At 64.9% G+C, this 55,667-nt stretch carries 53 protein-coding genes and 1 riboswitch (2 of these 54 cut by a window edge); of the genes, 25 read left to right on the forward strand and 28 right to left on the reverse strand.

All coding sequences use genetic code 11. The features are described from left to right. The 4 genes from AC3WOB_RS10335 to AC3WOB_RS10350 form a co-directional block, all read right to left on the reverse strand. Positions 1-666, reverse strand: partial view of a hypothetical protein gene (locus AC3WOB_RS10335; protein ID WP_013392050.1) — the 5' portion only. 390 nt of this gene lie to the left of the window's left edge; 666 of the gene's 1,056 nt are visible here — the first part of the coding sequence; its start codon is at positions 664-666; the stop codon falls past the left edge of the window. A 52-nt stretch (positions 667-718) separates the two neighbouring features. Next, positions 719-1,066, reverse strand: a complete 348-nt coding sequence (locus AC3WOB_RS10340) for a YbaN family protein (RefSeq protein ID WP_013392049.1) — start codon at positions 1,064-1,066, stop codon at positions 719-721. A 71-nt stretch (positions 1,067-1,137) separates the two neighbouring features. Next, positions 1,138-1,725, reverse strand: coding sequence for a biliverdin-producing heme oxygenase (locus AC3WOB_RS10345; protein ID WP_013392048.1), 588 nt, complete (start codon positions 1,723-1,725; stop codon positions 1,138-1,140). A 15-nt stretch (positions 1,726-1,740) separates the two neighbouring features. Continuing rightward, positions 1,741-4,677 carry a TonB-dependent receptor gene (locus AC3WOB_RS10350; RefSeq protein WP_041652608.1) on the reverse strand — a complete coding sequence of 979 codons (2,937 nt, stop codon included), beginning with the start codon at positions 4,675-4,677 and terminating at the stop codon, positions 1,741-1,743. Between the two features lie 313 nt (positions 4,678-4,990). Between AC3WOB_RS10350 and AC3WOB_RS10355 the strand changes: the two genes are divergently transcribed. From AC3WOB_RS10355 to AC3WOB_RS10375, 5 genes are all read left to right on the forward strand, one after another. Next, positions 4,991-5,530 carry a sigma-70 family RNA polymerase sigma factor gene (locus AC3WOB_RS10355; protein ID WP_492274897.1) on the forward strand — a complete coding sequence of 180 codons (540 nt, stop codon included), beginning with the start codon at positions 4,991-4,993 and terminating at the stop codon, positions 5,528-5,530. Continuing rightward, positions 5,523-6,485 (forward strand): FecR domain-containing protein, encoded by a 963-nt coding sequence (locus AC3WOB_RS10360; RefSeq protein WP_492274898.1) that lies wholly within the window; start codon positions 5,523-5,525, stop codon positions 6,483-6,485. Before AC3WOB_RS10355 ends, AC3WOB_RS10360 begins: the two co-directional genes overlap by 8 nt. Positions 6,486-6,866: 381 nt before the next feature. Further along, positions 6,867-7,187 carry a hypothetical protein gene (locus AC3WOB_RS10365; RefSeq protein ID WP_492274899.1) on the forward strand — a complete coding sequence of 107 codons (321 nt, stop codon included), beginning with the start codon at positions 6,867-6,869 and terminating at the stop codon, positions 7,185-7,187. A 125-nt stretch (positions 7,188-7,312) separates the two neighbouring features. Further along, the gene (locus AC3WOB_RS10370) at positions 7,313-7,819 is read left to right on the forward strand and encodes a sigma-70 family RNA polymerase sigma factor (protein WP_492274900.1); all 507 of its coding nucleotides are present in this window, start codon (positions 7,313-7,315) and stop codon (positions 7,817-7,819) included. Positions 7,820-7,826: 7 nt separating this feature from the next. After that, on the forward strand, positions 7,827-8,756 hold the full coding sequence (locus AC3WOB_RS10375) for a FecR domain-containing protein (RefSeq protein WP_492274901.1): 930 nt from the start codon (positions 7,827-7,829) through the stop codon (positions 8,754-8,756). A gap of 39 nt (positions 8,757-8,795) precedes the next feature. Here AC3WOB_RS10375 and AC3WOB_RS10380 read toward each other — a convergent pair whose 3' ends face one another. Then, positions 8,796-11,207, reverse strand: a complete 2,412-nt coding sequence (locus AC3WOB_RS10380) for a TonB-dependent siderophore receptor (RefSeq protein ID WP_492274902.1) — start codon at positions 11,205-11,207, stop codon at positions 8,796-8,798. A 131-nt stretch (positions 11,208-11,338) separates the two neighbouring features. Beyond that, the gene (locus AC3WOB_RS10385) at positions 11,339-12,724 is read right to left on the reverse strand and encodes an aminotransferase-like domain-containing protein (protein ID WP_492274903.1); all 1,386 of its coding nucleotides are present in this window, start codon (positions 12,722-12,724) and stop codon (positions 11,339-11,341) included. A 118-nt stretch (positions 12,725-12,842) separates the two neighbouring features. Between AC3WOB_RS10385 and AC3WOB_RS10390 the strand changes: the two genes are divergently transcribed. Further along, entirely contained in the window at positions 12,843-13,703 is an 861-nt protein-coding gene (locus tag AC3WOB_RS10390; RefSeq protein WP_492274904.1) for a DMT family transporter, read from the forward strand. A 50-nt stretch (positions 13,704-13,753) separates the two neighbouring features. Here AC3WOB_RS10390 and AC3WOB_RS10395 read toward each other — a convergent pair whose 3' ends face one another. The 4 genes from AC3WOB_RS10395 to AC3WOB_RS10410 all read right to left on the reverse strand — a co-directional run bounded on the left by AC3WOB_RS10395 (position 13,754) and on the right by AC3WOB_RS10410 (position 17,035). Further along, positions 13,754-14,182, reverse strand: coding sequence for an SRPBCC family protein (locus AC3WOB_RS10395; RefSeq protein ID WP_013392038.1), 429 nt, complete (start codon positions 14,180-14,182; stop codon positions 13,754-13,756). 103 nt (positions 14,183-14,285) lie between these two features. Next, positions 14,286-15,227, reverse strand: a complete 942-nt coding sequence (locus AC3WOB_RS10400) for a diguanylate cyclase domain-containing protein (protein WP_492274905.1) — start codon at positions 15,225-15,227, stop codon at positions 14,286-14,288. Positions 15,228-15,390: 163 nt separating this feature from the next. Continuing rightward, positions 15,391-16,263, reverse strand: coding sequence for an alpha/beta fold hydrolase (locus AC3WOB_RS10405; protein WP_492274906.1), 873 nt, complete (start codon positions 16,261-16,263; stop codon positions 15,391-15,393). A 190-nt stretch (positions 16,264-16,453) separates the two neighbouring features. Continuing rightward, positions 16,454-17,035, reverse strand: a complete 582-nt coding sequence (locus AC3WOB_RS10410) for a CGNR zinc finger domain-containing protein (protein ID WP_492274907.1) — start codon at positions 17,033-17,035, stop codon at positions 16,454-16,456. Positions 17,036-17,221: 186 nt separating this feature from the next. Between AC3WOB_RS10410 and rpiB the strand changes: the two genes are divergently transcribed. The 5 genes from rpiB to AC3WOB_RS10435 all read left to right on the forward strand — a co-directional run bounded on the left by rpiB (position 17,222) and on the right by AC3WOB_RS10435 (position 21,375). Then, positions 17,222-17,650: a ribose 5-phosphate isomerase B gene (gene rpiB, locus AC3WOB_RS10415; RefSeq protein WP_013392034.1), complete on the forward strand. Its 429-nt coding sequence runs from the start codon at positions 17,222-17,224 to the stop codon at positions 17,648-17,650. A 27-nt stretch (positions 17,651-17,677) separates the two neighbouring features. Next, positions 17,678-18,553: a leucine-rich repeat domain-containing protein gene (locus tag AC3WOB_RS10420; protein WP_492274908.1), complete on the forward strand. Its 876-nt coding sequence runs from the start codon at positions 17,678-17,680 to the stop codon at positions 18,551-18,553. A gap of 14 nt (positions 18,554-18,567) precedes the next feature. Beyond that, a complete protein-coding gene (locus AC3WOB_RS10425) occupies positions 18,568-19,047 on the forward strand; it encodes a hypothetical protein (RefSeq protein WP_492274909.1) in 480 nt (159 codons plus the stop codon). Positions 19,048-19,118: 71 nt separating this feature from the next. Beyond that, positions 19,119-20,339, forward strand: coding sequence for a hypothetical protein (locus AC3WOB_RS10430; RefSeq protein WP_492274910.1), 1,221 nt, complete (start codon positions 19,119-19,121; stop codon positions 20,337-20,339). A gap of 697 nt (positions 20,340-21,036) precedes the next feature. Then, complete coding sequence (locus AC3WOB_RS10435) at positions 21,037-21,375, forward strand: hypothetical protein (RefSeq protein WP_148260585.1); 339 nt, start codon at positions 21,037-21,039, stop codon at positions 21,373-21,375. A 21-nt stretch (positions 21,376-21,396) separates the two neighbouring features. On the opposite strand, the gene AC3WOB_RS10440 is transcribed toward AC3WOB_RS10435, so the two are convergent. The 3 genes from AC3WOB_RS10440 to dsdA are packed head-to-tail and all read right to left on the reverse strand — an operon-like array spanning position 21,397 to position 25,610. Further along, positions 21,397-22,920, reverse strand: a complete 1,524-nt coding sequence (locus AC3WOB_RS10440; protein ID WP_492274911.1) for a M81 family metallopeptidase — start codon at positions 22,918-22,920, stop codon at positions 21,397-21,399. A gap of 16 nt (positions 22,921-22,936) precedes the next feature. After that, positions 22,937-24,256, reverse strand: coding sequence for an MFS transporter (locus tag AC3WOB_RS10445; protein ID WP_492274912.1), 1,320 nt, complete (start codon positions 24,254-24,256; stop codon positions 22,937-22,939). A 40-nt stretch (positions 24,257-24,296) separates the two neighbouring features. Then, positions 24,297-25,610 (reverse strand): D-serine ammonia-lyase, encoded by a 1,314-nt coding sequence (dsdA, locus tag AC3WOB_RS10450; RefSeq protein ID WP_492274913.1) that lies wholly within the window; start codon positions 25,608-25,610, stop codon positions 24,297-24,299. A 94-nt stretch (positions 25,611-25,704) separates the two neighbouring features. On the opposite strand from dsdA, the gene AC3WOB_RS10455 reads away from it, so the two are divergent. Then, positions 25,705-26,655: a LysR substrate-binding domain-containing protein gene (locus AC3WOB_RS10455; RefSeq protein ID WP_492274914.1), complete on the forward strand. Its 951-nt coding sequence runs from the start codon at positions 25,705-25,707 to the stop codon at positions 26,653-26,655. 8 nt (positions 26,656-26,663) lie between these two features. On the opposite strand, the gene AC3WOB_RS10460 is transcribed toward AC3WOB_RS10455, so the two are convergent. Genes AC3WOB_RS10460 through AC3WOB_RS10480 form a run of 5 tightly spaced genes read right to left on the reverse strand, consistent with a single transcriptional unit; the run spans position 26,664 to position 31,845 of the window. Continuing rightward, positions 26,664-28,802: a TonB-dependent receptor family protein gene (locus tag AC3WOB_RS10460; RefSeq protein ID WP_492274915.1), complete on the reverse strand. Its 2,139-nt coding sequence runs from the start codon at positions 28,800-28,802 to the stop codon at positions 26,664-26,666. Positions 28,803-28,836: 34 nt separating this feature from the next. Further along, positions 28,837-29,280 carry a CopD family copper resistance protein gene (locus AC3WOB_RS10465; protein WP_492274916.1) on the reverse strand — a complete coding sequence of 148 codons (444 nt, stop codon included), beginning with the start codon at positions 29,278-29,280 and terminating at the stop codon, positions 28,837-28,839. 46 nt (positions 29,281-29,326) lie between these two features. Then, positions 29,327-30,046, reverse strand: coding sequence for an ABC transporter ATP-binding protein (locus tag AC3WOB_RS10470; RefSeq protein WP_492274917.1), 720 nt, complete (start codon positions 30,044-30,046; stop codon positions 29,327-29,329). Continuing rightward, a complete protein-coding gene (locus tag AC3WOB_RS10475; protein WP_492274918.1) occupies positions 30,039-30,833 on the reverse strand; it encodes an ABC transporter permease in 795 nt (264 codons plus the stop codon). The genes AC3WOB_RS10470 and AC3WOB_RS10475 overlap by 8 nt, the downstream gene beginning before the upstream one ends. A 7-nt stretch (positions 30,834-30,840) precedes the next feature. After that, positions 30,841-31,845, reverse strand: a complete 1,005-nt coding sequence (locus tag AC3WOB_RS10480) for a substrate-binding domain-containing protein (RefSeq protein WP_492274919.1) — start codon at positions 31,843-31,845, stop codon at positions 30,841-30,843. A 61-nt stretch (positions 31,846-31,906) separates the two neighbouring features. Between AC3WOB_RS10480 and AC3WOB_RS10485 the strand changes: the two genes are divergently transcribed. Both AC3WOB_RS10485 and AC3WOB_RS10490 read left to right on the forward strand, forming a co-directional pair. After that, entirely contained in the window at positions 31,907-32,626 is a 720-nt protein-coding gene (locus tag AC3WOB_RS10485; protein ID WP_013392019.1) for a Crp/Fnr family transcriptional regulator, read from the forward strand. A 190-nt stretch (positions 32,627-32,816) separates the two neighbouring features. Further along, positions 32,817-33,452: a TehB-like domain-containing protein gene (locus AC3WOB_RS10490; RefSeq protein WP_492274920.1), complete on the forward strand. Its 636-nt coding sequence runs from the start codon at positions 32,817-32,819 to the stop codon at positions 33,450-33,452. Positions 33,453-33,506: 54 nt separating this feature from the next. Here AC3WOB_RS10490 and mntP read toward each other — a convergent pair whose 3' ends face one another. The 3 genes from mntP to AC3WOB_RS10505 form a co-directional block, all read right to left on the reverse strand. After that, positions 33,507-34,079, reverse strand: coding sequence for a manganese efflux pump MntP (mntP, locus tag AC3WOB_RS10495; RefSeq protein WP_492274921.1), 573 nt, complete (start codon positions 34,077-34,079; stop codon positions 33,507-33,509). Between the two features lie 6 nt (positions 34,080-34,085). Further along, positions 34,086-34,261: riboswitch (yybP-ykoY riboswitch) on the reverse strand. A gap of 37 nt (positions 34,262-34,298) precedes the next feature. Continuing rightward, positions 34,299-35,267, reverse strand: coding sequence for a Bug family tripartite tricarboxylate transporter substrate binding protein (locus AC3WOB_RS10500; protein WP_492274922.1), 969 nt, complete (start codon positions 35,265-35,267; stop codon positions 34,299-34,301). Between the two features lie 49 nt (positions 35,268-35,316). Beyond that, the gene (locus AC3WOB_RS10505) at positions 35,317-36,900 is read right to left on the reverse strand and encodes a sulfatase family protein (RefSeq protein WP_492274923.1); all 1,584 of its coding nucleotides are present in this window, start codon (positions 36,898-36,900) and stop codon (positions 35,317-35,319) included. A gap of 133 nt (positions 36,901-37,033) precedes the next feature. On the opposite strand from AC3WOB_RS10505, the gene AC3WOB_RS10510 reads away from it, so the two are divergent. Together AC3WOB_RS10510 and AC3WOB_RS10515 are read left to right on the forward strand one after the other, a co-directional pair. After that, positions 37,034-37,939 carry a LysR family transcriptional regulator gene (locus AC3WOB_RS10510; RefSeq protein WP_492274924.1) on the forward strand — a complete coding sequence of 302 codons (906 nt, stop codon included), beginning with the start codon at positions 37,034-37,036 and terminating at the stop codon, positions 37,937-37,939. 95 nt (positions 37,940-38,034) lie between these two features. Beyond that, positions 38,035-38,484 (forward strand): DUF6389 family protein, encoded by a 450-nt coding sequence (locus AC3WOB_RS10515; RefSeq protein WP_492274925.1) that lies wholly within the window; start codon positions 38,035-38,037, stop codon positions 38,482-38,484. Between the two features lie 54 nt (positions 38,485-38,538). Here AC3WOB_RS10515 and AC3WOB_RS10520 read toward each other — a convergent pair whose 3' ends face one another. The 6 genes from AC3WOB_RS10520 to AC3WOB_RS10545 all read right to left on the reverse strand — a co-directional run bounded on the left by AC3WOB_RS10520 (position 38,539) and on the right by AC3WOB_RS10545 (position 45,233). Next, positions 38,539-38,982, reverse strand: a complete 444-nt coding sequence (locus AC3WOB_RS10520) for a CopD family copper resistance protein (RefSeq protein ID WP_492274926.1) — start codon at positions 38,980-38,982, stop codon at positions 38,539-38,541. Between the two features lie 138 nt (positions 38,983-39,120). Next, positions 39,121-41,559, reverse strand: coding sequence for a TonB-dependent siderophore receptor (locus AC3WOB_RS10525; protein WP_492274927.1), 2,439 nt, complete (start codon positions 41,557-41,559; stop codon positions 39,121-39,123). A 66-nt stretch (positions 41,560-41,625) separates the two neighbouring features. Further along, entirely contained in the window at positions 41,626-42,609 is a 984-nt protein-coding gene (locus AC3WOB_RS10530; RefSeq protein ID WP_492274928.1) for a FecR domain-containing protein, read from the reverse strand. Next, the gene (locus AC3WOB_RS10535) at positions 42,606-43,112 is read right to left on the reverse strand and encodes a sigma-70 family RNA polymerase sigma factor (RefSeq protein WP_492274929.1); all 507 of its coding nucleotides are present in this window, start codon (positions 43,110-43,112) and stop codon (positions 42,606-42,608) included. Before AC3WOB_RS10535 ends, AC3WOB_RS10530 begins: the two co-directional genes overlap by 4 nt. A gap of 131 nt (positions 43,113-43,243) precedes the next feature. Continuing rightward, positions 43,244-43,966 (reverse strand): DUF4377 domain-containing protein, encoded by a 723-nt coding sequence (locus AC3WOB_RS10540; RefSeq protein ID WP_492274962.1) that lies wholly within the window; start codon positions 43,964-43,966, stop codon positions 43,244-43,246. 439 nt (positions 43,967-44,405) lie between these two features. Further along, complete coding sequence (locus tag AC3WOB_RS10545; RefSeq protein ID WP_492274930.1) at positions 44,406-45,233, reverse strand: lysozyme inhibitor LprI family protein; 828 nt, start codon at positions 45,231-45,233, stop codon at positions 44,406-44,408. 283 nt (positions 45,234-45,516) lie between these two features. Here AC3WOB_RS10545 and AC3WOB_RS10550 point away from each other — a divergent pair, with 283 nt between their 5' ends. From AC3WOB_RS10550 to AC3WOB_RS10565, 4 genes are all read left to right on the forward strand, one after another. Continuing rightward, entirely contained in the window at positions 45,517-46,284 is a 768-nt protein-coding gene (locus tag AC3WOB_RS10550; RefSeq protein WP_492274931.1) for a substrate-binding domain-containing protein, read from the forward strand. A 329-nt stretch (positions 46,285-46,613) separates the two neighbouring features. Then, complete coding sequence (locus AC3WOB_RS10555; RefSeq protein WP_492274932.1) at positions 46,614-47,957, forward strand: COG3014 family protein; 1,344 nt, start codon at positions 46,614-46,616, stop codon at positions 47,955-47,957. 18 nt (positions 47,958-47,975) lie between these two features. Then, positions 47,976-48,590 (forward strand): penicillin-binding protein activator LpoB, encoded by a 615-nt coding sequence (gene lpoB / locus AC3WOB_RS10560; RefSeq protein ID WP_013392004.1) that lies wholly within the window; start codon positions 47,976-47,978, stop codon positions 48,588-48,590. Positions 48,591-48,654: 64 nt separating this feature from the next. Next, positions 48,655-50,004: a CsgG/HfaB family protein gene (locus tag AC3WOB_RS10565; protein WP_492274933.1), complete on the forward strand. Its 1,350-nt coding sequence runs from the start codon at positions 48,655-48,657 to the stop codon at positions 50,002-50,004. A gap of 119 nt (positions 50,005-50,123) precedes the next feature. Here the strand turns inward: AC3WOB_RS10565 and AC3WOB_RS10570 are convergent, their stop codons facing one another. Next, positions 50,124-50,723: a nitroreductase family protein gene (locus tag AC3WOB_RS10570; RefSeq protein ID WP_492274934.1), complete on the reverse strand. Its 600-nt coding sequence runs from the start codon at positions 50,721-50,723 to the stop codon at positions 50,124-50,126. 181 nt (positions 50,724-50,904) lie between these two features. On the opposite strand from AC3WOB_RS10570, the gene AC3WOB_RS10575 reads away from it, so the two are divergent. The 5 genes from AC3WOB_RS10575 to AC3WOB_RS10595 form a co-directional block, all read left to right on the forward strand. Further along, complete coding sequence (locus AC3WOB_RS10575; RefSeq protein ID WP_013392001.1) at positions 50,905-51,276, forward strand: tRNA-binding protein; 372 nt, start codon at positions 50,905-50,907, stop codon at positions 51,274-51,276. 104 nt (positions 51,277-51,380) lie between these two features. Continuing rightward, positions 51,381-52,517 (forward strand): NAD(P)/FAD-dependent oxidoreductase, encoded by a 1,137-nt coding sequence (locus AC3WOB_RS10580; protein WP_492274935.1) that lies wholly within the window; start codon positions 51,381-51,383, stop codon positions 52,515-52,517. 28 nt (positions 52,518-52,545) lie between these two features. Beyond that, positions 52,546-52,962: a RidA family protein gene (locus AC3WOB_RS10585; RefSeq protein ID WP_013391999.1), complete on the forward strand. Its 417-nt coding sequence runs from the start codon at positions 52,546-52,548 to the stop codon at positions 52,960-52,962. Positions 52,963-53,087: 125 nt separating this feature from the next. Beyond that, the gene (locus tag AC3WOB_RS10590) at positions 53,088-54,533 is read left to right on the forward strand and encodes a M81 family metallopeptidase (RefSeq protein WP_492274936.1); all 1,446 of its coding nucleotides are present in this window, start codon (positions 53,088-53,090) and stop codon (positions 54,531-54,533) included. A 53-nt stretch (positions 54,534-54,586) separates the two neighbouring features. Continuing rightward, positions 54,587-55,667, forward strand: the 5' portion of a protein-coding gene (locus AC3WOB_RS10595) for an ABC transporter substrate-binding protein (protein ID WP_492274937.1). It continues 491 nt past the right edge of the window; the window shows 1,081 of its 1,572 coding nt (coding positions 1-1,081); it begins with the start codon at positions 54,587-54,589; its stop codon lies beyond the right edge, outside the window.

Genomic DNA, 55,667 nt, shown 5'->3' on the forward strand with positions numbered 1-55,667 from the left:
GACAAAGCCCGTCATGGAAGCCGGCAGCAGCACCACCAGTTCGTCCTCGTAGCCCAGCTGCGAGGCCAGCCATAGATAGTGCAGGTTCTCGAACGGCAGGCTGTCGTTGCTGGTGGCCATGGGATGCAACAGCGCCATCAGGTCCGTGTCGGACACCAAGCCGGCGTGATTGCCCCGGTCGCGCAGCGCCATGGTCATCATCGGCAGCACCAGCAGGTCCGCCGCCTGATGCAGGGCTTCCACTTCCCAGCGCCGGTCCGCCGGCACATCGGCCATTCTTGACCGGGCGTCCAGCCAGGCCCTGCGGTCGGCCTCCTCCACCTCATCGTCGTCATCCTCGACTTCCTGTGCGCAATATGGGCTCAGCGTTTGCAGCCACTGCCGCAACAGGTCTTGCAGGACGGGAAAGAGAATCGCCGGGTCGGCGCCGTCTTCCACCAGCGAACCGCACATCAAGGCCACGGCGGCAGCGCGGCCGGGGTGCAGCGCGGGCAACAGACCGGCGCAGGTCCGCAGGCTGGCGGTAGCCTGCCCCGGCCTGCGGGCCTGGGCAAGAAAGGCGCTGACTTCGGGGCGCTGGAAAAACTGCTCCAGAGGGTCCAGATCATCGGCGGCGGTGACCGGAGTGCAAAGCGCAGCGGAGAATGTCGTGTCGGAAGCGGGCATGGAGATGGGCAGGCATGAAAATAGCGGCGTTCGCCTTGCGGCAGCCCGGAGTTTACTGAAGCGGCTCCGGACGCGACAGCACCCAGCCGGCGCACGCCAGCATGCCCAGCCCCACGCCCAAGGCCAGCCACCAGGCGGGATGCGCGCCCCAGGCAAAGCCGGCGTAGCCCAGCGCCATGCCGGCCACCGCGTAGCGCTTGCCCTTGCGGCTGATCGCGCCTTGTTCACGCCATAGCCTGAGCGTGGCGCCGAAGCGCGGATGCGTCAGCAGCCAGCGTTCCAGCCGCGGCGAGGACCGCGCAAAGCATGCCGCCGCCAGGATCAGGAAGATGGTCGTCGGCATGACGGGCAACAGGGCGCCGATCACGCCCAGCGCCACCATCAGGAATCCCAGCAGCATCCACGCGGCGCGCACCGGCCCGCTACGGCTGACGCGCTGCGGGCGCGCGCCGCAACGCGCCCAGGCGCGGCTCACGCGAATTCCTGCTCGACATAGCCGCGCACTGTCCCGAATGCAGCCTGGGCGCCCGTTACGACGAGTTGCTCCTGTTCCGGCGTCAGCGGCACCGCGTCCAGGGCCGCCGCGAACCCGCGCCAATGCCGGGCCACGCCTTCGGCATGTCCGTCCAGATGGCGCGCGCCAAAATCCCGGTCCAGACCCAGCCGGCTACCGGCCAGCTTGTAAAGAACGGCCGCGCCCAAGGTCGAGCCTTCGGACACGTACAACCATCCCAGCGCATGCGGCAGGGGCGTGGCGGCGCCGGTGACTGATGGCGCGGACGGCGCGGCGGCGCCCAGGTCCGCCAGGTCCTGTGCGACCCGATCCAGGCGGCGCCGCTCGCTCAGATCGGGCAGCAACGCCGCCAGGTCGGCCCGCGCATAAAGCGCGTCGACATCGCGCATGAACCGGTACTGCACGCGCAAGAAACCTGCATACCGCTCGCGGCTGTCGAAGATGCCGGCGTCCATGATGCGGCGGTCCAAGGTATCGTGCGTGGACGTCGTGAGCGCCTTCAGGCGCCGGGCCCGGTCGGCAAGGGTGGGGGATGCTTGTGTCATGGCTGGCTCCTCGGGTTAGAACCTGGTCTGCAGCCCCACGCGCAGCGTGCGGCCGGGCGCGGGCATGAAGCTCATGGCCAGCGGATCCAGGTAGTAGCGGTCGGTCAGGTTCTGCAGCGAGACATTCACAACGGTGTGCTCGCGCAGCTTGTAGTTCAGGAACAGGTCGAACAGCGTGACCTGGTGGTAGACCAATTGCGGCGTGGTTGCTCCCGTCTGCCAGGGTTTATCGGCCTTGGCTGTGGGGCCCGAGGTGTAGGTCATGCGGCCGCCCACGGTCAGCGTTTCATTGAAAAAGCGCAGGCCGGTCGTCAGGTTCACCGCCAGTCTCGGCGGGTTCTGCGTGTTCGTATAGGAACCCATGAAGCTGCCGGGCGTGCAGTTCGGCGTATCGCCGGTCTTCTGGTATCTGTTCGCAGCTGCCCGCAGGCGCGCCGCGAACGCCGCATCGCAGGTCTCGGTCTTCAGGTAGTAAGTGGCCGACAGGTCTGCAAACACGCGTCCGGCGTCGTAGCGCGATTGCAGCTCCAGGCCGCTGGTCTTGTAGCTATCGGCGTTGCTGAACCGCATCAGGCCGTTCATGCCTGGCGAGGGATCGTAGTAGCGGGTGATGTAGTTCTTGATATTGTTGTTGAAGTACGCCAGCTTGACGGCCGCCGAATCGCCGTCCGTCAGCACATTGCCGCGCAGCGTGCTGGCGCCGACCTCCCAGCTGTTCGAGCGTTCGGGCTTCAGGCCCTTGCCCGGATCGGTCTGCAGCACTCCGCGGCTCGTCTCGAACAAGGACGGCAGGCGCAGGCCCTGCGTGTAGGACGCATAGACGAAGGTATCCGGCACCAGCTCGAAATTGAAGCCCGCCGACGGCGCAAAGCCGCCGCCGCTACTGCGCTGCTTGCCGGAATAGCCGAAGCCCGTGACCACCTCCGAGATTTGCGACGGGTAGGCGCGGGTCTCGGTCGCGCCGAATTCGTCGAACCGCACGCCTTCATAAGGATTGTTGGTGTTGCCGAATACGATTCCGTTATTGAGCCGGGGATCCGTGGCGTCGGTGTACTGCCCGTTCTGGTCAGGGAACCACATCATGTTGCCCCAGCCTCCCGGCTTGGACACGGACACGTAGCGCAGCTCGCGCTCCTCGCGCCGCGCGCTCGCGTAAACGCCATTGTCCTTGTTGGTGTAGTGGCTGTAGCGGCCGCCGCCCCACAGGGTCAACTTGTCGGTCGGCTTGTAGTCCAGCTGCCCGCTGAAGCTGAACTCCTGCCTGGAGGCGTCGCGCAGCATGCGGTTGGAGTTGATATCGTGCTGCGTGGTGACCACGCCTTTCTGCGGGCGGATGTCTTCGATCTGGAACGATCCGCCCAGAGCCAGCTTGAAGTCGCCCACGCCTGTCTGGAACCGCGAGGTATTGCCCAGGTCGCCGCCTATGCGGCGGTCTGCCTGCCGGGTCCAGTTGCGGTCCGAACGGTACGCCTGCGAAGCCGGCGCAAGCACCGAAGTCAGTTGGCTGGTCTTGGCATCGGTCATCCACAGGTTGGCCGTCAGGTCGACCAGTGGATTGCCCGCCGGTTGAAAGTCGTAGCGCGCCGTGTAGGTATCGATCTTGGTGTCGCTCAAGGGGTACTGATAGATGCCCGCGGTCCCCATGCGAAAGATGTCCGACGGCATGATCTCACCCATGCGTCCGTCGAAGCTGCGATAGCCCAGCTTCAGCGTATGGCCGTCGGCCGGGCGTATCGTCGCCTTCAGCAAGATCGACTCGGTGTCGGCCGAGGAATTCAGTATTTCTTCCCCCGCGTTGTACACGGTGGCGACGCTGTCCTGCTCGTCGCCATATTTGTCGTAGACGCGATAGCGGTCCTGCCCGTTCTTGCCGCTGAAGTAATTGCCCTGGTTGCGGCGCGCATAGGCGGCAACCAGATCCAGCTTGTCATTCGTGTACCCCAACGCGATGCTGCCGGACTCCGCCCGCGACCCTAACAGGCTGCCCCGGCTGTCGTGCGGCGGAGACGCCAGGCTCCCCTTGCGGGCGTTCGGGTCGCGATAGGCGGGCGCGACGCCGTTGTTCCACGCATCGCCCGTCAGGCGCACGCCGAACGTATTGCCATCCACCAGGATGTCCTGGATCCCGATGGTCTGCATCTCCACCGAACCGCCTATGGCGCCGGACTTGATCGAGGGGCCCTTGTTGATCGTGACGCTGCTGATGAGGTCGGCGTCGATGTAACTGCGCTGCTGCGTACCCGCATAGCCCCGGTACACGTCCAGCGCCTGTTCCGAACCGTCCACCCGCACCGCCACGCGGCTTTGCCCCTGGATGCCCCGGATGTTCACGTCCAGCCCGCCGCCGTTGCGGCTGTCGCCCACCTGCACGCCGGGCACGCCTTTCAACAGGTCCCCAGCCGAAACGCGGCCAAAGCGGTCGATGTCTTCGCTCGACAGGTACACGGAGGAACGCGGTGCGAGGTAGACCTCTTTCTCGGGCAGGGCGTCGGCGGCTATCAGCACCGAAGGCAAGGCGAATGCACCGGCGGACGCCCCCTGCGCAGGCGCCAGCGCGTAGCTGCCGTCCTGCCGCGGCACTAGCCGCAACTGCGTGCCCGCCAGCAGCGATTGCAAGGCGCTGCGCACCGTGTAGCGCCCCGCCAAGGCAGGCGCCGTCAAGCCGCGCGTCAACGCCGGGTCGAACGACAAGAGCAGTCCCGACTGGCTGGCGAAACTGCCCAGCGCCGCGCCCAGCGATCCAGCGGCAATGTCGTAATTGCGCGGCGTGGGATCGTCCAACCTCGCGGCGGCGCTTGCCGGCGCGGCGGGAGCGGCTGCCTGCGCTTTCTGCACGGGAGCGGCGACGGTAGCAGCAGGCAGGCCGATCAGTGCGCAACGCAGCGCAAACGCAGCCGGGCGCAAGCGCCATGGGGATTGAGGTCCGGGGGAAGAACGGCGTACTCGATGCATGCTTTTCCTAACTCGTGGGGTCTGGGTCCCGCGCCTGGCGCGAGTTCTCAGACCCCTTGCCGCACGAGATCGGAAAAGGGATATGTTTTTTGCGGAATTATTTTTCGCGCGTAGCCGACCGCGCGGATCGCCGCCATCGAAATCGTCTGATCCAGCCATGGAAACAGGGCTTGCGCTGTTGCTTGCTGACTTCACATCGCCCCCTGAATATTGCGAAGCGCCAAAACCTGAATGATAATTGTTTTTATTCAATTGCCAATACTGCATTCGGTCAGGTCCCTTCCTGGCGCTGCCTGAATCGCCCGTCCCCGTGATGACCACCCCAAGTCCATCGTTCGCCGCCCCACAGCGCGACAGCATCGCCGCCCTATACATCGAGAACCACGCCTGGCTGCGCAACTGGCTGGCCTACCGGCTGCACTCCTGGGGCGCGGGCATGGCGGACGACCTGGCTCACGACACCTTCGTCCGCATCCTGGCCAGCCGCAGCGACGCGCGGCGCGAGTCCATCCAGCAGCCGCGCGCCTACCTCACCACCGTGGCCAAGGGCGTGTTGTTCAGCTGGATGCGCCGCCAGACGCTGGAACGCGCCTGGCTGGAAGCGCTGGCCGCGCTGCCCCAGCCGCAGCACCCATCGCCCGAACGGCAGAGCATCATCCTGGAGGCCCTGCACGAGATCGACGCCATGCTCGACACGCTCAAGCCCCGCGTCAAACAAGCCTTCCTGATGGCGACGCTGGATGGCATGAAGCAGCAGGAGATCGCGCGGGCGCTGAAGGTGGCCGTACCCACCGTCAAGGGCCACATCCACAAAGCCTATCTGGCGTGCCTGAGCCTGATCCCCGATGAATGACGCCGCCCTCGCTCCGCACATCCTCGAGGAAGCCGCCACTTGGCTGCTGCTGATGCAGGACGCGCCGCTCGCGCCCGCCCAGCAGGCCGAATTCGAACGCTGGCGCGGCAGCAGCAGCGATCATCAGCGCGCCTGGAAGCGCGCCGAACGGCTCCTTGTCCGCATGGGCGCCCTGCCGCCCGTCCTGGCGAAACCCACGCTGCAGCGCCCCGCGCACGCAGGCAGGCGCGCCATGCTGCGCAGCCTTGTCGTCCTGCTGGCGGCAGCGCCCCTGGCCTGGCTGGCGTGGCGGCATCAAACCTGGCGCGACTGGCTGGCGGCCGACTACGTCACAGCGGTGGGCGAACGCCTGGACATCAAGCTGGAAGATGGCGCGCAGATCGCGCTGAACACCGACACCGCGCTGGACGTACGCTACGACGAGCGGCAACGACTGCTACGCCTGCGCCGGGGTGAAATCCATATCGCCACCGCGACAGACACACAGCGTCCGCCGCGCCCCTTTCTGGTGCAGAGCGATCATGGCCTGATGCTGGCGCTGGGAACACGCTTCACCGTACGCCAACTCCAGGACTACACGCTCCTGGCCGTATACCAAGGCGCGGTGCAGATTCACCTGGACGGCGCGGGCGCCAGGCCCGGCGCCAACATCATCGAATCCGGCCATCAGGTCCGGTTCGACCGCGACAGATTGGGCGCAATCGAAGCTGCGAACGCCAATGCCCTGGCTTGGCGCGAAGGACTGCTGGTGGCGGACGACATGCCCGTGCGGCAATGGGCGGAAGAACTGATGCGCTACGGCGGCGAGCGCATCGAATGCGATACGTCTCTGCGCCCCCTGCGGGTCTCTGGCACCTTTCCCATCAACGACCTGCCGCTGGCCGTCGGCATGCTGGCCCAGACCTACGGCCTGCACACGCGCCGCGACGGATCGCGCATACACCTAGGCCGATAGGTATTGATTTTTCGCCGCGACCTGCCACAATGAAACCGCGCATTTCATGTTGGCCGACAATCTGTTCCTGGTCCCTGACCGCCTCCGCGCCCCCAACGCGCGCTCAAAGGAGCCCACGATGCCGCCGATATTCATCTCCTCCGTTCGCGTAGCGAGCCCGTCCTTCCCCTGCACCAGGTAGTAGTCCATACGCCGAGCTTCGGCCACCGCGGCATTTCGCCGAGTGGACTGACGCGCCTGCGTCACGGCTGCAAGCCGGCATGGGCTCGCTCGAACACGGCCGCCGACGGATTGCGGTTAACTTTCGCCGCCGGATGCCGTAAATGAAGTGAAGACAGACATAGCTATCCCCTCCGTTCCCAGTCGCAAGGAGTTGCTGTCATGTCCAAGCTCCAATATCGCGTTTCCCTGCTTTTGCTGTGCGCCTCCAGCATCCTTCCGGCTGCCCACGCTGCGGATGGGACCATCCACTTCCAGGGGGCCATCGTCGAAGCGGCTTCGTGCTTGCCACAGGTTCAATCCCGCAAAGTATCGGTCCGCCTGGAATGCGATGCCGAACGCGCTCGCGCCGCCGGCAAGCCTGCCCGCGACCGCGTGAGCGCCAGCCGCGTGCAAGTCGACGTGCAGCCCGTGTCCCTGAAGGCGTCGCGGCCCGGGCAGAAAGATGCCCAGGGCTACATCGTCACGCTCGCCTACCTGTAGTCGTCAGTGCCCGCAATCTGGCGGCCATGCGCGCCGCCGGATTGCCTGCGCCTCACCCTTGCCATAAAATGCGAAACAATCTTATTTGCATTTAGGCTGCTACCGTCAGCCCAGGGGAGAGGCCGATGGAGGCTGACAACTGCGATCCGCGCCAGCAAGTCGGCACGCTGTACCGCGACCATCACGCATGGTTGCAGCTCTGGCTGCGCCGCCGGCTGGGCAATGTGGGCGACGCCGCAGACCTGGCGCATGACACCTTCGCGCGCATCCTCGATTCGCGCCTGCCAGCCGCGCTGCATGAACCTCGCGCCTATCTCACCACGGTGGCCCGCGGCATCCTGGTCAACTGGTATCAGCGCCGCGCGCTGGAGCAGGCCTATCTGGAGGCATTGGCGCAACTGCCCGAGGACCAAGCGCCCTCGCCGGAACGCCAGTTGATCGTCCTGCAGACCCTGTACGAAATCGACGCCATGCTGGACGCCTTGCCGACGCCGGTGCGGCGCGCCTTCCTGCTGTCGCAGATTGAAGGCCTGACGTACGAAGCGATCGCCGGCAGGCTCGGGGTGTCGCTCATCACCGTGAAGCGCTATATGGCGCGCGCCTTTCGCCTATGCCTGGCGTGCATGGAGTGAATCGCCGATGAGCGCCGTGGACGACTCCATCCTCGACCAGGCCGCCGAATGGCTGGTCGTCATGCACGCCGGCGCCGTGTCGGCCGACGACCGCCGCGCCTGGATGGACTGGCGTGCGCGCAGTGCCGCGCATGAACAAGCCTGGTTGCGCGCCGAGCGGCTGCTGGGCACGCTAGGCGACCTGCCCCCCGCGCTGGCCATGCCGGCGCTGGACCGTCCTGGCTCCCGCCGCGCGACCCTGGCCAAGCTGGCCGCCCTGCTGGCGGTGGCGCCCGCCGCCTGGGGCGCCTGGCGTTGGTCGGAAGCCGAGGGCTGGACCGCCGACTACCGCAGCGCCACCGGCGAACGCCGCGAGATCCGCCTCGATGACGGCACGCGCCTGACGCTGGACACGGCCTCCGCGGTCGACGTGCGCTATGACGCCAACCAGCGCGTCGTACTGCTACGCGCCGGGGATATCTACATCGAGACAGCCGCCGATCCGCGCCCCTTCGAGGTCCACACGCGCGACGGCAGACTGCGGGCGCTGGGCACCCGGTTCACGGTGCGGCTGCAGCAGGGCGGGACGCGTCTTGCGGTGCAGGAAGGCGCGGTACGCATCGCCACCGGACACGACACGCTGGTTCTGAACGCCGGCCAGCAGACCGCCTTCTCGGCGCGCGGCATCGACGCCGCAGCCCAGCTGGATCCGGGCGCCGTCGCCTGGACGCAGGGCATGCTCCTGGCCGACGGCATGCCGTTGGGCGTGCTCGTGGCCGAGCTGGCGCGCTACCGCAAGGGCGTGACGCGTTGCGATCCAGCCGTCGCCGCCTTGCGCGTGTCCGGCACCTTCCCGCTAGCAGACACCGACCGCTCACTGGCGATGCTGGCCGCCACCTATCCGGTAACCGTCGCCTCGCGGCTGGGTGGCTACTGGGTCACGGTAGGCCCGGCCTGAAACGGGCGGGGCGCAGACCGCGTCACGCCGCTTGGACCCTCACCACTTGTACGACACGTTGGCAATCACGCTGCGGCCCGCGCCCAGCAAGCAAGCATTGCTCAGGAAGCAGCCCGCCACGTAATACTTGTCCGTCAGGTTCCGCACATTGACCGACGCGCTCAAGCCCCTCAAGGACGGATCGGCGCGGCCGAAGTCATAGCCCACCATGGCGTCCACCAGCGTGTAGGCCGGCACCTTGAAGGTGTTCTGCGCGTCGCCATAGCTGGAGCCCGTGTAGCGCACCCCCGCCCCCAGCGTCAGGCCTTCGAGCGCGCCGCTGGACAAGGTGTAGTCGGTCCACAGGGACAACAGATGCCTGGGCACGCGCACCGGCGTCTTGCCCTTGTTGCTCACGCCCGCGAAATTGGGATTGTCCTTGGTCACTTCCACGTCGTTGTAGGTATAGGAAGCGATCACGTTCAACCCGCGCACCGGACGCAGCACGCCTTCCAACTCGATACCGCGCGAGGTCACCTCCCCTTCCTGCACGTTGAACGATGTGTTTTGCGGATTGGTGGTCAGCACATTCTGGCGCCGCAGATCGAACGCCGCCAGCGTCACATAGCTGTCCGAGCCCGGCGCCTGGTACTTCACGCCCACCTCGTACTGCTTGGCCTTCTCTGGCTTGAACTGCGCACCGTTGATGTCCGTGCCCGTCAGCGGCGAAAAGGACTCGCTATAGCTCACATAGGGAAAGAAGCCGCTCTCGAAGGCATATCCCAAGCCGGCGCGGCCCGTGAAGCCCTCCGCCGCCGTGTCCGTGCGCACATCCCGCAGCACATTGGTGGTGCGCTGGTTGACCCAGTCATAGCGGCCGGCCAGCGTGGCTACCCATTGGTCCAGCTTGACCTGGTCCTGCAGGTACACGCCCAACTGGCGGCTGCTCTCGTCCGTGCTGAGCAACGAGGTATAGCGCGAGGTGTCGATGCTGACCCGCACCGGGTGATAGATATTGATCGGCGGCGCATTGCCCGTTTGCGTATCCGCGGTGCGTTTGCTGTACTGATAATCCAGCCCGACCAGCAAGGTATGGGCCAGCGCGCCCGTCGCGAACTTGCCCACCAGCCGGTTGTCCACAGAGTACGTGTCGCTGTCGTAGTCGCGCAGCTGGTAGAAGCGCGCAATGTCCGTGCCATTGATCACGCCGCTGTTGCGGAACAGCTGATCCTGGTAGCCCTTGAAATGGCCATAGCGGAAATTCTGCTGGAAGGTCCACGTGTCGGAAAACGCGTGGCTGAACTCGTAGCCGATATTGGTGAACTCGCTCTGCTCCTTGTCGAAGCCCGGCTGATTCAGCGAGCGATGCCGCGGCACGCGGCCATTGGGATTGGAGCCGTCCAGCACCGAATACGGCAGGTTGCTGGTGAACAGGTTGCGGTTGCGCTGGTACGAGGCCAGCAGCGTCACCGAGGTGCGCGCGCTGGGCGCCCAGGTCAGGCTGGGCGCCACGTATATGCGGTCGTCCGGCACGCCGTCGATACTGCTGTCGGCGTTGCGGCCCAAGGCGACCAGCCGGTAAGCCAGCGTGCCCGGCTCATCGAGCACGTCGCCGATATCCATCGAACCCTGGATCCGGTCATGGCTGCCGGTGGACAGCCCGACCTCGCGATGCGACTCGAACAAAGGCCGCTTCGACACGAAATTGATGATGCCGCCCGGCGAGCCCTGCCCGTACATCACCGACGAGGGCCCCTTCAGCACCTCGATGCGGTCCATGCCATAAGGCTCCGGCGCGAAATACCCGGTATTGCTGTTGCGCAAGCCGTCCGTGTAGGCATTGGTCGAAATCTGCTGGAAGCCGCGCACCATCAGCGTATTGTCGGTGGGGTTGTCCCCCGCCACGTTGGCATAGACGCCCGCCGTGTAGCTCAGCGCGTCGCTCACCGTCTGCACGCCCTGCACCGCCATGCGCTCCTGCGTCACCACGGAAATCGACTGCGTCGTCTCCATCAAGGGCGTCGCCGTCTTGGTCGCGGAAGTCGCGTTGCCGACCAGATACGGATTCGCGCCCGAGTAACCCGCCGCGCCCGTCACCGTGATCGCCGGCAGCGTCGCCGCGTCCGACACCGCCTTGCGCAGCGTGTAGCTGCCATCGGCGCGCGGCACCATCTCCAGCCCGCTACCGGCCAACACGCGCCGCGCCGCCTCGGCCCGGCTCAACTCCCCGGAGACGCCGGGGCTTTGCAGGCCGTCTGTCCATGACGGCTCGAACGCCAGCGAAATCCCCGACGCCAGCGCGAAGCTTGCAATGGTCTTGCCCAGCGGACCGGGCGGAATGTCATAAACCTGGCGCGCCTGTACAGCGGCGGCTGCGGGAGCACCTTGCCCGTGGACCGCGCCCGCGGTCAAGGTGCCGGCCAGCACAGCCATGGAAATCGCGCGGCGGCGCCTGATGGAGGGGGAACGCATGCAAATAGCCTCTCGAACTGGGGTGGATAGTTGCTATGCCAGTTGAGAAAGCAAAAGGTATCAGGGGGCAGGAAAAGATTTTTTGGAATGCAGACTGGCTGCCGTTTGCCGCAACCAGCATCGCACCATGATCAAGCGGCGCTCAAGGCCTTCGCCAGCACCGTGAATACCCGCTCGTCCGTGGACTGCGCAACGTTGAACCGCAGAAAGTCCCCGGCAGCCAGGGATTGGCTGAAGGCGTTGCCAGGCGCCACCACCACGCCCTCCTTGAGGCATGACCGGGCGACGGTGGCGGCATCCTTGCCCTCCGGCAGACGGCACCACAGGAACATCCCCGCGCGGGGCGTCAGCCAGGGCTTGATGCCCAGCTTCTGAAGCCTGGAGGCGGTCTTGTCCATCTGCTGCGCCAGGCGCAGCCGGGTCGCCTCCATGTGCCTGCGGTAGCCGCTGCCCGTCAGCGTCCGGAAAACGATGTCGGCCGCCAGCCGGCTGCCGCCAAAGGTCGTGGCGACTTTCAGGTCGGTCAGGCTTTCCACCCAGTCGGACCGTAGCGCGATGTATCCACAGCGCACCGACGCCGACACCGTCTTCGAGAAGCTGCCGATATGTATGACCCGCGACAACCCGTCGAACGCGGCCAACCGTGGCGCAGGCGTGTTCTCGAAGTCGGCGAAGATATCGTCCTCGACGATTACCAGCTCGGAATCGTCCGCCAGCTTCAACAGGCGATGCGCAACCAAGGGCGACAAGGTCGCCCCCGTCGGATTGTGTATGCCTGAGTTCGTGATGTAGAGCCGCGGAGAATGCTCGCGCAGCGCCGCTTCAAACGCCCGGACATCCGGACCGTTCGGTGTATAGGGCACCCCCACCGCCTTGACGCGGTGCGCCTTCAACAGCGCATGGAAATTGAAATAGCAAGGATCGTCCACCAGCACCGTGTCTCCCGGTTCCAGCAGAAAGCGCAGGATCAGGTCGATCGACTGGGTTCCGGAATCGGTCAGCATGATCTGCTCCGGCCCGGCCTCTATCCCCATGCCCGCCATCCGCCGCGCCAGCAGTTGCCTCAAGGGCGCGTGGCCCAAGGGCGTCCCATACTCGGTCAGTTCCGCGGCTTCGGCCCGCGCCATGCCGCGCAGGGCGCGCCGCAGCCCTTCCTCGTACATCCAGCTGACCGGCAGCCACCCGCAGCCCGGCCGCAAGCTGTCCGCGTCGGCCGCCAGCGACTGGCGCGATACCCAGAGCGGATCGACTTCCCGGTCCAGCTTCGGCCCCATCTCGGTAAGCGCCAGCGGCGCCACGGGTCCCGCCACATAAAACCCCGCCCCGGGACGCGACACCAGCACCCCCTCGGCCGCCAGCCGCTCGTAGGCTTCCACCACCGTGGACACCGACACGTCCAGCGCCTTGGCCTGCACTCTCACCGAGGGCAGGCGCGCGCCAGGCAGCGCCGTGCGTGCCGCAATCCGCCCCTGGATCTCGCCCATGACCTGCTTGATTAGAGTGCCGCCACGCGCCATGGAATGCTCCGCTGTACTGGCTTTTATTACATAACAGTTCCGTAAAATTGTACTGGATTGTGCGTGGACTCGGGTCAGCCGCCATGCTGTACTGACGCCCGGTATCAAGGAGCTTCAGATGGACAAGGCCACCAGCGGCTGGGTAAACGGTTTTATCGGTGTAGTGATCTTCGCGGGCTCCCTCCCCGCCACCCGGGTTGCCGTGGCGGACCTGGATCCCATCTTCCTGACCTGCGCGCGGGCCGCCATCGCCGGTCTGCTTGGTCTGGCGCTCCTGATGCTGCTGCGCCAACCCCGGCCCTCTCTGTCCGACACCCCCTCCCTGGCGCTGACCGCATTGGGCGTGGTCGTCGGCTTCCCCCTGCTGACGGCCCTGGCTCTGCAGCACGTCACCTCGGCCCATTCCATCGTCTTCCTGGGCCTGCTGCCGCTCAGCACCGCCATCTTCGCGGTGATACGCGGCGGCGAACGCCCGCGCCCGCCGTTCTGGATGTTCTCCATCGTCGGCGCCGCCTGTGTTGCAGGCTATGCCGCCTGGGGCGGCCTGGAGGCCTCGCCCACGGGCGATCTGCTCATGCTCGCCGCCATCATCGTCTGCGGCCTGGGCTACGCCGAAGGCGCCAAGCTATCCCGCAAGCTGGGCGGCTGGCAGGTCATCAGCTGGGCGCTGGCGCTGTCCCTGCCCGTCATGCTGCCCATCGCGCTGCTGACCATGCCCGCTTCGTTCGAACACGTCAGCACGCCCGCGTGGATAGGCTTCGCCTATGTGTCGCTGTTCAGCATGCTTGTCGGGTTCGTATTCTGGTATCGCGGACTGGCGCAGGGCGGAATTGCAGCCGTGGGACAGCTGCAACTGTTCCAACCGTTCATGGGACTGGGGTTGGCTGCGGTGCTGCTGCATGAGAACGTCAGTTGGACGATGCTGGTCGTGACGCTGGCGGCGGTGGTTTGCGTGGCGGGTGCAAAGCGGTACGCGTAGGGCTGGCGGATAAGTGTGAAGCTGACGCCATATCCCTGACTGACCCATGGTTAGTGACGAGGCGCTTGGCGTTGCTCAGCGTATGCTTTAAGTGATTGCATGGTTTGAGGAAGCCCCTCCCGAATCTGCTTGGCAACACGTGGCCCGAAAATAACAGCAAGGGCGCCAGAGAACCATACGCGGTGAGCGACTTCCGAGCCGCCATCCACCGGCGAAACGGTGTGCTCAAAGTGCATGCGGAACAGAGGGATGTAGCCCTCTACAGTGAACGATCGGCCCTCGGATCGCTCTGTGACAACCATGGGCACGCCCATGCCCTTGCGGGGAACTATCCGGCCCCTTGTTCCAACTACGAATGGCCCGTTCAATTGGGCTTGCTTGGTGTCCGGGTCCCAAAGGTGCCATCGGTCGACTTCGCTCCAAATATGGTCGATGACCATGGGAGGCACTGCGATTTGGATACGTTCTTCGATATGCATGAACGGGCTGATTCCTCGGCAGGATAACGGTGTCAGACTACAATTTCGCAGCATCTGGGCAGGCAAATTGTAGCCGGGCACCTATTTCCTACACACGGACGGGTCATAGCTCCACGTGCTCAATGCGGTTTCGCCCGTTGTTCTTGGCCGCGTACAGTTGCTGATCTACGGCCTTGACGAAACCAGCACGGTCTGTCTTCCCGTCTGGCACCACCGTGCCTGCTCCGATGCTGACGGTAACGCGCCTGCCATGCGGTGACAGCGCGTGCACGATAGCCTTCTTCTGGAGCAACCGCTGGCAACGGTCAGCAACCTTCCGCGCAACTTCGGCATCGGCTTCGGGCAGCAGCACGACAAACTCTTCCCCGCCGTATCGCGCAACCAGATCGCGCGGGCCGTCCAGCGCAAGGTTCAAGGTCTGCGCGATATCCACCAGGCACTGGTCGCCCTGGGTGTGGCCATACAAATCGTTGTACTGCTTGAAAAAGTCAACGTCGAGCAACAATACGGACAGGGGTTTTCGTTCGCTGTCCGCGCGCGCCCATTCCAGTTCGAAACCACTGTCGAAGCGACGCCGGTTGGCAATATTCGTCAAGCCGTCCTTGAAGGACAGCGCCTCCAACTCCTTTTGCAAGGTCAGCAGCTTTTCCTCGGTCTTCTTGCGTTCGGTGATGTCGAACATGAAGCCAATCAGCGCTTGAACTTCGCCTCTGTCATCGCGCATGACGTGCACGACGTCGCGGATCCACACATAGCCATTGTCCTTGGTCAAGGCCCGGTAGTCTGCCTCATGGTCGACGCCGGCCTGGGATTGGCTGACGCAAAAATTCACCACGGAATCGCGGTCGTCCGGGTGCATACGCATGGCCCAGTCCTCCACGCTCACCCAGCTTGCTACGGTCCAGCCCAGCAACGCCTCGATCTGCGGACCGATATAGGCGAACTTCTTCGTGGCCCAATCGATCTTCCAGGGAATCGCCTTGGTCGACTCCAGCAAGGTCCTGTACACCGCGTTGTCATCAAGAAGCGTGCTTTCGTCGGACATACTCAATCCACCCTTGATCCACATGAACCAGCCACTTTAGCCTGAACCCGTCAGCGACTCTAGACGATGCTGATATGACTCCGGCTGCGGTGGTTTATGTGGTGGGAGCCAAGAGATGCGCCGAATGACAAGGCCGCACTCGACGCGCCCCTATCGAAACCCATCAAGGCGCCAGCACCTCGATGATCCGGCGCCCGATATACGCCGCATGCGTCTCAAGCGCAAAGTGCCCGGTATCCAGCAACTCAACCTGCGCGTCCGGATTGTCCCGCTTGTACGCCTCGGCCCCAGGCGGAATGAAGAATGGATCGTTGCGGCCCCAGATGGCCAGCGTCGGGATTTTCGCCGCGCGGAAGAAGGCCTGGAAATCCGGATACCGCTTCAGGTTATTGGCATAGTCCAGAAATAGATCGAGCTGGATGTCCTTGTTGCCCGGCCGCTCAAGCAGGGCGGCATCAAGCGTGTAGCTTTCCGGCGCCACGTCGTCCGGATTGGCGACGCCATGCACGTATTGCCATTTGGTCCCCTCGAAGTTCAGCACGGCATCCGCGATGACCTGCCGGTTGGCCGCGGTCGGCTCCGCCCAGTAGGCACGGACTGGCGCCCAGGCATCGCCCAGGCCTTCGAGATAAGCGTTGCCATTCTGCGAGACCAGGCCGGTCACCCGCTCTGGGTGGGCAAGCGCCAGGCGCAGCCCGACGGGCGCGCCATAGTCGAAGACGAACATCGCATAGCGCTTCAGGCCCAGCGCATCGACGAAAGCGCCGAGCGATACGGCCAGGTCGTCGAACGTGTACCGGTACTGGCGCTCCTCGGGAACTTCCGTGAAGCCAAAGCCGGGCAGATCCGGGGCAATCACGTGAAAGCGCGTGGCCAGAAGCGGGATCAGGTTGCGGAATTGATGAGAGGAACTGGGGAACCCATGCAGAAGCAGCAGCACGGGCGCATTGGGATCGCCTGCTGCACGATAGAAAAAATTCAGGCCATCGGCTTGCACGCGACGCGTTTGGATCTGGCTTTCAGGGGTGTTGGACATGATGATCTCCGGGATCAAGGGCTGAATCAATGGCCGAATTCCTACAGGCAGTACGGGCCATTCTTTCTCGTTTCAAGTAACCTGTCAACTTAATATTTACTGGTTACCAAAATAGATGAAAGCTATTCCCAGGAAAAGCCCAAGCAAAAAAAATCCGGCCAGACGGCCGGATGGGTAGACAAGCAAGCGCTCAGGAAGCCGCGTCCTGGGCTTCCCTTTGGCGAAAGGCCGCCACCTTGTGGCGATTGCCGCAAAGCGACATGCTGCACCACCTGCGACGATGCGATCGCGTGCGATCGTAGAACCAAAGGGAACAGAGCGGGCTTTCGCATTTGCGCACCAGCTCGAAGTCGCCGTGCACGAGCAAGTCCGCGGCGGCCTCCGCGGCGGGAAGTAGCCATTGATCGGGGGTGGCCGCGTCATAGCGGCGTGCCAAGCTGGGCGCGCCCGCCACAACGGTAAGCTCGAGATGACTGCCGCCGGCCGCGAGTGCCTGGTTGAGCGCACTTAGCTTGAGCGGCAACCCTGCCTTTCGTTGGGCGACCAAAGCGCGCACGGTCTCGCGCAATGTTCGAGCGGAATCGAGCAGGCCCTTGGGTGCCTTGCGCTGGGCCGGGGCAAAGCCCACGGCGTCCAGCCACGCCCGCACATCGTCGTCCGATTGCAGCCGGTCGCGAGGGCCATCGTCGGATTGCTCGATGGTGTTGATCAGATCCAGCGCCACGTCATCGCCGAGCAGGCGGAAGTCGGGCTTGAGCGTAGTGGCAGTCATGAGATTCTCCACCCACAATGTAACCACTTAATTTTCATCTATCAAGTTACGAAGAGGCTACTCCGGGACAACTATGCTGTGCAGCTTGTTGGCAAACTACAATTCCGCTCGACAGTTTTCACTGCGACGCCATTTCTCCGATCCGTCCCAAGCCTCGCGCCGACCATTCCGCATAAGTGAAATAGCATGCAAATCGCCATTGCCTCCGACCACGCCGGATTCGAACTCAAGGAAATACTGAAGAAGGCCTTCGAGAATGTAGAGTGGCTAGACCTCGGAACCCACAGCGCAGACTCGGTTGACTACCCCGCTTTTGGTTTTGCAATGGGACAAGCCATCACGGACGGCCGAGTCCAAAAAGGCGTCGTGATTTGCGGCTCGGGCATAGGCATTTCGATTGCCGTCAATCGTTTCCCTGCCGCAAGAGCCGCCTTGTGCACAAACGCCACCATGGCTCGCTTGAGCCGCCAACACAATGACGCGAACGTATTGGCGCTTGGAAGCAGAATCATAGGAATCGAGGTCGCGCGCGAATGTGTCAGCGCTTTCCTGGACACTCCCTTTGACGGATCGCGCCATCAGCGTCGAATCGACATGTTGAGCGCAGCAAGCTGACCTCCCAACGGCCTGTCGGCAAGCCACATGTCCTTCGTCCCGTTTTCGGCCCCCCTCCCCGCCCGCGCCCAGACCTGGCGCTTCATGCACAGCCGCCAGCGCTCGCAATTCGCAGGCTTGGATGAACGCATTGTGTTTTACGATGCCCCGCCGGACGAAGCCACCCTGGCCAAGATCGAAGACGCGCATCTATGGGCGCCTCATGGCGACCCGCTGCACGAATTGCCCGAGCTCATCGCCCGGCTGCCGTCGCTGGTCCATCTGTCCGTCGGTCCCGGCGCCGTCCCAGGCAGCGTTCTTGCCGGATTGCGCGCCGACATGCTCCCAGACAGCCTGCGCCATCTTTCCATCCATCCCGAACCCGGCACGTACACCTGGCAGGCCGGCCCGCTGCCCAGGCTGGAAGCGCTGACGGTGGGCGCCACACTGCGGTTCGATCCGGAAGACTTCCCGGCGTTGATGTCGCTGTCCATGGTCCCAGACCGGCGCGGCGCGCTGCTGGACCGCGTCTTGAGCCTGCCGCTCCAGGAGCTGAATCTGTGGAACGTGCCGTTCGATTCGTCGGTGTTCGATCGCATCGCGGGACTGCCGCTTTTAGCGTTAGGGCTGCTGGCGGGTCGCGGATTGAAGACCCTGTCCGGTATCGAGCAACTCGCCGGATTGCGCTCCTTGCGGTTGAAGAACCAGGGTGCGCTGGAGACGATAGGTCCGATTGCCGCACTTGCAGGCTTGGAGCGGCTGGATATTCAGTACTGCAAGCGGATCGCGAACATCGGCGTGCTGGACCGGCTGACCCGCTTGCAGGAGCTGACGCTGGTCGGCTGCGGCGATGTGGGCTTGGGCGAGTTGGCGCAAACCTTGAATGCGCGCTTGCGGCGCGCCAACATCGCGGCGACGCGATAGCCATGGCGGGCCTGATGAGCATCCTGCACAGACGTTTCCTGGACTTCCTTGCCGCGCGCGGCTGGACCGTATTGCCTTCCGAGTCTGTCTCCGCTCCCATGGCTGCGCCGGCTGGCAGCACTGAACACGCGCTGTTCCTGTCTTTGTACACACAGCTGAGCAGCGCGGACGACACGCGCTGGTTCCTGAGCGCGGCCGACTATGCCGGAACCGCCGACAGCGCCTTCGGGCAAGACGCCTTTCGCCAGATGAGCCTGGAGGCCGCCCTCGGCGATGCCGATCGGCAAGAGATCGACGCTTTCTGGGCGCGCCATGTGCCAATCTTCATGAGCGTGGGCGACGATTACGAGTTTCTCGCGATCGACCGGATCTCGGGCCGGATCGTACATGGCGTCGAACCGGAGTTCGAGGCGGTCAGCGAAGTGGCCAGCAGTCTTGGTGACCTGTTTGAACAGATGCTTGCGGACGGCAAGGCGGCTGCACTGCTGGGCTGACAGTTCCGGTATATTCAGCCGACTCCCTCCCTTGGTTCCCAGGCCCCTCGATGCTTCGCTCACCGTTTCGTATGCACCGTAACTGCCGCGCCGTGCTTGCGCTTGCCGTCCTGTCCCTTTCGGCCACCCAGGCCGCCGCCACGCCCCGCACCGTCTACGCCGGAACACTGCAAGGCGCTGGCGACATCGTGCTGGAGCTGGACACCGACGCGGCGGCCAATGGCGAATTGACCGGCCGCTACTTCTACGCAAAACGCGGCGTGGACATCCCTCTGCAAGGCACGAGCGAGGCACTCTTCGAGCCCAAGCCCCGCCAGGGAGGCACGTCGGCTTCCAAGCCAGCGGATCAAGCCGCAAGCTGGCAAGGCACGCGCGACGCCGACGGCTACCGCGGTCTCTGGACCGACGTCCACACCGGCAAGCAACGCCGCTTCGACCTGAAGCAGGTCGCCCAATACGACACGACGCAACTGGAGAAGGACCGAAAGCAGGCCCGCGCCAGTCAGTTCAATCTTGGCGATGTCGATGTCCAGGCAGGCATCAATGCCGTTCGCGCGCCGTACGAAACGCTGAAGCTGGCGGGACACGCCCAGCCCGTTGGCAAGGAAATCGGCCACGGCGTAGTGGCCTATCGCATGTGGCGCGACCCGCGCACCAAGTTCACGTATCCCCGGCTGACGCGCCATCCCGACGCGCAGGTCCTGCAACGCACCAACTATCTGCTGGAACAGCGCCATTGGCAGAAAAGCCTGGGCGCGCTGGACTGCATGGCGTCGGCCTACACCAGCGGCAATCCCGGCGCTGGCACGCTGGGCGGTTTCGATGAGGAAGCGGTGAACGTCACCTGGCTGTCCGGCGCGCTGATGACGGTGACCGAGTCGGGCAGCCTGGACTGCGGCGGAGCGCATCCCTACAACCATTTCGAGCCCTATACCTTCGATCTGCTGCGCGGCGAGTACCTGGACTGGAATCGCGTGTTCGACGCCTATGTGCCGGGCAAGCGCAGCTTTGGCGGGGAAAAGAGTCCTGCCCTGCTCGGGCTGGTGCAACAGGCCGTCAAGGCGGGAACGGCCGCCCAGCAGTCCGAGGATCGCCCCAATCTGGAAGACTGCGCGGACCTCTGGCCCGACTATCTGGCGCTGGGAGTCCAGGCGCCCGGTGCGCTGAGCCTGTCCGTGTCCGGAGTCGGACACTCGGCGGGCGCTTGCCTGGGCACGCACGCCAGCCTGCCGTTCAAGGCCTTGGCGCCTTATCTGAAGCCGGGCGGACAGGCGTATCTGGTTTCCGACTAAACGGGACGGAGGCTGGTGCGCTTGCACAGCCTCGGACCAAACACGGCTGGACCGCCCTACTTGCGCTGCGCGAAGTACGCCTGATACCACTTCTGCATCCTGTAGTCCCCCACGCCACGCGCGAGAGGGCACATCTCGTCTGGGTCCTCATCCGGTCCCAGCCGTGTTCCAACCAGCGTCCAGGTTCGCCTGTCCCGATTGACATATATCTCGGCCTTCCAACCCGCCGTCTGCACGTATTCTCCCGACGGCAATTCCTTTTGTAGCGCCTTCAGCGATTCAGGCAAGGCGTAGCTGCAGAGAGGCTCCCTCTCCAGTCCGTACTCGTCCAGGTTGGGCTTCCCGGGAGAAGCGCCGAAAGCTGGCACGGCGAGCGCCGCGGCCATAAGGGACGTGATGAGTCGGCAGCAGGTATTCATGGGCGGACGTCCGGATATCAGTCGGGCGGCAAAGAGAGGGCACTACTACGGTGCCGCGAGCCCCCCGCCGGCCTGAACCATCGTATGCATGCCAGCGCCACACGCGCAAGCCCGCGCTCTCCCTTGGCGGTCAGGCAAAGCCAACAGCTCAATCCTTTGGATTCATCCCTAAGGATTCTTGACCAGCGGCGCGCCCGGTGGCAAGAATCAGACGACGATTGCAACGCCAGGAGTGCATAGCGATGCCGATACCACTCTGCAGATCCGCCGCGTTCGCCATGACGCTCAGCACTCTTGTCGCCGGGAACTCCGCCCTTGCCGCTGAATGGGAACGCGAACGCGATGAGATCGGCTTCTACAAGGAACCGGTGTGCGACTATGGCTTTCGCGTCAAGAGCGCTCTCGTCAATATCGCAAAGCAAGTGCCGACGGGTCTCACAGCGACAAATGCCCAATGGGAGATGGAGGTCTTCAACAATCCCGAATCGAAGAGCTGGACGCTGGTTGGCAAGAGCAGGGCCGGCGATGCCAACCCCTCGAAGCTTTGCCGGATAAGCAGCGGCCAGCAATCGCCATACGAAGAGCAGCCATGGTTCAAGAAGTACTTCGGCAGGTAATTTTGGCTGCGTGCAGAGCCGCTACGCGCTGGAATACGGCGCGTAGTCGGCAATGTCCGCCAGCGGCCAGTATTCGCCTGCCAACCGCTCCCGCGGGAACGAGGTGATGTCGGCAGTGCTCAGGCCCACGCTATCCACAGAAATGATCTGCGTCGCAAGCCGGCGATAGCCCGCGCGGAAATGGTTGGCGCCCTTGATGGCGATCAGCTTGTACGCAGTCACGTCGACACCATGCAAAAAGAATGGCTCTTCGTCGTAGATCTGTTCGGCACGCGAGGCGACGATCACGTCCACGCCCTGGATGACCAGGCGGCACATGGCGCCCAGGTCAAACTTCACGCCTTCGAACATCGAGCCCGCGCGATTGACGAAGCGGCCGTCGGTGATGGCCTTTACATAGGCATGCACGCGCAGCGGCTGTCCTTGGAAGCGGCCCTGCTTGGCACCCAGCGACACGCTGATGGTCGCGCCGACGCCGGCCTGGCGGGCTTGCTCGACCACGGACGCATCGTTGATGGACGCGAAGCAGCAGGTGCCGGGCGTGGGTTTGGCGTCCAGGATGGCGCGCAACAGATAGGTGCCGTCGCCAGGCGTGCCGCCGCCTGGGTTGTCCGCATACTCGTTGACGACGACGGGACCGCGTTCGGCGGCCAGCGCCATGGCGACGCCCTGCTCCGGGCTTGGAAACGATGGCCGGAACGCCTCCCGATGCTCCCAGATCCATTGCGCGACTTCGTCCGCGCAGCGCTCGGCCAGTTCCTGGTCGCCCGCCGTGGTGCAGACCACGGCCGGGCACGGCGCGGCGATATCCGCAAGGGGAAAGCCGTGGAACCACGAACAGTCGATGACACCCGGTAGCGCGGCCAGCCTGGCGCACACGGCGTTGACCTCGGCCGGAATAAAGCCTTCCTGCGTCGTGACGATGTAGGGCAACATGGGCAGGCGGCGCATGACGGTTACCGGCTTCAGCCGGCCGCCGATGATATCGAGCAGCAGCCCCACCGCTTCGACCGCCCGGTCGTGAAAGTCGGTATGCGGATATAGCTTGCAGGGCAAGGTCAGGTCGCACGCCTGCCGCATGGCCTCGGTCATGTTGCCATGCAGGTCGTAGACGGCGGCGATGGGCACATCGGCGCCGACCAGTCGGCGGACCGCCAGGCAAAGATCGCCCTCGATATCCTCGATGCCGTCGGCAACGCCGGCGCCGTGCAGCGCCAGCAGCACGCCGTCCACCGGCAAGACGGCGTGGATGCCGTCCAGGATCCGGCGCTTCATCTCGGCATAGGCCTGGGCCTCGATCGTGCCCGAGGGCGTGGCCTGGCCGACGTAGGTGTAGACCAGTTCAGCCCCGGTCTGCCTGGCGCCTTCGATGAAGCCGCCGACCTGGTGATTCGATTTGTCGAAGGCTTGCAGTATCTCGTCCTTGCCGTATTGTTCGAACGCGCGCAATGGCGTCTGGCCGGCGAACTCGGCGGCATAGGTGTTGGTTTCATGGATCAGGCCGGCGACGGCGAGTCGCGGCGCGGTGGCTTGAGTGCGTGCCATGGTGTGTGCCTTGCCTTCAGCGATTGACTTTCTTGGGATCGAAGCTCAGCGCGATCAGGGCGCTGACCAGGAGCGAGCCGGCGATGATGTAGATGGCGGGCGCGGTGCTGTGGTAGATATCGCGGATCCAGCCTATCAGGTAGGGACTGACGAAACCGCCCAGATTGGCCAGGCTGTTGATGATGCCGATCGAGGCGGCCGCGGTGGCGCCGCCCAGGAAGGCGGTGGGCAGCGTCCACATGATCGGCGAGAAGCTGATGATCCCGGCGGCAGCCACGGAAAGCGAGATGACGGCCAGCGTCAGGTTGGTGCCCGCGGATACGCTGGCGACCAGTCCCGCCGCGCCCAGCACCAGGATGAAGACCAGGTGCCAGCGGCGTTCGCGGCGCAGGTCCGAGCTGCGCCCGACCAGGATCATGGCCACCATGGCGACCAGATAGGGAATCGCGCTCAGCAGGCCGATGCGCAGGCCGCCTTCGGCGCCGGCGTCCTTGATCAAGGTGGGCAGATAGAAGCCCAGGGTGTATAGCGCCATCATTGCCGGAAAGGTCATGGCAACGATTTTCCAGATGCGCGCGTCGCGCAGCGCCTGCAACAGCGGCATGTGCTCGCGGCCCGCGTTGTCGGCGGCGATGTCGTGTTCGATCAGCTTGCGCTGTTCCGGCGTGAGCCACGCGGCATCCTGGACGCGGTTGGTCAGGATCAGCAGCACCCCGATGGCCAGCGGAATGGTGGGCAAGGCTTCCAGCACGAACAGCCATTGCCAGCCGGGGTGTCCGCCGACCAGATGGAATCGCTCCATGATCCAGCCCGACAGCGGGTTGCCGATGAGGCCGGCCACCGGAATGCCGGCCTGGAAAATGGCCGTCATCTTGGCGCGGCGGCGATTGGGAAACCAGTAGGTCAGGTAGAGGATCACGCCGGGGTAGAAACCGGCTTCAGCCACGCCCAGCAGAATGCGCACCGTATAGAACTGCCAGGGCGCGGTGACGAAGGCCATGATGCCGGACAGGATGCCCCAGGAAATCATGATCCGCGCGATCCAGAGGCGCGCGCCCACGCGGTGCATGATCAGGTTGCTGGGCACTTCGAACAACATGTAGCCTATGAAGAACAATCCCGCGCCCAGGCCATAGGCGGCCTCGCTGAACTGCAGATCGGCCAGCATGTTCAGCTTGGCGATGCCGATGTTGATGCGGTCCAGGTACGCGACCACGTAGCAGAGCATCAGAAAAGGTATGAACCGCAGCGCGACCTTTCTGTAGGTCGCGTCTTCAAAGGCTTGCTGGTCCGGGCGCGCGGCGCGGCCGGCGTGGATGGTTGCACTTCCGCTCACAGGTTTTCTCCTCGGTATTTGGTTTTTTGTGTGCTGCGGCTCAGGCCGCGCGACGCTGGCTGAGCAGCCTGGCGTGAGTCTGGAAGCCGCGCAGCGCTTCAGGCGGCACCAGCGATCCGCCGGTGGCCCAGATCACGTGCGTGGCTCCAGACATGTCGATGCCTTGGGCATAGGCCCGTCCAGCGGCGGAGCCGTCGAGCCAGCCTGGTCCTGAAACCGCGGCGGCGGCCGACGGTTCGACCTCGACGCCCAGGGTGTCCTTGAGCGCAAGCAGGTTCAGGTAGAGCTCGTCATCCGACACGGTGAAGACGCCGCCGAGCTGGGGCCGCATCAGCGAAGCCACCAATTCCGATGCCTGGCCCACAGCCAGGCCGTCGGCTTCGGTGCGGTTGTCCAGGCCGATGTCGTACACCGACACGGGGCCGTCCGCTTCCGACGCAAGCTGCACCAGAAAGCAAGGCGACGCGACGGGTTCGGCAAAGAAGCAATGCACGTGAGCCCCGAATAGCGCCTTCAGGCCATGGCTGATGCCGCCGGGCGCGCCGCCCACGCCGCAGGGGATGTACACGAACAGCGGATGCCTGGCGTCGACCACGCGGCCCGCTTCGGCCAATTGCCTGGCCAACCCGCGAGCCGCGGCGGCATAGCCGAAGAACAGCAGTTCGGATTGTTCGTCGTCGACGAAATGGCTGCGCGGCGTGGCCAATGCCTGCGTCCGCCCTGCCGCGACCGCCTCGGCGTAGTCGCCAGCGTGTTCCACCACGCGCACGCCGCGCTTGCGCAGCCGATCTTTCTTCCATTCCTTCGCATCGGCGGACATGTGGACCACGGCATCGAATCCCAGCGCGGCCGCCATGACGCCGATGCTCATGCCCAGGTTGCCGGTGCTGCCCACGGTCACGGCATACTGGCTGAACACCGCGCGGGCCTGCGGCGTCGCCAGGACGCGCCGGTCCGTCGCCGCGTCCTTGAGCAAGCCATGCTCCAGCGCAATGGATTCGGCAATGGCCAATACCTCGTGAAAACCGCCACGCGCCTTGATCGATCCGGCGACAGGCAGCTCGTCATCACGCTTGAGATACCAGCTGCCCGACGCGGCAGCGCCGCCCAGCGCCTGTTGCAGCGGCTGGGCGGACATCAGCCGGGACTCGATCTGCCCGCCTGATGCGGCCAGCTCGGGAAACAGCGCGGCCAGCAGCGGCGCGCAACGCGCCAGGCGGCTTTCCGCCTCGTCGATCAGGTCCAGCGATGGCGCCGATTCGGGCAACGGCCCGCCCCTTGCGGGGTTGAGCCATAGCAAAGGCGTTCTTGATTGAAGATTTTCTAATAGCTGGGGATCGAAATCGGCGGTCATCGTGGGCTTGCGGGTTGATGGTTCGGCGCAAATCGTAGATTCCGCAGGCGTGCAAGAATAGCGATCATTTCTAATTCAGCCATTAGCTTGACTTATGCCTGTCCATTTCGACTCCACCCTGCTGGGCGCCCTGCGCTGCTTTGACATGGCCGGCCGCCATCTCAGCTTCACCCGGGCGGCGGCGGCCATGAATCTCACGCAAAGCGCGGTGAGCCAGCAAATCCGTCAGTTGGAAGACCGCCTGGGCTACCTGCTGTTCGTGCGCCAGCAGCGCGGGCTGAAGTTCACGTCCAAGGGCGAAACGCTATTCGCGACGGTCAGCCGCGCGCTTGCCGATATCCAGCAGGAAATCGAGCGGCTGGGCCTGCCGGCGTCCGCGCTGCAGGTCAATTGCCTGCCGTCCTTCGCGCTGCAATGGTTGATGCCGCGCCTGACGGAATTTCATCGATTGCAGCCGGATGTGTCGGTGCGGCTGAAGGCGGAGTTCCAGCCGCTGGACCGCAAGCTGATGGAGGAGGAAGACATAGACATCGCCATCCGCTATGACCCGGCGCACTACAGCCATGTGCAAGCGGATGCCTTGCTGGACGAGTATCTGCTGGTGGTCGCGACGCCCGAGTACCTGGCCGCGCACCCGGCGTTTCGCGCCGGCAAGTCCATCGATGGCGTCGAGTTCCTGCACGACGCCTCGCCTTGGGTCGGGGCTGCGGAGTTCATCGAGTGGCGCACCTGGATGCAGGCGCACCGGCCCGGATGGATCCGCCACCTGGAGGGCCCTCAGTTCAACCTGGCCAGCCTGGCCATCGGCGCCGCGCTGAATCATCAGGGCGTGGCTATCGGGCGCAGCGCAATGGTCTACGACGAGATCCGCAGCGGACGGCTGGTCGACGTGTTCGGCAAGCACGCGCCCGCGCCGGCGCGCTATGTGCTGCTGTCGCGCCGGCCTGAAGAGCGGCGCACCCGGATCTTTTCCGACTGGCTCAAATCCGAGTGCCGCAACTTCGACGACCAGCGCTCGGCGCTGATCGGGTGCGCCCGCGGGTAGCTCTCCGCTCAGAAGCGATACGCCACGCCTGCGCTGAACGACCTGCCGTTGCCGGGCAGGAAGATCGGCATCGCGGGCGTCGCCGTATTGCGGATGGCGTAGCTGCTGGCATAGGTCTTGTCCGTCAGATTGTCGGCCTGCACGTAACCGCTCCAGTGCGCGTCGTGCTCGTAGGCGACCTTGAAACCCAGCAGCGCGTAAGCGTTCTGCTGCGTGCCCGGCGCATTGGCGTGATTGGTTTCGGTATCGCTCATCAGCCAGCGCAGATTGGGACCGAAGCGCCATCCGCCCACCCGATACATCACCTCCGCGCTAAGCAAGTGGCGCGGCACGCCGGCGATGCGGTTGCCCTGGTACTCGCCGCTGCGGAAACGGAAGTCGCTGAATGTGTAGGCGATGCGATAGTCGAACAGGCCATCGCCTGGCGCGGGCAGGCTGCCGTTGATGCCCGCTTCGATGCCCTGGTGGCGGGTGCGTCCGGCGTAGTTGTAAGTGCCTGCCGGCGTGCCGTTGGCGTTGGTGACGGACATGAGTTCGTCTTCGACGTTGCTGCGGTACAGGGACACGGTCCAGTTCAGGTCGCGGCCAGCGACGAGGACCGTGCCGTCTCCGCCGACTTCATAAGTAAGTGCGCGCTGCAGGTCGAGCTTGCTCATGGACGTGACCGCGGTGGCCGGGTTCATGGGCGCGGGCACTTCGCCATTGACGATTTCCCAGAAGGTGGGGGCTTCGTTGCTGCGGCTGATGTTGGCGTACCAGCGCTGGGCGGCGGCCGGCTGCCAGATGATGCCCAGGCGCGGCGTAGCGTAGTTCCAGTCCTGATCCAGGGTCTTGCCGCTGTTGCGTTCGCGCGCGTCGCGCACGGCCTGGGTGTACTTGAGGTCGCCGATCAGGCTCAACTGTTCCGTCACATGCCAATCCAGGCCAACCAGCGCGCTGCGGTTCTCGGCCTTGAGGTCATAGGCGCCGAAGCGTTGCAGACGGCGGCCGTCGGCGGGTCGTATGGCGTAGAAGTCGCGGTCCATGTCACTGCGCTGCCAATCGAGCGCGACGCGGTAATCCACGCTGCCGGCCTTGCCGGCCAATTGCCAAACCAGGCCGTAGGTATCGCCGTCCGTGACGTTGGCGACCTGGGGATTGGTGAAGTCATCGTTGGTGCGCTGCCAATAAATGCCCGCGGTCTGGTTGAGCGCGTCCGTGCCCCAATAGCTGCGGTTGGCGATGCGGAACTGGCTGGTGTCGCGGTGCGGATCGCGCTTGTACACATTGTTGGCCAGGTCCAGCGGCGTAGTGCCGTCGCCCAGCACGCTGCGCGGATCCTGAAGCATGCGGGCCTTGGGCACGGGTTGGGGAATATCGAACTTGAGGTCCGTGTAGGACAGGTACGTGCGGTTTTCAAAGGTGCCGCGGCGAAAGCCCAGGTTGCCCTGGAAGCTTGAGCGCTCGGACGAAGAATGGTGGCGGTAGCCGTCGGACTTGTCATAGCCGAAGCTGAAGCGGCCATCCACGCCCTCGCTTTCAAAACCCTTGGATAGCGTCAGATTGCGGGTGCCGAAGCTGCCGGTTCCCAGGCGGATGACGTCGCTCTGGGTGCCGGTGAGAGACTGGAAATCCACCTCCCCGCCCAGCGTGGTCGCGCCCGGCGACAGCGCGTTGGCACCGCGCCGCACCGTGACCAGGCCGGCGTTTCGCGGTTCCAGCAGGCTGATGATGAAGGAGCCGTCGGCATCGTTGAGCGGCAGGCTGTCCTGCATCAGCAGGATGCCGCGGCTCAAGGGATTGCTCTGGATGCCCGAACCGCGGATGTTCAGGCGCGGTTGATCCAGCCCGCCGAAGAATTCCTGCACGATGACGCCGGGCTGATAGTCCAGCGCGTCGCGCAGGGTAATCAGGCGTACCTCCTGCTGCGGCTGGGCCAGATTGGTGCCGCCGGGCACGGTCTGCAGTTCGGCCTCGGCCTGCTGCGGACCGGGGTCGAGGGCGCGCGTCAGGGATTGTCCCGATACGACCACGGGCGCCAGCGAGGGGACGGCTTGGCTGGCCGGGGCCACGCGGAGCTGGCCGGCTTCCTGGGCAAGGGCGGTGGACAGGCCGAGGGCGCTGAGAGTGAGGCTGGACGCCAGTTGGCGCAGGACGGGGGACGTCATGGGAATGCTTCCGCGTAGAGCTGAATGGGCTGGGTTACCAGGACAGATGGAACATGGCTTTGGCCAGCAAGACGATGCCGACCATGTGACAGAAGACGCTGAGGTGCACACGCCTGCGCAGCGCGCTGTGCAGGCGCTGGCGCCGCGCCAGCGTCATGGCCGTGACCACATGGACCAGCACGCTGACGGCGAGCGCGATCTTGATCGACAGCAGCAGGCCAAAGGACGAACTACCGGGGCTGGCAAGCGCGCCGCGGTACTGCCAGGCCATGCCCAGGCCAGCCAGGTACAGCGCGGCTACCGCCCAGGGCACCACGGCGCGCACGCGCGGGCCAAGCTGGCCGCCCAGCGCGCGGCGCACGTCGGCAGGCAGGCGCTTTTGCACCGGTTCCAGAAACAGCACCTCGAAGGTCACGGTGCCCACGAAGACGAAGGCGGCGCACAGGTGCAAGACGAGCAGAAAAGGATAGGTATTCATGGAGAGTCCGCTATCGAAAAACAGGAAATCGGGTTGGACGCATGCTTCAGGGCTGCCCGCCCGCCGCCAGCAGCAGCTCGCGCAAGCGTTCCGCGTCGGTGTTGCGAATGCCGCCCGGCGGGCCATTGCCGGAAGACTCCAGCGGACTCTCCAAAGCGATGGGCGTGACGTTCCCCCGATGCACCATGACGCAACGGTCGACCAGCCCCAGCAGTTCCCCTGGGTCGTGGCTGATGCACAGCAAGGCCGCGCCGCTGCGGGCCAGTTCCTCGCCGCAGCAAGCGGCGAGCTGGCGGCGCAACGCCGGGTCCAGCGCGCTGAAGGGCTCGTCCAGCATCAGCAGGTCTGGGGTCAGCGCCAGGGCGCGGGCCAGCGCGACGCGCTGCGCCATGCCGCCGGACAGCTCGCCCGGCCAGGACTGCATGGCGGCGTCCAGCCCCACCCGAGCCAGCCATTGCGCGGCCAGGGCGCGAGCCTGGCGCGGCGCGTGTCCGGCCCCGCGCAGCGGCAAGGCGACGTTGTCCAGCGCGTGCCGCCACGGCAACAGGCGCGGTTCCTGGAACATCAGCAGGGGGTGGCGAAAGCCATTGCGCAAGGTTCCGCCGCTGGGACGGACCAGGCCGGCCGCCAGGCGCAGCAGGCTGCTCTTGCCGGCGCCGCTGGGGCCGATCAGCCCCAACCGTTCGCCGGGGCGCAGGCGCAGGTTCACGTCCTGCAGCACGGTCTGCGCGCCGTAGCGCAGCGACAGCGATTGCATCTCAAGCATGGCTGGGCTCCATCCAGCGGCCCAACCGGCGCTGCAAGGGTTGCAGAAAGGCGAATTCCAGCAAGGCCACCAGGCCCAGGATCAGCAGGACCCAGGCGAACAGTTCAGCGGTGTCGAAGGTGCTGCGGGCGTTGGCCAGCGCATAGCCCACGCCATTCTCCGCGCCCAGCACTTCGGCCATCACCACCAGCCGCACGCCGCCGCAGGCAGCGATCAGCAGAGCCGCCAGCAGCGGCGCGCTGAGCGCCGGCAGATACAGATGGCGCAGGCGCAGCCAGGGGCCATAACGGTAGACGTGGGTCATCTCGATCAGCTTGCGGTCCACGTGCAGCATGCCCTTGACCGTGTTGACGTACATGCCGGGCGCCATCATCAGCGTCGTAATGAAGATCACCATGGGCGACCCCAGGCCGAACCACAGCATGGCCAGCACCACGACCACCACCGGCGGCATGGCCATCAGCAGCCAGCGCAGCGGTTCGATCAAGCCGCGCAAGCGCGCGCTATGTCCGGCCAGCACGCCTAGCGCGAAGCCAATGGACGCACCCGCCAGCACCCCTATGCCGATGCGCATCAGGCTGACGCCAGCGTTGGCGAAGAACTGTGGGCTGCGCACCAGCGGAACGACAGCGCGCAGCGCTTCCCATGGCGTGGCCATGAGCAGCGGACCGAGCTGGCGCGCAGCCACATGCCAGGCCAGCAAAAGCAGCAGCACGCCGACCGCGCTCCAGGCGCGCGAGGTCCGCGCAGATGCACCGACGGCAGGACCTTTGGAATAGGTTTTCATCGGACCCTCATGGTCCGTAGAAGCCGACGGGTGGCAGGCCGCCCCCGATGGCTTGCGGAAAGCGGCCGGCCAGCAGGCGGTACAGTGCCTCCAGTTCGGGGCGCGCGTCGCGGGCGCTGCGGGTCTGCAGGCGCGTGCCGCGAATGGCGGTCTCGATCGCCGCCAGGGGCAGATGCGGCAGATGCTCGCGCACCAGCGCGGCGCAGTCGGCGGGATGTTCGACGCACCAGCGCGCGGAGGCGGCGTAGGCCTGGTCCACGGCGCGGCACAAAGCCGCATCGCCCGCCACGCGGGCCGCCGCCATGACGCCGGCCTGCGGCAGCGTGGGCTGCGCGGGAAAGGCGGCGCTCCAGGCCTGTTCCAGGCTTTGGCCGCGATGCAGCGCCGGCGCCCCTGCGGTCTGTTCAGCCCGCCACAACAGCAGCGAGGCCATGGGCTCGACCAGCAGCGCCTGCCCTGCCTGGCCATTGAGCATCAGCGCGATGGCGTCCTGTCCATCGCGGGTACGGCGCAAGGCGACCGGCGCCAGGCCGCGCGCGGCATGCGCTTCCAGCAGAGTATCCAGCAGTACGGCCGGCAGATCGCGCTGAAAAGGCGCCACCAGTTCGCGGCCGGCCAGATCGTCGAAGGTCCGCACCGCCGGATCGCGGCTGACCAGCCACAGAATGCCCCATACGGAGATATTCAACAGGCGCACAGGCATGCCGCGGTTGTGCAGCAAGGCCGGCAGCGTGCTGGGAGCGGCGCTGAAGTCCAGCTCGCCGTTCACCAGCAGCGTGCGCAGTTGATCCGGCGTCTGCCACAGGCGGAAACGTAGCTGCCCGGCGTGATCCGCCAGCGCGCTGGTGGCCGCCATGTGCATCAGGGGATAGCTGACCACGGCGCCGGGGCCTGCCAGCGTCAGGACGGTGCGGCGATCCGGCAATGCCGCACGCAGGGTTCCCGCCGCGGGCAAAAGCGCAGTTCCCAGGGCAGCCGCGCAGAAGCGGCGGCGCATGTGCAAGTCGTTCATTGAGTTTCAAATAAGAATTGTTATCGTTTAAGATTCTCCCATTCACACTGAAAGACCCAGAATGACAAATATCAATCTGGCCGGCGCGGCCGTAGTGGCATTGCTGGCAAGACATCCGCTGCTGCACGGCCTGCCCCCAGGCATGGACCAGGAAGTCGCGGCCGACCTGCTGCGCGGCGCCAGTCCGCTGCGGGCCGAGGCAGGGCAGATCCTGTTTGGCGAAGGCGACGAAGCCTCCAGCTACGTGCTGATAGAAAGCGGCCAGGCCGAGGTCATGCGCTACAGCTACAACGGCGACGAACGCGTATTCCGGGTCTTCGAGCCGGGCCAGTTGATGGCGGAAGCGGCCATGTTCATGCCTCACGGCCGCTACCCCATGCAGGCTCGCGCCCGCAGCGCCCTGCTGGGTTGGCGCCTGGGCCGGCGACAGTTGCACGATGCTTGCCGCCGCTGGCCGGATCTGGCGCTCAAGCTGCTGGCCGCGCTCAGCAAGAGCCTGTACGACCAGGTGAACAAGGTCGACTGGATGACTTCCAGCTCGGCGCCCGAGCGGCTGGCCAACTACCTCATGGGCCTGCATGAGCGCCAGGGCGCCGCGCTGACGCTGCCGCTGAACCAACGCCAGCTTGCCGCTCACCTGGGCATCCGCGCCGAAACCTTGAGCCGCCTGCTCAACGACTGGCAGACGCAGGGCTACATCAGCGGCAAGCGCCGCCAATGGGCAGTGCATGACTCGGCGCCTCTGGCCAGGCTGGCGACGACGGCGAAGCGGCCGTTCTAACGGCTGGGCCGCGCAGCGGCCCGCAATGATCCTCGCATCGGCGCCAATGACTTTAGTCATCGGCGTTACCACGTTGCGCGCCGGAGAATGCAGGCAGATCCTCTGCCCTGCTCCCATGCCTGAATCCACCTCTCCCCTTGCGCCAGTTCCGGCTGCGCTCCCAATCACCGAAGCAGACATCCGGCAACTGGTGCACCGCTTCTATGCGCAAGTGCGCCGGGACCAAACGCTGGGTCCGATATTCAATTCCCGCGTGGCGGACTGGGACCACCACCTGGACCTGTTGTGCGATTTCTGGTCGGCGCTGCTGCTGGGCACGCGCCGCTTCAAGGGCGCGCCTATTCCCGCGCATGCGCGCATCCCGGATCTTTCATGGCCTCTGTTCCAGCGCTGGCTGGCCCTGTTCCATGGAGTCACCGCCGGGCTCGGCCGGCCGGCCTTGCAAGCCCAAGCCGACGCCATGGCCGAACGCATCGCGGCCAAGCTGTGGAGCGTGTGGCAGCAGCGCCAAGATCTGCCGAGCCTGCCCGACTCGCTGCCTGAAGGCGTGCGGCCCTACCGCGACAGTCCGGTGTTCACGCCCGACAACCTGCCGGCCGGCTTGCTCACGGCGCACACGACCAAGGCCGGCACCTGGGGCTTGTTGAAGGTGCACGCCGGCGTATTGCGCTTTACGCTGGATGATCCGCCGCACGCCGTAGCGGTGCTGACGGCCGGGCAGCAAGTGCTGATAGAGCCGCAGGTGCGGCACCATGTGGCGTTCGAACTACCGGGCAGTTTTCAGATCACGTTCTGCCGAGCGGACGGCCCGGAAGACGCCGCCTGACCGGAATCGCAGAGGCGGCGCCGCCGCGCCGCACTCTTCCGGGCTCCCTTTTCTTCAGGCGGCTGCGGCGCTCAAATGTTCATAAAGAATCGCCGCCCCTATCCCCATCAGCGCCATCCCGCCCAGGATCTCGGCCCGCTTGCCCGCGACGCTGCCCAGCACGCGTCCCAGCATCACGCCTATCGTCACCATCAGGGTAGTGGCCAGTCCGATGGCAATGGCTGCGACCACGATGTTCACGTCGACGAATGCCAGCCCCACGCCCACGGCCATGGCGTCGATGCTGGTGGCGAAGCCGGTTGCGGCAAGCAGCCAGAAAGAATGGCGGGTGACGGGCGCGGCGTCTTCGTCCTCTTGCTTGAGGCCGTTGCGTATCATCAGCAAGCCCAGGATACAGAGCATCGCGAAGGCGATCCAATGGTCCCAGGCAACCACATACCTGGCCGCAACGGAGCCCAGCGCCCAGCCTATCACTGGCGTGATGGCTTCGATCACACCGAAGATCAGCCCGGTGCGCAGGGCTTCCGGAAATCGGGGTTTATGCAGCGCGGCGCCTTTGCTGATGGCCGCGGCGAAGGCGTCCGTGGACATGGCGAACGCGAGAACGATGATGGCGATGGCATTCATTTGAGGAAAGATCCAACTGGGCGGAAACGGCACGGATCCTCCGCGCCGCCCAGCGTCGCGCGAAAAATCCGTGGTCTCGCCAAGCGTGAATGCTGCTTGCGCCATGGCCGGAGTAGCCAAGAATGTTGACGCAAGCCCCCGCGGAACTGGCCGCGGGGAGGCTACTCCCCAAAGAGTAAAGGCAGTCTAGCAGAGCCTGCCGACAGGTGTGTTACAGCGCTATTCCCCGCGTATCCCCGCCTTCTCGATCACCTCCTTCCAACCTTTCGCCTCTCTGTCCACCCACGCCTCGGCCTGCGCCTTGCCCGCGAACGGTCCGCGCATGCCCAGCACGGCCATGCTCTGCTGGAACTCCGGCATGGCATAGACCTTGGCCAGCGTATCTTCCCAGACCCGCGCGATTTCCTTGGACGTCCCCTTGGGCGCCATCACCAGGAATGCAAACGACACGTCATAGTTCTTCAGCCCGGCCACGCCCGATTGCGCCGCGGTGGGGACTTCAGGCAGGTCGGCGTCGCGTTCCTTGCCCGATACCGCCAGCGCTTTCAGCTTGCCCGCGCGCACATGCGGCAGGACCCCAGGCGTGGCAAGAAAAGCGGCCTGTATCTGGTCGCCCAGCAAGGCATTCACAGCCGGAGCGTTGCCGCGATACGGCACGTGCGCGACTTCCATGCCAGCTGCGAGCCTGAGCTTTTCGAAGGCGAGGTTGCCGGGACTGCCATAGCCGGCGGAGGCATAGGTGATGCGATTGGCTTTGGCGTAGCGCAGGAATTCGTCCAGCGTGTTGATGCCGAGCTCGGGACGAACCGCCAGGGCCAGGCCGAAGGAGCCGGCCAGGCTCAGCGGTTCCAGCCGTTGGGTGACGTCCTTGTCCAGGCCCTTGAAGATGTAGGGATTGACGGTCATCAGCGTGTCCAGCGTCATCAGCAGCGTGTAGCCGTCTGGTGCTGCCTGGGCCACGGACTGGGCGCCAATATTGCCGGAAGCGCCAGAGCGGTTTTCCACGACGATGGTCTGGCCCAGGATCTTGCCCGCGTGCTGGGCGATGGCGCGGGCTTCGAGGTCCAGCGGACCGGCGGGCGGGAAGTTGACGATGAGGCGGACGGGACGCGCGGGGTAGTCGGACGCCATGGCAACCGAGGTTCCGGCCGCAAGCAGCGCCGTACAGAACAGCAAGGACTTGATCATGCTTTCTCCTGGGTGGCGCCGACCCCGAGGCCGGCGCCGTTGCGGGGCATCAGGCAATGGCGCTGGGATGCGGACTGGTCTCGGCGTGGCGGATCATGCTGCGCGACAGCTCCAGCAGCAATTCGGCGCGCAGCGCGCTGGCGGCGGGGTCGTCCCACAGATTGCGCAGCTCGTGGGGATCTTCGCTCAGGTCATAGAGTTCGCCCCAGGCCGCATCGGCATAGACGCTGAGACGGTGGCGCGCGGTCTGCAAGGTGCGCATGCGGGTGCGGCCGGGAAAGCCGAACATAGTGCGCTGACCCTCTTCCTCGATCAGCACCGCATCGCGCACGGTGTCGGCCTCGCCAGACATGAGGGGTAGCAGGGACGCGCCCTGCATGCCGTTGTAGGCAGGCAGGCCGGCGCGCGCCAGCACGGTGGCAGCGATGTCGGCCGTGGAGCACAGCGCCTGGCTGCGCGGCGAGACCGGAGCTGCCTGCGGATCGCGCCAGATGAACGGCGTGCGTATCAGGCTCTGATAGTGGATCGGCCCCTTGAGCAGCAATTGGTGGTCGCCGAAGTAATCGCCGTGGTCGCTGGTGAAGATGACGACGGTGTTGTCGTCCAGCCCGTTCTCGCGCAGCGCCTGCATAACGCGGCCTATCGTGGCGTCGATATGGCTGATGGAACCGTAGTTCAGCGCAATCGCCTCGCGCGCCTCGCGCTCGGTGCAGGCAAAGATCGCAGGCGTGTGCTTGACGGCCTTGCCCTGGTCGCGCTGCTGGTGCATCCAGGCCACGTGCGGCGGCGGATGATGGCCCGGCGCGGCGCTGGCATGGAAAGATTCCGGCAGGATCACGTCGTCAGGCTGGTACATGTCCCAGTATTTGCCGTGAGGCGTGTAGGGATGGTGCGGATCGGGAAATGAGCACTGAATGAAGAAAGGCTTGCCGCTGGCGGCATGCTCGCGCAGCTGCGCGATGGTCTGGTCGCCGACGTACGCGGTGGTGGAGCATTCCTCAGGCACGCGGGTGCGCCAGGCCTGGTGATGTTCCGTCAGCACAAAGCCAGGTGCGGGCAAGGCGTGTTCAGGGCCCCACAGACGCCGCGCTTCGGGGTGTTCCCGCGCCAGCCAGCGCTCGTAGTGGCCCCAAACCTGGTCGCCGTGGTCCACCGCCAGCGCCACGCGCTCGAAGCCATAGAACGGCATGTCAAGGTCATGCCTGGGATCCGTGCGCCATAGCGGCCCCCATTCCTGGTCGTAGTTGCCGGGCTCGGCGGTCCAGGCCTCGCCGCGAGCGCCATCACCCGCCGGCGGCCAGATCGCGGGCTTGCCGGTCATGTTCTGCAAATGCGACTTGCCGATCAGCGCGGTGGCATAGCCCGCGCCGCGCAGGCGGTCAACGAAGGTGGTGGCGCGCTGCGACAGCGGAATGCCGTTGTGGCGCACGCCATGCACCGAGGGCATGCGGCCGGTCATCAGGGTGGCGCGGTTGGGCATGCAGATGGGCGACGCCACATAGAAGCGGTCCGCTGACCAGCCCTGCCCCGCCAGCGCGTCCAGTTCCGGCGTGCGCAGCATGGCATTGCCATAGCTGCCCAGATGGTCCGCGCGCTGCTGATCCGTGATGAATAGCAGGAAATTCGGCTGCATCGTGTCTCCTCGCCGCCGGCTTTGCGCCGGCTTGGCTCTGTTGTCAGGCCATTATGTGCAGGGGAGGCATAAATTGATAATGAATTAATATTACCGAGCCATAACCGTGAATTTATGTCTAAAGGACGCACGCATGGACTGGACCCACCGCATCCGCCTGCGCCACCTGGCCATCCTGGTGCGCCTGTGCGAAACCCGCAACCTGAGCCAGGTCGCCGCGGAACTCAACATCACGCAGCCCGCGTTGTCGAAGTGGCTCAAGGACCTGGAAGCAGACATCGGCCTGACGCTGTTCGACCGTCACGCACGCGGCATCGAGCCCACGCACTACGGCCTGGAATTGCGCACTCACGCGCGCGAGATCCTGGGCAAGCTGGGACGCGCCCAGGACACCATGGCGCAATTGGCCCGCGGCGCCACCGGCACGCTGGCGGTCGGCGTCACGCCCAACATCGCGCCGGTGCTGCTGCCGCCCAGCATCCAGCGCTTCCGCGAACGCTATCCCCGTGTGCTGCTGCGCCTGGCAGAGAACACGCTGGACTACCTGCTGCCCTTGATGCAGGAAGGCACCTTCGATGTGCTGGTGGGGCGTCTGGAGCAGCACTCGCTGCCGCGCAACCTGCACTACGAAGAGCTGTACGGCGAGCCCATCTGCCTGGCCGTGGGTACAGCGCACCCGCTGGCCAAAAGGCGCAAAGTGACTTGGCAGGATGTGCAGGAGTATCCCTGGATCGCGCCCGGCGATTCGACGCCCATGCGGATCCGCATCGATTACGAACTGGCGCTGGCCGGCCAGCCCACGCCCTGGCATCAGGTGGAATCGTCGTCGGTACTGGTCAATGTGGCGCTGCTGGAGGGATCGGACCTGGTGCTGCCGATCTCGGAGCGGCTGGCGCGGCATTTCGCGAAGCAGCACATGATCAAGGTACTGCCGCTGCCGATGCGCAGCCGGGGGATCACAGGCATGGTGTGGCGCGATGCCGCGCTGGCATCGGAGCATGCGGCGTACTTCATGGAGTGCATGCGGCTGGCGCGATGACCGTCATGGAAAATGGCAGATAATTCACGGGACTCGCCGCCGCGGATCCAATGGCGGACGCGCCGGCGCACGACCGGCCCTGAACGGAAATTTCCATGACCCAATCCGAATACCAGATCGAACTGCTGCGCATCCTGCGCGCCCACGGCGCCGCGGCCAACGCCACGCTGGCGGCGCTGATCGCCGCCCTGCCGCCCAAGGCGCGCGAGATCCACTTCGTGGTGTTCCCCGACCAGGACGGCGAGGGCACGTTTTCCGTGGTGGCCAGTCTGGAAGGTCCGGACCTGTTCGTGCTCAACAAGGCCATAGAAGGTCACCGCTACCTGTTCGACGTCCGCCATACGGAAGACGGCATCCAGCCCGAAGTGCCGCTGTTCGCGTCGGACCGGGCCGGCTTCAACGTGCAGGACGTCATCGTCGACACGGCAATGCAATGGGTGGCGGAACTGTGGGCAGCCAGCGGCCAGGGCCGTTCGCCGCTGCCCGGGCTGGCGTATGGGGAAGAAGGCTACGGAACGCGCGAGCCGCTGGTATTGCCGGCATAGGCTGCGTCGGCTGCCCTTATCGGGCGTACAGCTCGTCGCCAGCGCGAACCGCGCTCACCAGGTCACATAGAACATAGCCTTGGCCAGCACCACGATCAGCACCATGTGGCAGAACACGCTGACATGCATGCGCCGGCTCAAGGCCCCGCTAAGGCGCTGGCGCCGCGCCAGCGTCAGGGCGGTGGCGACATGGACCAGCACGCTCAAGGCCAGCGCGATCTTCAGCGACAGCAAGAGGCCGAAGGACGAGGCGAACGGATCGGCGAGCGCGCTGCGATACTGCCAGGCCAGTCCCAGGCCGGCCAGGTACAGCAGCACGACCGACCACGGCAGCACGGCACGCACGCGCGGCGCCAACTGGCTGCCCAGCGCGCGGCGCACGTCGGGCGGCAGGCGCTTGTGCACGGGCTCCAGGAACAGCACCTCGAAGGTGACCGTGCCGACAAACAGGAAGGCGGCGAGCAGGTGCAGAATGAGCAGCAAGGGGTAGGTGTTCATGGCTGCGTGTGGGAAAGACCATCAGTCGGGATTGTCTCATCCGAACCGTTCGCAGCGGCATGACAAACATCAAACGCCCCCTGCTGGCACTGGACGCGCTCCCGACGCCTGATTTTCACCGCCCCCCCGCAGCCCCGATCAGAACTTGTAGCTCACCTTCATCCAGACGTTCCGGGGCGTCCCATAGTTGTAGCCGTTGTAGCCCCCCAAGCCGCTGTAGTAGTACTTGTCGGTCAGGTTTTCCACATTGATGGAAGCGGAGACATGCTTGTTGAAGTCATAGCGCGCCATCAGGCCAAACAAGGTGACGCCGCCCTGGGTGGCGCGTCCCAGGCCGCTGGCCTCGTCGTAGTAGATGCTGCTCTGGTAGCTGACGTTGCCGCCGACCGTAAGCTTGTTCCACTCGCCCGGCAGCCGGTAGCTGGCAGCAAGGCGGAACAGCCGCTGGGGCGTGCTGGGCAGCAGCAAGCCGCCTTCGGCGTCGCGCTTGGCAAAGTAGGTATAGCCGCCCATCAGCTGCAAGCCGGGCGCCACTTCGCCGGCCAAGGTCAGCTCGAAACCCTTGCTGCGCGCGCCCTTGACCGCGCGATAGGGCGTACTCCCGTCCGGCAGCGGCGGGCTCGACGGATCCTCGACCGCGACGTTTTCCTCCTGGGTGCGGAAGATCGCGAAGCTGGAGTTCAGTTTGCCGTCCAGGTGTTCGCCCTTCAGGCCGATTTCATAGTTCTGCCCGGTCTGCGGCGGCAGCACCACATTGCTGGCGTCCCGCGACGTGGTGGGAATGAAGATCCGGGTATAGCTGGCGTAGGCGGAGAAGTCCTTGCTTACGTCCACGACCACGCCGGCATAGGGCGTGAAGACGCCGTTTTCCTTGGCGGTCGGGTTGGTGGTCCAGAGATTGGCGGGGCCGTTGTAGGACGATGAATTTTCTTCGTACCACGTAGTCCGGGCGCCGAGTATCACCGACACCGGGTCCGCGACCTTCAGCCGCGCCGAACCATAGATGGCGGTTTCCTTCGCATCCAGGAAAGTGTTGAAGAAGGTGTAGGGCATGGACGGCTTGGGGACGTCGCGCAGCTCGTAGAAATTCACGGGACGGCGGTCCCAGCCGGCAGGGTTTGCCGAGTTCAGATTGAGTTCGCTGGTGTAGCGGTTGTAGCTCATCCCCAACACGGCGCGGTGTTCCCTGCCAAACGCCTGGAATGGCCCTTCGGCGTAGACATCGAAGGATTTGTTGGTCGAGTCTGCCGGGTTGTCGCGCAGTTCGATGGTGGAGGCACCCGACGGATCTATGGGCCGGTACGCCAGCAGGTAGCCCCAGGCCGCCCTTCTTTCATTCTTCAAGCGGCTGGCATCCATCTTGATGTGCCAGCCGCTGCTGAAGCGATGGTCCAGGGTGGCGAATATCCGGTCCGTGTACATGTCCCATTGGCTCCAGGGCGTCACGGGATTGAAGGACCGGGGAAGGTTGGTGCGCGTGCCGTCGCTGTAGAACAGTGGCGCCTGGCCGAAATTGGCGCCGTCGATGGCGGTCTTCTGGTGCTCGTAGCCCAGGCTGACCGTGGTGCCCGGCAGGATGTCGGCCTCAAGAATGCCGTAGAAGACATCGTCGGACCGCTTCTTGTAATCGATGAAACTATCGCCAGCGGTGCGGGCGGCGACCACCCTGGCGCGCAGCGTGCCGGCGCTGTTCAGCGGGCCGCCCAGGTCCACTTCCGCGTTGTAGCTGTTCCAGCGGCCGACGCCGGCGGTGACATGCCCCGCGAATTCCGATGTGGGGCGCTTGCGCACCAGATTCACCGAACCGCCAGGCTCGCCCACGCCGTTGAGCAGGCCCGCCGCGCCGCGCACGACTTCCACCCGGTCATAGATGGCGGTGTTGATCATGCCCGCTTCGGCGGACGGCGTTTTGAACGACAGCGTGGGTACGCCATCGAGCATGGTGTTCAACGCGAAGCCGCGCGAAGTGAACTGCACGCGCTCATCCAGCCGGTCGACGGCGATGCCGGGCGTCTGGCGCAGCACCTCGTCCAGCGTGTTCAGGTTCTGGTCGTCCATCTGCTGGCGCGTGACGACGCTGATGGATTGCGGGGTTTCGCGCAGCGACAGCGGCATGCGGGTGGCGGCGCTGGTCGCCGGCACCGTGTAGGAGCCCGTGCCTTCGGAGGGACCTTCGTCGCCCGCGCCGGTGACGGTCACGGCGGGCAAGGCCGTGATCTCGCTCTGCGGCAGTTTGCGCAGGGTATAGCCGCCGTCGGCGCGGCGCGCCGGCTCCAGGCCGCTGCCGGCCAGCAACTGGCGCAGCCCGTCCTCGAAGCCATAGCTGCCGCGCAGTCCGGGCGATTGCAGGTCGCGCGTCAGGGCGGGATCGAACGACAGCAGGACGCCGGCCTGGGCGGCGTAGGCCGAAAGCGCCGCGCTGAGCGGTCCGGGCTCGATGGCCACGCTGATCTGTCCGGCAGGCGCCTGCGCATGAGCAGGCGACATTACCCCGGCCAACGGCAGCGCGAACGCGCCGGCCGCGAGCAGTGCAGGAAGGGAAACGCTTGCGCGCAACGGGGGAAGCTGACGGGGCATGACATGCACTCCAGATATTGGTCTTATCCTCGTAGCCAGATAAGACGCAGAAAGTGCTAGTCGCCGTTACAAAATAGTCTCGCCGCGCGGCACCAGCGACACCCAGTAACGGGTGCGATAGCGCAGGCCGAGCTGCAGGGTGTCCGCCACCGTGGCCAGCACCCGGTCGGGTTCGGCCAGCGGGAAAGCGCCGGAAATGGGCAGATGCGCCACTTCGGGCGCGCAATCGATCCAGCCCTGGCGGTAGCGTTGCAATTCGCGCAGGAATTCATTCAAGGGCATGCTGTCGACCTGCAGCATGCCGCGCTGCCAGGCTGAGGGATCGCCAACCAGCGCTTCGGCCCCGTCGATATGCCCGCTGGTGAAGCGCAAGCCCATGCCCGCCGGTACGATGCGCGCCGCATCCGCGGGCGCCCCCGGCAGCGCCACGCGCACGGCGCCTTCCAGCACCTGCACCGCCGATACGCCGTCGTCGCGCCTGACCACGAAGCGCGTGCCCAGCGCGGTGATGCTGCCTTCGCGGGTACGTACGATAAAGGGCCGCGCGACCTGCTGCGGGTCTGGAGACGTTTCGATCAGGATTTCGCCGCTGTGCAAGGCAATCAGCCGCTGCTGCGCGTCGAACAGCACGTCCATGGCCGTGGCCGCATTGAGCACTACGCGGCTCTGGTCCGCCAACAGCACCTCGCGCCGCGCGCCGACCGGCGTGCGGTACTGCGCCACCCAGCCGCGCCAGGCCTCATCGACCTGGGCGTAACCGATAGCCCCCCCGGCGCCGATCAGCACCAGCAGCTTGCCCAGCGCGGCCCGGCGGGCGGATGAGCGCGGCCGCCCCAGCACCGGCAGCATACCCTTGGGCAGCGTCTCGAAACGGCGCGTCAAGGCTTCGGTGCGCTGCCAGGCGCGCTCGTGTTCGGGATCGGCCTGGCGCCAGGCCTGCCATGCCTCCCGGTCCGCCTGGCTGACGGCGCCCGAGGTCAGCCGCAGAAACCATTCCACCGCGCCGTCCAGCGCTTGCGGGTCGATGCGCCCTGCTTCGCCGGCGCTCATGGCGCGAATTCCAGGCATTGCCGCAAGGCGCGGGCGATGTATAGCCGCACCGAGCCGACCGACACGCCCAAGGTCTTGGCAATGTCCGCGTGTGTCAGGCCTTCAAGCTGGCAAAGCAGGAATGCGCGCCGCACCGCGACGGGCAAGCCGTCCAGCATGGCATCGATCTCGCACAAGGCTTCAAGCGCCATGGCGCGCGACTCGGGCGACGGCGACTGCGCTTCGGGCAGGTGCGCCAGCGTTTCCAGATAGGCGCGTTCGAGATCCCTGCGCCGCAGGTGGTTGACCATGAGGCCGTGCGCGATGGTCGCCAGATAGGAGCGCGGCTCGCGGATGTCGCCAGGTTCACGGCGGGCCAGCACACGCAGGTAGGTGTCGTGCACCAGGTCGGCGGCGTCGCAGGCGCATCCCAACTTTTTACGCAGCCAGCCCTGCAGCCAGCCTTGATGTTCCTGGTACAGCGTGTGCAGGGGATGCCGCGGAGAGGGGTCGGAGGCGGCCATGAAGACGCACGGTTATAAATGAGAATAACTATAATTTACAATATTGTGCCTGCGCCGGGTGAAATGACTGCGCCCGGCCACTGTCTCCAGGGGCCGGGCGCAATCGGGCTATCCAGGTGGATGCTGGCGTCTTACTTCTTCGACGCGTCCTGCTCCACCACCATGTCCAGCACATACACCTGCTTGGGCGCGTCCGCCGGCGGGTTCTTCCAGTCGTAGCGCTTCACGCGCAGCACGGTGCGCACGCCGTCCTGGTGCTGGAAGCCTTCGATGGACTGATACAGCGGATGCCACTTGTCCTTGGTCGGCTGCTGCACGCCGGCTTCGTTGTAGCGGCGTTCGCGCACCATCAGGCATTGATAGTTGGGAATCAGCGGATGGCTGCACTCGGTCTTCTTCGCGGCCACTTCCAGGAACATGATTTCGCCAGCGCTGCCGTACAGGGTCTCGGGCGTAGGTTCACCGACAAACTTCAGGACGCTGCCGTCCTGCGCGACCAGCTCAAGCCCGGGTTCGGAGGCGTGTCCACTGAACGTGGCGCGCAATTCGCCCTTCATGCGCTGGCCGATTTCGGCGTCCAGGCGCATCAGGCTTTGGTCGCAGGCCTTCATGGTCGACGCAAGGTTGGCCACCTGCAGCACGCCGTTCTTGTAGGTGTAGCCGCCAAACTGCGCATTGCAGCCGCCGCGGATGTTCAGGGCGTCCTGCGAGAACGACAGGCGCAACTGGTGTTCGACGCCGGCCTGGAGCGCGGCAATGGGCTTGCCAGCCGCGTCGGTGGCGGAAGCCAGGCGCCAGTAATAGGCGGGCAGATTCACGTCGGGACTGGCGGGCGTAGTGGCGGTAGTGGGCATGGAGGACGATCCTTCACGGGGAGAGGAGGTCGGAGCGCAAGCTTGCAGCAGCGCGGCGCATACGGACGCAAGGAGGATGGTTTTCTTCATGATTCGTTCCTGTCAGCCGGATGGCACTGATGAAAAGCGGGATTCTACGTTCGCAGAATGGACGTTTTGGACTCGGCGCCGTCCAGTCGGTTTCAAAATCTTGCGGTAGATCCGGCCTGAAAAACGCGATAAACGACGCGCGCACGACCGGATTTCCTCTCCTGCAACAGGCGCGGCTGCGGCCCGCAGCCGGGTGTCCGCGGCCCTCACCCGGACATTACCATTCGACACATTACCCGCAAAATACTGCAAGTATTGCGAACACCACCCCTTCCCGCCGGCAAAGTGCTGAAATCATCATGAAATCTCGCCGGCATCCAGCCTGCCGCCCTTGCGAGGCACTCCGCGCTTAATTGGCTTGCGGATAGGCCGCGCCGGTCAGGCACGCCCGGGCCCATTCGTAATCGTCGTCGCCCATGATCTCTCCATCGATCTTGGGCAGCGGCTTGGCGGGATAGGAAAAGTCCGGCTGTTGCGGCTTCATGTTCCATTTGGTCTCGCCCACGGTATCGGAGCATGCCTCGTCCGAGCTGCTGAACGAGCACGACGCCGCCAACTGGGGCTTGCCATCCACCACGTTGGCGACATAGCGCTTGGTATAGACGCTGCCCGTGGCCCAGTACTCGTCGACGGAGCAGATGCGGTCCTTGTTCTGGTAATGCCGCGTCGCGAAGCAGCCATAGTAGGCGTGTTCGCCCGGCAAGAAGTCGCATGAAGTCGAGTAGCCGGCGTAAGCGCCGCCGGTGAATTGCGCCTGGAACTGCTGCTGGCTGACCGCGCGGCTGATGAGGTCCGGCAGCGCAGCTCCCTTGCGCGTGGCCTGGAGTTCGGCCGTGCGGTCACGGATCAGCTCGCGGGCGACTGCGGCAGCCGTCTTGCCCTCTGGAACCGCGCCCGGATCCTGGATCAGGTTCGCGAGCGCCTCGTCGCGCGCCGCGATCCAGCGCTTCTGGTTGTGCGCCAGCATGGCGCGGATATCGCCATCAGGCGCCTGCTTCAGTAGCGCGGCGTAAGCGCGGTTCAACTCGGCATCCGCCGACACGGTCTTACGGTCCGAGCAGATCAGCTTTTCCACGGCGCTTGCGGCTTTCGCGCAATCGATCGCGTATGCGGGCGCGGCAAGCGCGAACAGCCCCGCCACGCACAACAAGCGGCCTGCGGTGATTCCAGATTTCATGTGAAGTTTCTCGTGAGGATGCGCCTCGCATTGTCTCGATGCCTGAAGACTGTGTTGTCGTCCATCGCGAGGCGGCGGCAAGGCTGCAATTTTGCACGGGACTTTTTAACAGACTGGAAACAGAGTTCTACGCTCTGCAACGTCCTCGCCGGAATATTCCCCTTCTGTTGCGCGTCTACCGGGTGGCGAGCCGCATTGGAAACCTCGCGGCGCGCTTTGGATCAACCAGCCGATCACGCCGGTTATCGCAACCGGCCTCACGGCGCAGAACGGAAGTATTGATATGAAGTCGATCAGATCCCTTGCCTGCGGCATTGCCCTGGCTTGCTCGGCGGCCGGCAGCGCCTGGGCCGCTCCCGGCCTGAACGTGTACGGACCGGGCGGGCCCGCACCCGCGATGAAGGAAGCGGCTGCGGCGTTCGGCAAGCTGCACGGCATCGACGTTGCCGTCACCGCGGGCCCGACGCCCGCCTGGGCCGACAAGGCCAAGCAGGACGCCGATGTGATCTACAGCGGCGCGGAAAACATGATGAGCGGCTTCGCGGCGGCGCTGCCTGGCGTGTTCGAACTGCGCGAGGCCCGCACGCTATACCTGCGGCCTTCGGCCATCCTGGTGCGCCCGGGCAATCCCAAGGCCATCCAGGGCTTCAAGGATCTGCTCAAACCGGGCATCAAGGTCATGGCGGTGTCCGGTGCGGGACAGACCGGACTATGGGAAGACGTGGCGGGCCGGTTGGGCGACATCGAGACCGTGCGTGCCTTCCGCGCCAACCTGGTGCTGCCCGAAGCCGGCAACAGCGCCCAGGCGCGTACCCAATGGACCGAAGACAAGACCATAGACGCCTGGCTGATCTGGAACATCTGGCAGGTGTCGAACCCGGAACTGGCCGGCGTGGTCGAGGTGGAAGAGCCGTACCGCATCTATCGCGACGCGGGCGCCGTCGTCACCAAAAAGGGCAAAGGCAGTGCCCAGGCGCAGGCCTTTGTCGACTTCCTGACCGCGCCCGAAGGCCGGGCGATCTTCAAGAAGTGGGGTTGGAAAACGGATTGAGGCCGGACTGCCTGACGGCAAATACATAAAGCACCGCGTCCTTCAGTCTCTCGGAAATCGCGACCTTCCGACTCCCTGGATTATCCGCTCCCGCGTCGGCTTGATCGCCGACGAGCGGACTCCCCTTGCTTGCCTTTATCGATCGCACTACCGGCTAAACCGCCGTGGCGTTGGAACTTCGACGACTAGTGATAATGACGCCCGCAAATAAGACAAAATAAAACAAAAATAGTCACAAAATTGCTAATATGTTTACATTGTGATTAAATGTGAATAAATGAATAACAATTTCACAATTAATAATATTTAATCACACTTGTGGAGAAGCAATGAAGTGGGCTGCTGTTGCAGGCTTGGCCGTGGTGTTGGCGGGTTGCGCCAACCCTCAAGCACGAAAGGACTTTTCACGAGATCTGGCTGGCGGCAATCTGCCTGCGGCCACCAGTAACGCGGTGCTGGCGGCAGGGCCCGAAGGCGCCGCTCCGACGGATCTGCCTTGGGCCCTGGAAGCCGGAACCCTCTTGCGGCAAAGCGGCCTGCCCGAGCGGTCCACGCAAATGCTGGACGGCGCCGAAGAGCTGATGAAGGACGACGACACGCGCAATGTGGCGGCCAGTGTCGGCAATCACGCCCTGTCGCTCGTGGCCAATGACAACGTACTGCCCTACGCTCCGGCCGTGTACGACACGGTCATGCTCAATACCTACAAGGCTTTGAATTTCTGGCAGTTGGGCGACCATGCCAACGCGCGTGTCGAATGGAACCGCAGCGATGACCGCCAGCGTCGCGCAGCTGAACATTTCGAGGCCGAAATCAGCAAGCAGCGCGATGAGCTGAAAGAGGGCGAAAACTCCGACCTGGTCAACCGCAGCCTGTCCAGCACGGACGAGACCCTGCTCAAGGCCGGCGTCGACTTGTCCCAGTGGACGCCTTACGCCGGTTACGTCAACCCGGCCGCACTCTACCTGCATGGCCTGTACTTTCTGATCAACGGCGAAGGGCAGGCCGATGCCGATAAGGCACGCACCAGCCTGGAGCGCGCGTATGCGCTGACCAAGAATACGCAGGTCAAGATCGACGCTGCGGCAGCCCAGTCCAAGGGCGGCAAGCTCAAGCCCGCGGTCTGGATCGTCTTCGAGAACGGCACGGCTGCGCACAAGGAGCAATTGCGGATCGACCTGCCCCTGTTCCTGGTGAGCGGCAACATCAAGTACACCGGCATTGCCCTTCCGGTCATGCGCGAAGGCACGCCCGCCTACCCTTACCTGAGCGCTGGACGTCAACAAACGCAAGTCCTGGCGGACATGGACACCATCATCCGCGGCGAATTCAAGACCCGTTTCAACGCCATCCTGATCAAGGAAATCGCGCGCGCCACGGCCAAGACCGTGCTGCAGAAGCAGCTGAACGACTCCAGCCCGCTACTGGGGACGTTGGCCGGGATAGCGCAGGCTATTTCGACGCAAGCCGACCTGCGTTCGTGGTCGACGCTGCCGCACAACTTCCAGCTGATGAACGTGCCTTATCCCCAGTCGAACCAGCTGACGCTGGGCGTCCCCGGCCATGAAGACATCGTGGTCGATCTACCCCAGGAAAAAAGACCGGTAGTCGTGTATGTGCGAGCCCTGAATGCCGCTATTCCGCCTCGCGTCGACATTCTGGCCTCCAAATAACGATCTACTAGGAACACCATGAGCGTAAAGCTTTCTCTTACGGCCGCCTTGCTGGCGGCAACGCTGGCGGGCTGCGCACCCACGACCCAATACGTCAACCAGAAGACCGATAACGTCGCGGTGATGGGGCTGGACTACAAGGACTTCGAATCGGCGGCCAACAAGATGGTCAACGACATGCTGAACTCGCCATTGATGGTGCACCCGAAGGCTGCCCAGGGCGGACGTTTCGTGATCGCGATGTCCAATCTCACCAACGACACGGCGCAACGCATCGACACCGACCAGTTGACCAAGAAGATTCGCGTGAGCCTGCTCAACTCTGGCCGCTTCGTCATCACGACGGCAGTCGGCCTGAACGGTCCCGAAGACGCAATGACCGCAAAATCGCGCGCGTTGAAGGGCTCGAAGATGGTCAATCAGGCCACCGTGAAGAAGGACGGCCGCGTGGTCGCCCCGGACTTTTCGCTGTCGGGCAAGATCCTGCAGCGCAACAACCGCGTCGATAGCCGCACGCAGCAAGTCGATTACTACTTCCAGCTGACGCTCACCAACCTGGACAACGGTCTGGCTTACTGGGAAGGCGAAGAAGCAATCATCAAGCGCGGCGACAACCGCACGGTGACCTGGTAAGGGTCATGGACGAATAGGCCGCCTGCCTGCAGCAGGCGGTCTTTTTTTCGAGAGCAGATTCATGATGAAGAAGTGGATTTTGGGCGCGGCAGTGTTCTGCGTCGCCCACGCGGCAAGCGCCGAAGATGTCACGGTGCCCGCGGTCGGGTACGGCGACACCTTCGAGCAGGCCGTCGAATCGGCCCTGGGCAATGCCATCAAGCAAGTCAATGGCGCCGCCGTTGCAACGCGCTCGGCCAGCCCGAAGGCCTACGTACAGGTCAAACGGGATGCCGAAGGCCAGGCCTCGGCTGAACTCGACGCCAAGCGCACCGAGCAGAACACGGACAGCGGCTTGATCAAGGATACGGTCACCAACAACGAGCAAACCCTCAATGCCAGCGCCTCGGCGCAAGCCCAGGCGTCCAGCAAGACGACGGTCGAGGCAGGCGTCGGCAGCACGAATGACGTGCGCGCGCAGGGCAAGGTGAAAGGTTACTCGGTGACCAAGCAGGAGTGCGGCGGCAGCAAAGGCTGCATGGTCGAATTGTCGGTAACGATCGAGAAGTTCGAGTACCAGGCAAAATCTCCCAAGCTGGAACGCGACAGCATCGCCATCGTCACGACCGGCAAGTTGCGCCGCAGCGCCCTGTCGGCGGACATGCGCCAATCGGTTACCGACAAGCTGGTCAAGAGCGGACGCTTCACCGTTCTGGACCGCAGCAATGACGCCGCCTTCGAAAAGGAAAACGACTTCCTGGCCAGCGACAACGTATCCGACCAGCAGCGCGCCCGTCTGGGCCAGGCGGCAGGGGCGGATTTCCTGTTGATCATCGACCTGACGCAAGCCAGCGTTTCGACCCGGGTCCAGGAAAACAACGTCGAGCTCACCGGCGAATCCACCCGCGAAGTCTCGCAAGCCACCCGCGCCTCAGTACGCTACACCCTGGTCGAGGCTGCGACCCGCGCCGTGAAGTGGTCGGACTCGGCCTCGTTTGCCTCGGGCGGCAACAAGATCAGCGCGGCAATGGAACAATTCCAAGGCAAGATGGTCGGCGACATCATTGAGATCGTGAACCCGGCCAAAGTCGTGGCAGTGCAGAACGGCCGCGTGATCATCAACCGCGGCATGGGCAGCGTGAACGAAGGCCAGGTATACGACATCTACGCCACTGGCGAGGAACTGGTCGATCCCGACACCGGCGAGAAACTCGGCGCAACCGAAGAAAAGGTGGCCTCGATCAAGATCGGCGAAATCAAGGCGAAAGTGGCCTATGGCGCCGTGGTAAACGGCCAATTGGAATCCATTGCCAAGGGCTCGATTGCCCGCATGGCCGCCCCGCCCGCCCAGCCGGCCAAGAAAACACCGCCCAAACGAGCCACGCCGCCGAAGTCCGATCAGAAGATAGATTCGGCGGGAGGCGTCATTCTCTGACGTCCTCCATCGCCCCTGCGGACGAACCCGGCTGCAGGCGCGCCGAAAAACAAAGCCCGCATTTCCCGATGGGAAATGCGGGCTTTTCATTTGGGCGCCGTTGAGGGCGCGCCAACACCTCAGCCGGCTACGCGGAAACGCTCAGCGTCGTCCATGAACGCCTTTTCGCCGAAGCCGTTTTCGTTGGAGCCGAACGGCATCTGCGCGCGCAGCTTCCAGTAGGCCGGAACGTTCCATTCACGCGCGACAGGGCCGTCGATCAGCGGGTTGTAGTGCTGCAGGCTGGCGCCCACGCCGGCGTTGGCCAGGGTGCTCCAGACCGACAGTTGGGCCATGCCGCCCGCCTGCTCGGACCAGACCGGGAAGTTGTCCGCGTACAGCGCGAATTTTTCCTGCAGGCCCTGCACCACGCCCTGGTCCTCGTAGAACAGCACGGTGCCCACGCCCGCGGCGAAGCTCTTGAGCTTGGCTTCGGTCTGGGCGAAGCTCTCGGCCGGCGCGACCTTGCGCACTTCGTCGATGGCGATGTTCCAGAGCTTTTCGCTCTCGGCGCCGAACAGGATCACGGCGCGCGAGCTTTGCGAATTGAACGACGAGGGGCTGTGCTTGATTGCGTCCTGGATCAGGGAGGTCAGTTCCTCCTTGGAGATCGACAGGTTGCGGCCCAGCGAATACTGCGTGCGACGCTGCTTGAGGGCGTCCAGATATGCGTTGCTCATGGCGATATGGCCTTCCGACGAGTAGATAGGGGAAAATGCTTGAGGAATTCTAACGACCCACGATTGTTCCGAATACGTACCAGAGCCAAAAAAACACCCTATCAAGCAGAACAAACTGTTCTGTTCATGAACCAAATCGGCTCGGTGCCAGACAAGAGACAGCCCAAATAAAGGACTCAGCGTGCACTACATCCAGGACCCGAACAGCCCAGCCGCCGCGGACATCGGCTTTGACGACTTCCTCAAGGTCGACATCCGCATCGGCACGATCCAATCGGCGCAGGCCTTTCCCGAGGCGCGCAAGCCCGCCTACAAACTGACGATAGATTTCGGCGCGGGCGTGGGCATCCGGAAAAGTTCGGCGCAGATCACGGCGCGCTACACGTTGGAAGAACTGGCCGGCAAGCGGGTCATGGCGGTGGTGAATTTCCCGCCGCGCCAGATCGGGCCAATGAAATCCGAGGTGCTGGTGCTGGGTTTCGCGGACGAAACCGGCGGCATCGTGCTGGCGGTGCCGGACGACCAGGTTCCCAACGGCACACGCTTGACCTGACCCCCTGAGCTCCTCTATCGGGGCTTTCCCCTATTACTTGTCTGCCGTCAAAAAACTATCGTATTCGAGAATTATCAAATAAGAGAATTCTCGCTTCCGACAAAATGACAGCAGAACCCCTATACGATTACGCCGTGATCGGCGCCGGCATCGCCGGCGCTTCCGTGGCCTACCGCCTGAGCGCCACGGCCTCGGTCGCCGTGTTGGAACGCGAGGCCCAGCCGGGCTACCACTCCACCGGCCGGTCCGCGGCCATGTTCATGGAAACCTACGGCACGGCCCAGATCAAGGCGCTCACCCGCGCCAGCCGCGCCTTCTACGAAAATCCGCCGCAGGGCTTCAGCGAGCATCCGCTGCTCAGCCCGCGCGGCGTGCTGTACATCGCCACGCCCGAGCAGCAGGACCTGCTACGCGAGGTGTACGACGATTTCCGCAGCCAATCGCCCAATGTGACGCTGATCGACGCCGCCCAGGCCGTCGAACGCGTGCCCTGCCTGCGCGGCGAGCAGATCTGCGGCGCCATCGAGGAACCGGACGCCCGCGACATCGACGTGCATGCCCTGCATCAGGGGTTCCTGCGCGGCATGACGCGCCAGGGCGCGGTGCTGCACAACCAAGCCGAAGTCGTGTCGGCCGCGCACGCGGACGGCGTCTGGACGCTGACCTTGGCCGACGGCCGCAGCCTGCGGGCGCGGGCGCTGGTCAACGCCGCCGGTGCCTGGGCGGACCACGCCGCGGCCCTCTGCGGCGCCTCGCCGGTCGGCCTGCAGCCGTGCCGGCGCACCGCCTTTACGTTCTCCGGTCCGCCGGACGTGGACTTTGCCCATTGGCCGGCGGTGGTCGGGGTCGACGAAAGCTATTACTTCAAGCCCGACGCCGGCCAGTTGCTGGGTTCTCCGGCCAACGCCGATCCGGTCGCCGCGCACGACGTGGTGCCGGAAGAACTGGACGTGGCCACCGGCATCTACCGCATCGAAACCGCGACCTCGCTCACCATCCGCCGCCCCAAGCACACCTGGGCCGGCCTGCGCTCCTTTGTGCGCGACGGCGATTTCGTGGTCGGCTGGGACGCCGATGCGCCCGCCTTCTTCTGGCTGGCGGCGCAAGGCGGCTATGGTATCCAGACGGCTGCGGCGACCTCCGAACTGGCCGCTGCGCTGCTCACGCGCCAGCCGCTGCCGGCCCATCTGCATGCGCACGGCGTGGACGCCGAAGCCGTGCGTCCCGCGCGCCTGCGCTGAACCTCCCCCTTGCCTGCGAGAGTCCATCATGACCACCATAGCCCGTTATCCCAGCCCCCTGCCCCTGCCGTTCTCCCGCGCCACCCAGGCCGGCGGCTTTTTGTTCCTGTCGGGCCAGATCCCGATGGACGCCAACGGCCAGGTCGTGCGCGGCGACATCACCGTCCAGACCCATGCCGCCATCGAGCGCATCAAGGAAACGCTGGCCTTGGCCGGCGCCACGCTCAAGGACGTGGTGCGCGTCACGGTGTGGCTGACGGACCTGGAACTGTTCGCACAGTTCAACGACGCCTACCGCAGTCATTTTTCCTCCGACTTCCCCTCGCGCTCGACGGTCGAGGCCAAGCTGGCCATGGGCGTGGACGTGGAGATCGAAGTGCAGGCCTGGCTGGGCGCGGCGGCGACCCACGGCGGCTACACGCCGGGCCCCGTGTCCGAAGCCTGAGCCCGCAACGCGGGCCGGTTCGATTGCTTGACGCCGCCGGGCCGATGCCGGGCGGTGCGGCCTTTCCCTCGCGCTCGCGGCAACGCCTGCGCCCCCCTGAGCACACCCTTACGCGGAGCGGCAGCATGAAAATATTTTCCGGGTCCCTGGCGACCGAGACGAACACCTTCTCTCCCATCCCGACCGGGCTGTCCGCCTACCGGGCTCGCGGCTATTACCCCGCGGGCCAGCATCCGGACCGCATGCAGATGTTCTCGGGACCGCTGTGGGCGGCGCGCCAGCGCGCGCAGGGCAAGGACTGGACCCTGATAGAGGGTCTGACCGCGGGCGCGACGCCGGCCGGCATCACCACCCGCCACGCCTACGAAACCCTGCGCGACGAACTGCTCGACGATTTGCGCCGCGCGGGCAAGGTCGACATCGCCCTGTTCGGCCTGCACGGCGCCATGGTGGCCGACGGCTATGACGATTGCGAAGGCGACCTGCTGCGCCGCGCGCGCGAGATCGTCGGTCCCGATGCCGTGATCGGCGCCGAACTGGATCCGCATTGCCACATGACGGCAGACATGGTGGAAAGCGCCGACTTCCTGGTCTGCTTCAAGGAGTATCCGCACACCGACATCCTGGAACGCGCCTACGACCTGGTGGACCTGTGCGTGGCCCGGGCCGAAGGCCGCATCAAACCCACGCGCGCCGTATACGACTGCGAGATGATTTCCATCATGCACACCAGCCGCGAACCCATGCGCAGCTTCGTGGACCGCCTGCTCGCCATGGAGGGCAAGGAAGGCGTGCTGTCGGTATCCATCGCGCATGGCTTCCCCTGGGGCGACACGCCCGACATGGGTTCCAAGGTGCTGGTCTACACCGACGGCGACCAGGCCCAGGCCGAAGCCCTGGCGCGCGCGCTGGGCGAAGAGATCATCGGCTTTCGCGAAAAATTGGCGCCGCCTTATCCCGGCGCCGACGAAGCGCTGGACCAGGCGCTGGCGCTGAACGACTTTCCGGTGGTGCTGGCGGATTCCGCCGACAACGCCGGCGGCGGCGCGCCCAGCGACGCCACCTTCATCCTGGAGCGCGTGCTGGCGCGCGGCATCAGCGACGTCGCCACCGGCCCGTTCTGGGACCCGGTGGCCGTGCAGCTCTGTTTCGAGGCCGGCGCGGGCGCGCGCATCCAGCTGCGCATCGGCGGCAAGGTCGCGCCAGTGTCCGGCCAGCCGCTGGACCTGGACTGCGAAATCCTGGCGCTCAAGCGCGATGCCGTCATGACTGGACTGGCCGGCACGCCCGCGCTGCTGGGCGACACCGCCATCGTGCGCAGCCAGGGCGTGACCCTCGCGCTGACCACCAACCGCACCCAGGCCATGGGCACCGACCTGTTCACGCAATTCGGCGTGGACCTGCAGGCCATGAAGCTCGTCATCGTGAAATCGTCGCAGCACTTCTACGCCTCGTATTCGAAGGTTGGCCGCCACGTCATCTACGTGGAGACGCCGGGCGCCATCACGACCGACTACAACGCGCTGCCCTACACCAAGCGCAAATTGCCGAAGTGGCCGTTCACGGCCTGAGGCGCGATCCATCACCGCCCGGCATGGGCGCAGGAATAACCAAGGGGATAACAATGATCAGACGTTTCAGTTTGCTGGGCGCAGCCGCCCTGCTGGCCATGGGAGCCGCCACCGGCGCGCTGGCGCAGACCAAGACCCTGCGCCTGGTGCCGCACGCGGACCTCAAGACGCTGGACCCGCTGTTCAATACGGCCTACATCACGCGCAACCACGGCTACATGGTGTTCGACACCCTGTTCTCGCAGGACAGCCGCGGCCAGGTCAAGCCGCAGATGGTGGATAGCTGGACCACGTCCGAGGACGGCAAGACCTGGACCTTCACCTTGCGTGCCGGCCTGAAGTTCAACGACGGCACGCCGGTCAAGGCCGAGGACTGCGTGGCGTCGATCCAGCGCTGGGCCAAGAAGGACACGCTGGGCCAAGCCATGATGGCCGCCGGCGCCGAACTCGCCGCCACCGGCGACAACACCTTCACCCTGACGCTCAAGGAGCCGTTCGGCCTGGTGCTGGACGCCTTGTCCAAGCCTTCCGGCATGCCGCCCTTCATCATGCCCAAGCGCCTGGCCATGACGGACCCGAACACCCAGGTCACCGAAATGGTCGGCTCGGGTCCCTTCCTCTTCAAGCGCGACGAGTGGGTGCCGGGCAACAAGGTCGTGTACGTGAAGAACCCGGCCTACGTGCCGCGCGCCGAACCGGCCGACGGCCTGGCGGGCGGCAAGAACGTCAAGGTGGACCGGGTCGAATGGGTCTACATCCCCGACGGCAACACGGCCACCGCCGCCCTGATGAACGGCGAAGTCGACATGATCGAACAGACCACGCCCGACTTTCTGCCCGTCCTGGAAACCAATAAGGACATCACCCTGAACACGTCTGTCGCGACGCAGGGCATGGTCATCCTAAATTCGCTGCATCCGCCCTTCGACAACCCGCTTGCGCGCCAGGCGCTGTACCACCTGGTGAACCAGAAAGAAATGCTGTCGGCCATGGGTTACCCGGAGAAATACCGCGTCGACTATTGCCCCAGCCTCTTCGTCTGCGGCTCGCCCCTGGCCAGCGACGCGGGCGCGGCGCCCTACGCCAAGACCGATCCGGCGCGCGCCAAGCAGTTGCTGCAGGAGGCCGGCTACA

Source organism: Achromobacter sp. FW305-C-30-7 (assembly GCF_058783105.1).

Bases quoted from the DNA above. Each gene is read 5' to 3' on its own strand.
- AC3WOB_RS10410 (WP_492274907.1), bottom strand. From the start codon at position 17,035: ATGACTGCCACTACGCTCAAGCCCGACTTCCGCCTGCTCGGCGATGAC.
- AC3WOB_RS10545 (WP_492274930.1), bottom strand. From the start codon at position 45,233: ATGAAATCTGGAATCACCGCAGGCCGCTTGTTGTGCGTGGCGGGGCTG.
- AC3WOB_RS10420 (WP_492274908.1), top strand. From the start codon at position 17,678: ATGTCCTTCGTCCCGTTTTCGGCCCCCCTCCCCGCCCGCGCCCAGACC.
- AC3WOB_RS10475 (WP_492274918.1), bottom strand. From the start codon at position 30,833: ATGAAAACCTATTCCAAAGGTCCTGCCGTCGGTGCATCTGCGCGGACC.
- dsdA (WP_492274913.1), bottom strand. From the start codon at position 25,610: ATGACCGCCGATTTCGATCCCCAGCTATTAGAAAATCTTCAATCAAGA.
- AC3WOB_RS10570 (WP_492274934.1), bottom strand. From the start codon at position 50,723: ATGAGCAACGCATATCTGGACGCCCTCAAGCAGCGTCGCACGCAGTAT.
- AC3WOB_RS10550 (WP_492274931.1), top strand. From the start codon at position 45,517: ATGAAGTCGATCAGATCCCTTGCCTGCGGCATTGCCCTGGCTTGCTCG.
- AC3WOB_RS10485 (WP_013392019.1), top strand. From the start codon at position 31,907: ATGACAAATATCAATCTGGCCGGCGCGGCCGTAGTGGCATTGCTGGCA.
- AC3WOB_RS10585 (WP_013391999.1), top strand. From the start codon at position 52,546: ATGACCACCATAGCCCGTTATCCCAGCCCCCTGCCCCTGCCGTTCTCC.
- AC3WOB_RS10395 (WP_013392038.1), bottom strand. From the start codon at position 14,182: ATGCATATCGAAGAACGTATCCAAATCGCAGTGCCTCCCATGGTCATC.
- AC3WOB_RS10505 (WP_492274923.1), bottom strand. From the start codon at position 36,900: ATGCAGCCGAATTTCCTGCTATTCATCACGGATCAGCAGCGCGCGGAC.
- AC3WOB_RS10580 (WP_492274935.1), top strand. From the start codon at position 51,381: ATGACAGCAGAACCCCTATACGATTACGCCGTGATCGGCGCCGGCATC.
- AC3WOB_RS10365 (WP_492274899.1), top strand. From the start codon at position 6,867: ATGTCCAAGCTCCAATATCGCGTTTCCCTGCTTTTGCTGTGCGCCTCC.
- AC3WOB_RS10390 (WP_492274904.1), top strand. From the start codon at position 12,843: ATGGACAAGGCCACCAGCGGCTGGGTAAACGGTTTTATCGGTGTAGTG.
- AC3WOB_RS10350 (WP_041652608.1), bottom strand. From the start codon at position 4,677: ATGCATCGAGTACGCCGTTCTTCCCCCGGACCTCAATCCCCATGGCGC.
- AC3WOB_RS10360 (WP_492274898.1), top strand. From the start codon at position 5,523: ATGAATGACGCCGCCCTCGCTCCGCACATCCTCGAGGAAGCCGCCACT.
- AC3WOB_RS10510 (WP_492274924.1), top strand. From the start codon at position 37,034: ATGGACTGGACCCACCGCATCCGCCTGCGCCACCTGGCCATCCTGGTG.
- AC3WOB_RS10520 (WP_492274926.1), bottom strand. From the start codon at position 38,982: ATGAACACCTACCCCTTGCTGCTCATTCTGCACCTGCTCGCCGCCTTC.
- AC3WOB_RS10500 (WP_492274922.1), bottom strand. From the start codon at position 35,267: ATGATCAAGTCCTTGCTGTTCTGTACGGCGCTGCTTGCGGCCGGAACC.
- AC3WOB_RS10555 (WP_492274932.1), top strand. From the start codon at position 46,614: ATGAAGTGGGCTGCTGTTGCAGGCTTGGCCGTGGTGTTGGCGGGTTGC.
- AC3WOB_RS10470 (WP_492274917.1), bottom strand. From the start codon at position 30,046: ATGCTTGAGATGCAATCGCTGTCGCTGCGCTACGGCGCGCAGACCGTG.
- rpiB (WP_013392034.1), top strand. From the start codon at position 17,222: ATGCAAATCGCCATTGCCTCCGACCACGCCGGATTCGAACTCAAGGAA.
- AC3WOB_RS10405 (WP_492274906.1), bottom strand. From the start codon at position 16,263: ATGTCCAACACCCCTGAAAGCCAGATCCAAACGCGTCGCGTGCAAGCC.
- AC3WOB_RS10340 (WP_013392049.1), bottom strand. From the start codon at position 1,066: ATGCTGCTGGGATTCCTGATGGTGGCGCTGGGCGTGATCGGCGCCCTG.
- AC3WOB_RS10460 (WP_492274915.1), bottom strand. From the start codon at position 28,802: ATGACGTCCCCCGTCCTGCGCCAACTGGCGTCCAGCCTCACTCTCAGC.
- AC3WOB_RS10380 (WP_492274902.1), bottom strand. From the start codon at position 11,207: ATGCGTTCCCCCTCCATCAGGCGCCGCCGCGCGATTTCCATGGCTGTG.
- AC3WOB_RS10565 (WP_492274933.1), top strand. From the start codon at position 48,655: ATGAAGAAGTGGATTTTGGGCGCGGCAGTGTTCTGCGTCGCCCACGCG.
- AC3WOB_RS10465 (WP_492274916.1), bottom strand. From the start codon at position 29,280: ATGAATACCTATCCTTTTCTGCTCGTCTTGCACCTGTGCGCCGCCTTC.
- AC3WOB_RS10455 (WP_492274914.1), top strand. From the start codon at position 25,705: ATGCCTGTCCATTTCGACTCCACCCTGCTGGGCGCCCTGCGCTGCTTT.
- AC3WOB_RS10540 (WP_492274962.1), bottom strand. From the start codon at position 43,966: ATGCCCACTACCGCCACTACGCCCGCCAGTCCCGACGTGAATCTGCCC.
- AC3WOB_RS10385 (WP_492274903.1), bottom strand. From the start codon at position 12,724: ATGGCGCGTGGCGGCACTCTAATCAAGCAGGTCATGGGCGAGATCCAG.
- lpoB (WP_013392004.1), top strand. From the start codon at position 47,976: ATGAGCGTAAAGCTTTCTCTTACGGCCGCCTTGCTGGCGGCAACGCTG.
- AC3WOB_RS10525 (WP_492274927.1), bottom strand. From the start codon at position 41,559: ATGCCCCGTCAGCTTCCCCCGTTGCGCGCAAGCGTTTCCCTTCCTGCA.
- AC3WOB_RS10440 (WP_492274911.1), bottom strand. From the start codon at position 22,920: ATGGCACGCACTCAAGCCACCGCGCCGCGACTCGCCGTCGCCGGCCTG.
- AC3WOB_RS10430 (WP_492274910.1), top strand. From the start codon at position 19,119: ATGCACCGTAACTGCCGCGCCGTGCTTGCGCTTGCCGTCCTGTCCCTT.
- AC3WOB_RS10530 (WP_492274928.1), bottom strand. From the start codon at position 42,609: ATGAGCGCCGGCGAAGCAGGGCGCATCGACCCGCAAGCGCTGGACGGC.
- AC3WOB_RS10355 (WP_492274897.1), top strand. From the start codon at position 4,991: ATGACCACCCCAAGTCCATCGTTCGCCGCCCCACAGCGCGACAGCATC.
- AC3WOB_RS10375 (WP_492274901.1), top strand. From the start codon at position 7,827: ATGAGCGCCGTGGACGACTCCATCCTCGACCAGGCCGCCGAATGGCTG.
- AC3WOB_RS10535 (WP_492274929.1), bottom strand. From the start codon at position 43,112: ATGGCCGCCTCCGACCCCTCTCCGCGGCATCCCCTGCACACGCTGTAC.
- AC3WOB_RS10400 (WP_492274905.1), bottom strand. From the start codon at position 15,227: ATGTCCGACGAAAGCACGCTTCTTGATGACAACGCGGTGTACAGGACC.
- mntP (WP_492274921.1), bottom strand. From the start codon at position 34,079: ATGAATGCCATCGCCATCATCGTTCTCGCGTTCGCCATGTCCACGGAC.
- AC3WOB_RS10345 (WP_013392048.1), bottom strand. From the start codon at position 1,725: ATGACACAAGCATCCCCCACCCTTGCCGACCGGGCCCGGCGCCTGAAG.
- AC3WOB_RS10370 (WP_492274900.1), top strand. From the start codon at position 7,313: ATGGAGGCTGACAACTGCGATCCGCGCCAGCAAGTCGGCACGCTGTAC.
- AC3WOB_RS10480 (WP_492274919.1), bottom strand. From the start codon at position 31,845: ATGAACGACTTGCACATGCGCCGCCGCTTCTGCGCGGCTGCCCTGGGA.
- AC3WOB_RS10590 (WP_492274936.1), top strand. From the start codon at position 53,088: ATGAAAATATTTTCCGGGTCCCTGGCGACCGAGACGAACACCTTCTCT.
- AC3WOB_RS10515 (WP_492274925.1), top strand. From the start codon at position 38,035: ATGACCCAATCCGAATACCAGATCGAACTGCTGCGCATCCTGCGCGCC.
- AC3WOB_RS10435 (WP_148260585.1), top strand. From the start codon at position 21,037: ATGACGCTCAGCACTCTTGTCGCCGGGAACTCCGCCCTTGCCGCTGAA.
- AC3WOB_RS10425 (WP_492274909.1), top strand. From the start codon at position 18,568: ATGAGCATCCTGCACAGACGTTTCCTGGACTTCCTTGCCGCGCGCGGC.